The sequence below is a fragment of the Labilibaculum manganireducens genome (assembly GCF_002843385.1).
GTDB classification, from domain to species: domain Bacteria; phylum Bacteroidota; class Bacteroidia; order Bacteroidales; family Marinifilaceae; genus Labilibaculum; species Labilibaculum manganireducens.
This window is the reverse complement of the sequence record NZ_MVDE01000040.1, coordinates 1-47053: the sequence shown is the minus strand read 5'-3', so window position 1 is coordinate 47053 and position 47053 is coordinate 1. Positions and strand designations below refer to the sequence as shown.

42 protein-coding genes are annotated in these 47053 nt (G+C 36.2%); 18 read left to right on the top strand and 24 right to left on the bottom strand.

The window, feature by feature from the left end; genetic code table 11:
• Positions 1-130 (top strand): 3-methyl-2-oxobutanoate hydroxymethyltransferase (locus BZG01_RS22165; RefSeq protein WP_180327389.1); only part of this gene is annotated, 130 nt, incomplete at its 5' end.
• A gap of 1147 nt (positions 131-1277) precedes the next feature.
• Here the strand turns inward: BZG01_RS22165 and BZG01_RS18570 are convergent.
• Positions 1278-2480 carry a serpin family protein gene (locus tag BZG01_RS18570; RefSeq protein ID WP_101311343.1) on the bottom strand — a complete coding sequence of 401 codons (1203 nt, stop codon included), beginning with the start codon at positions 2478-2480 and terminating at the stop codon, positions 1278-1280.
• 849 nt (positions 2481-3329) lie between these two features.
• On the opposite strand from BZG01_RS18570, the gene BZG01_RS18565 reads away from it, so the two are divergent.
• Positions 3330-3695, top strand: a complete 366-nt coding sequence (locus tag BZG01_RS18565) for a lipocalin family protein (RefSeq protein ID WP_101311342.1) — start codon at positions 3330-3332, stop codon at positions 3693-3695.
• 4 nt (positions 3696-3699) lie between these two features.
• A complete protein-coding gene (locus BZG01_RS18560; RefSeq protein WP_101311341.1) occupies positions 3700-6807 on the top strand; it encodes an AsmA-like C-terminal region-containing protein in 3108 nt (1035 codons plus the stop codon).
• A gap of 453 nt (positions 6808-7260) precedes the next feature.
• Here the strand turns inward: BZG01_RS18560 and BZG01_RS18555 are convergent, their stop codons facing one another.
• The 17 genes from BZG01_RS18555 to BZG01_RS18475 form a co-directional block, all read right to left on the bottom strand.
• Positions 7261-7956: a rubrerythrin family protein gene (locus BZG01_RS18555; protein WP_180327388.1), complete on the bottom strand. Its 696-nt coding sequence runs from the start codon at positions 7954-7956 to the stop codon at positions 7261-7263.
• Positions 7957-8055: 99 nt separating this feature from the next.
• Positions 8056-9432, bottom strand: a complete 1377-nt coding sequence (locus BZG01_RS18550; protein WP_101311339.1) for a sensor histidine kinase — start codon at positions 9430-9432, stop codon at positions 8056-8058.
• Entirely contained in the window at positions 9429-10106 is a 678-nt protein-coding gene (locus BZG01_RS18545; RefSeq protein WP_101311338.1) for a response regulator transcription factor, read from the bottom strand. The genes BZG01_RS18550 and BZG01_RS18545 overlap by 4 nt, the downstream gene beginning before the upstream one ends.
• 62 nt (positions 10107-10168) lie before the next feature.
• The gene (locus BZG01_RS18540; RefSeq protein WP_101311337.1) at positions 10169-10648 is read right to left on the bottom strand and encodes a DUF2231 domain-containing protein; all 480 of its coding nucleotides are present in this window, start codon (positions 10646-10648) and stop codon (positions 10169-10171) included.
• A 229-nt stretch (positions 10649-10877) separates the two neighbouring features.
• Positions 10878-11741: an SDR family oxidoreductase gene (locus BZG01_RS18535; protein ID WP_101311336.1), complete on the bottom strand. Its 864-nt coding sequence runs from the start codon at positions 11739-11741 to the stop codon at positions 10878-10880.
• A gap of 53 nt (positions 11742-11794) precedes the next feature.
• On the bottom strand, positions 11795-12376 hold the full coding sequence (locus tag BZG01_RS18530) for a Crp/Fnr family transcriptional regulator (RefSeq protein ID WP_101311335.1): 582 nt from the start codon (positions 12374-12376) through the stop codon (positions 11795-11797).
• Between the two features lie 150 nt (positions 12377-12526).
• Positions 12527-13567 carry a serine hydrolase domain-containing protein gene (locus tag BZG01_RS18525; RefSeq protein WP_101311334.1) on the bottom strand — a complete coding sequence of 347 codons (1041 nt, stop codon included), beginning with the start codon at positions 13565-13567 and terminating at the stop codon, positions 12527-12529.
• Between the two features lie 137 nt (positions 13568-13704).
• Positions 13705-14751 carry a beta galactosidase jelly roll domain-containing protein gene (locus tag BZG01_RS18520; protein ID WP_143470951.1) on the bottom strand — a complete coding sequence of 349 codons (1047 nt, stop codon included), beginning with the start codon at positions 14749-14751 and terminating at the stop codon, positions 13705-13707.
• Positions 14752-14800: 49 nt separating this feature from the next.
• Positions 14801-15877: a glycoside hydrolase gene (locus BZG01_RS18515; RefSeq protein WP_101311332.1), complete on the bottom strand. Its 1077-nt coding sequence runs from the start codon at positions 15875-15877 to the stop codon at positions 14801-14803.
• 36 nt (positions 15878-15913) lie between these two features.
• Positions 15914-16282 (bottom strand): hypothetical protein, encoded by a 369-nt coding sequence (locus tag BZG01_RS18510; protein ID WP_143470950.1) that lies wholly within the window; start codon positions 16280-16282, stop codon positions 15914-15916.
• A gap of 941 nt (positions 16283-17223) precedes the next feature.
• Complete coding sequence (locus BZG01_RS18505) at positions 17224-17910, bottom strand: response regulator transcription factor (RefSeq protein ID WP_101311330.1); 687 nt, start codon at positions 17908-17910, stop codon at positions 17224-17226.
• A 30-nt stretch (positions 17911-17940) separates the two neighbouring features.
• Positions 17941-19485, bottom strand: a complete 1545-nt coding sequence (locus BZG01_RS18500) for a sensor histidine kinase (RefSeq protein ID WP_101311329.1) — start codon at positions 19483-19485, stop codon at positions 17941-17943.
• Positions 19486-19605: 120 nt separating this feature from the next.
• Positions 19606-20679, bottom strand: a complete 1074-nt coding sequence (arsB, locus tag BZG01_RS18495) for an ACR3 family arsenite efflux transporter (RefSeq protein WP_101311328.1) — start codon at positions 20677-20679, stop codon at positions 19606-19608.
• Positions 20680-20682: 3 nt separating this feature from the next.
• Positions 20683-21105 (bottom strand): arsenate reductase ArsC, encoded by a 423-nt coding sequence (locus tag BZG01_RS18490; protein WP_101311327.1) that lies wholly within the window; start codon positions 21103-21105, stop codon positions 20683-20685.
• Positions 21106-21397: 292 nt separating this feature from the next.
• On the bottom strand, positions 21398-21727 hold the full coding sequence (locus BZG01_RS18485; RefSeq protein ID WP_101311326.1) for an ArsR/SmtB family transcription factor: 330 nt from the start codon (positions 21725-21727) through the stop codon (positions 21398-21400).
• A gap of 155 nt (positions 21728-21882) precedes the next feature.
• The gene (locus BZG01_RS18480) at positions 21883-23034 is read right to left on the bottom strand and encodes an iron-containing alcohol dehydrogenase (RefSeq protein WP_101311325.1); all 1152 of its coding nucleotides are present in this window, start codon (positions 23032-23034) and stop codon (positions 21883-21885) included.
• Between the two features lie 42 nt (positions 23035-23076).
• On the bottom strand, positions 23077-23754 hold the full coding sequence (locus tag BZG01_RS18475; protein WP_101311324.1) for a type 1 glutamine amidotransferase domain-containing protein: 678 nt from the start codon (positions 23752-23754) through the stop codon (positions 23077-23079).
• Positions 23755-23847: 93 nt separating this feature from the next.
• Between BZG01_RS18475 and BZG01_RS18470 the strand changes: the two genes are divergently transcribed.
• The 5 genes from BZG01_RS18470 (at position 23848) to lysA (ending at position 28423) form a co-directional block, all read left to right on the top strand.
• The gene (locus BZG01_RS18470; RefSeq protein WP_101311323.1) at positions 23848-24747 is read left to right on the top strand and encodes a LysR family transcriptional regulator; all 900 of its coding nucleotides are present in this window, start codon (positions 23848-23850) and stop codon (positions 24745-24747) included.
• A 17-nt stretch (positions 24748-24764) separates the two neighbouring features.
• The gene (locus BZG01_RS18465) at positions 24765-25121 is read left to right on the top strand and encodes an arsenate reductase family protein (RefSeq protein ID WP_101311322.1); all 357 of its coding nucleotides are present in this window, start codon (positions 24765-24767) and stop codon (positions 25119-25121) included.
• A 133-nt stretch (positions 25122-25254) separates the two neighbouring features.
• Positions 25255-25599, top strand: coding sequence for a phenylpyruvate tautomerase MIF-related protein (locus BZG01_RS18460; RefSeq protein WP_101311321.1), 345 nt, complete (start codon positions 25255-25257; stop codon positions 25597-25599).
• A gap of 330 nt (positions 25600-25929) precedes the next feature.
• Positions 25930-27240, top strand: a complete 1311-nt coding sequence (locus tag BZG01_RS18455; protein WP_101311320.1) for an aspartate kinase — start codon at positions 25930-25932, stop codon at positions 27238-27240.
• A gap of 25 nt (positions 27241-27265) precedes the next feature.
• A complete protein-coding gene (gene lysA / locus BZG01_RS18450; protein WP_101311319.1) occupies positions 27266-28423 on the top strand; it encodes a diaminopimelate decarboxylase in 1158 nt (385 codons plus the stop codon).
• A gap of 73 nt (positions 28424-28496) precedes the next feature.
• On the opposite strand, the gene BZG01_RS18445 is transcribed toward lysA, so the two are convergent.
• The 4 genes from BZG01_RS18445 to BZG01_RS18430 form a co-directional block, all read right to left on the bottom strand.
• Positions 28497-29555 (bottom strand): DUF6268 family outer membrane beta-barrel protein, encoded by a 1059-nt coding sequence (locus tag BZG01_RS18445; RefSeq protein WP_101311318.1) that lies wholly within the window; start codon positions 29553-29555, stop codon positions 28497-28499.
• Positions 29556-29628: 73 nt separating this feature from the next.
• The gene (locus BZG01_RS18440) at positions 29629-31788 is read right to left on the bottom strand and encodes a patatin-like phospholipase family protein (protein ID WP_180327387.1); all 2160 of its coding nucleotides are present in this window, start codon (positions 31786-31788) and stop codon (positions 29629-29631) included.
• 107 nt (positions 31789-31895) lie between these two features.
• Entirely contained in the window at positions 31896-34265 is a 2370-nt protein-coding gene (locus BZG01_RS18435; RefSeq protein ID WP_101311316.1) for a GAF domain-containing protein, read from the bottom strand.
• Positions 34266-34483: 218 nt separating this feature from the next.
• A complete protein-coding gene (locus BZG01_RS18430; RefSeq protein WP_101311315.1) occupies positions 34484-35119 on the bottom strand; it encodes an FMN-dependent NADH-azoreductase in 636 nt (211 codons plus the stop codon).
• Positions 35120-35414: 295 nt separating this feature from the next.
• Between BZG01_RS18430 and BZG01_RS18425 the strand changes: the two genes are divergently transcribed.
• The gene (locus BZG01_RS18425; protein ID WP_101311314.1) at positions 35415-36071 is read left to right on the top strand and encodes a methyltransferase family protein; all 657 of its coding nucleotides are present in this window, start codon (positions 35415-35417) and stop codon (positions 36069-36071) included.
• A 3-nt stretch (positions 36072-36074) separates the two neighbouring features.
• Positions 36075-36962 (top strand): LysR substrate-binding domain-containing protein, encoded by an 888-nt coding sequence (locus tag BZG01_RS18420; protein ID WP_101311313.1) that lies wholly within the window; start codon positions 36075-36077, stop codon positions 36960-36962.
• A 107-nt stretch (positions 36963-37069) separates the two neighbouring features.
• Here BZG01_RS18420 and BZG01_RS21910 read toward each other — a convergent pair whose 3' ends face one another.
• Positions 37070-37237 (bottom strand): hypothetical protein, encoded by a 168-nt coding sequence (locus tag BZG01_RS21910; protein ID WP_245870426.1) that lies wholly within the window; start codon positions 37235-37237, stop codon positions 37070-37072.
• Here BZG01_RS21910 and BZG01_RS18415 point away from each other — a divergent pair.
• Together BZG01_RS18415 and BZG01_RS18410 are read left to right on the top strand one after the other, a co-directional pair.
• Positions 37164-37973, top strand: a complete 810-nt coding sequence (locus BZG01_RS18415) for a YeiH family protein (protein WP_245870424.1) — start codon at positions 37164-37166, stop codon at positions 37971-37973. The two genes, BZG01_RS21910 and BZG01_RS18415, sit on opposite strands and share 74 nt — an antisense overlap.
• Before the next feature lie 424 nt (positions 37974-38397).
• Complete coding sequence (locus BZG01_RS18410) at positions 38398-38904, top strand: nitrogen regulation protein NR(II) (RefSeq protein WP_101311311.1); 507 nt, start codon at positions 38398-38400, stop codon at positions 38902-38904.
• A gap of 93 nt (positions 38905-38997) precedes the next feature.
• On the opposite strand, the gene BZG01_RS18405 is transcribed toward BZG01_RS18410, so the two are convergent.
• Entirely contained in the window at positions 38998-40167 is a 1170-nt protein-coding gene (locus BZG01_RS18405; RefSeq protein ID WP_101311310.1) for a hypothetical protein, read from the bottom strand.
• A 228-nt stretch (positions 40168-40395) separates the two neighbouring features.
• On the opposite strand from BZG01_RS18405, the gene BZG01_RS18400 reads away from it, so the two are divergent.
• The 6 genes from BZG01_RS18400 (at position 40396) to BZG01_RS18375 (ending at position 46805) form a co-directional block, all read left to right on the top strand.
• On the top strand, positions 40396-41382 hold the full coding sequence (locus BZG01_RS18400) for a Gfo/Idh/MocA family protein (RefSeq protein WP_101311309.1): 987 nt from the start codon (positions 40396-40398) through the stop codon (positions 41380-41382).
• 684 nt (positions 41383-42066) lie between these two features.
• Positions 42067-42480 carry a Fur family transcriptional regulator gene (locus BZG01_RS18395; RefSeq protein WP_101311308.1) on the top strand — a complete coding sequence of 138 codons (414 nt, stop codon included), beginning with the start codon at positions 42067-42069 and terminating at the stop codon, positions 42478-42480.
• Positions 42477-42839: a hypothetical protein gene (locus BZG01_RS18390; RefSeq protein WP_101311307.1), complete on the top strand. Its 363-nt coding sequence runs from the start codon at positions 42477-42479 to the stop codon at positions 42837-42839. Before BZG01_RS18395 ends, BZG01_RS18390 begins: the two co-directional genes overlap by 4 nt.
• Positions 42840-42888: 49 nt before the next feature.
• Positions 42889-45306, top strand: a complete 2418-nt coding sequence (locus tag BZG01_RS18385) for a TonB-dependent receptor (protein ID WP_101311306.1) — start codon at positions 42889-42891, stop codon at positions 45304-45306.
• 29 nt (positions 45307-45335) lie between these two features.
• Entirely contained in the window at positions 45336-46157 is an 822-nt protein-coding gene (locus BZG01_RS18380) for a DUF4625 domain-containing protein (protein ID WP_180327386.1), read from the top strand.
• A gap of 156 nt (positions 46158-46313) precedes the next feature.
• A complete protein-coding gene (locus tag BZG01_RS18375; RefSeq protein WP_101311345.1) occupies positions 46314-46805 on the top strand; it encodes a DUF4625 domain-containing protein in 492 nt (163 codons plus the stop codon).
• The last annotated feature ends 248 nt before the right edge of the window (positions 46806-47053 follow it).

Below are 47053 nucleotides of genomic sequence, written 5' to 3'. Positions count from 1 at the left end.
TAAAGGCTTTTCTCCAAAATTCTTGCGTCGTTATGCAGACTTACATAGCGCTATAAAAGAAGCCACGCAAAAATATATTGCTGATGTTAAAGGAAGTGATTTTCCAAATGAAGAGAAGGAGGCATATTAGATAAATGTTTATAACAATAAATTTCCATTATACACATAATACTATCTATAAGTATTGTCTTTTTCATTTGGATATGTAATTAAGAAACTCTCATCTACATTCTGAAGTGAACTTTAGATGTTGTGTCCAACTTTAGGGATTCATTTCAGTTTTTGGGAGTTGCTTTTTTTGAACGTTCAAATGGTGCAAACTACGCCGGGTTTAAGAATGTTTTAATTAGCAAGTTGTTATTTTTCTTCCTTTTTTATTTGTTTTACCACATTATCAAAATTTTCGCTGCAACAATAACCTGTTGAATCTCACATTTCTCAATAGGTTTTGAACGATATTTTGAAACAACTTGTTCCCAAGTTAGTCAAGCCATTTTCAATTACCTCTTTTTTAATCTGTTCTACATCAATATTGTTACAGCAACAAATATTTTTTCACTATAAATAAATTTCGCAGCCTACGAAATCATTTTTTTGAGATGTAAAAATATTATTTTCAAATGGAAGGTTAAGTCAGTCGGGCTAAAAACGGATTAAAATACTCAATTGAATTTTAAAGATAAGCACTTTAAGGAAAGATAAAAATTGAATGTAAAATCGATAGGCTGTATGAACAGATCCTTAAGAGTCAAATCAATTATTTACCAGGATTACATCCTGTTTTAAAACAGCAGAGGGATGAGCAAGCTCATCTACACCCCAACTCAATATACATCGGCATTATGCCATTTCGCTTTACAGCCAAGTATAAAGTACATATGGTACAGCCAATTCCATAATATAGTATAATTTGGTAAGTGAGGCACTAAATTAGGTGGGCACGACATCAAATTTGATGGGCGAGGCACCAAAAAACATACCCGAGGCACTAAATTTGGTGGACACGACACCAAATTTGATGGGTGAAGCACCAAAGAACATACCCGAGGCACTAAATTTGGTGGCTGAGGCACCAAAGAACATACCCGAGGTACTAAATTTGGTGGCTGAGGCACCTTTTTTAATGGCTAAACATGTAAATTGGTACTCTGTACATTTAATTAGCTAAAGGATGGTTCATAATTTGTATCATCCCTCCCTGTTTCTCTTCAAGCACAAGCGATAAAAAAAAGTGAAAGAATCTCTTCTCTCACTTTTATAGTTAACCTGAAGCCAGGCTATTTGTATTCTTCGGCAATAAAAGGTTCTTCTGCCTGTACATATCTACCAATAAAAATAATCCCTTTCGTCTTATTGTCAATAATCATAAAAGTAAATGGATGGTCAGCTTTAAATATCTTAGGTTTGGGCATTGGGACTCCAGTTGAACCATCCATCATCTCAACAATTGTTGCTGCGCCCGCCTCTGTTTTTTCTTCGTTAATCTCGATATAAGCTTTATGATTTACTTTATTTATCAGTAAAGGTACTTCACTTGTGATGCCGGAAAAATCTGCATAACGAGTGAAAGCTTTTTCAAGTCCGAGTTTTATTAACGGCTCCTTGAGTGAATAAGTTGTTTCTAATTTAAATTTTGGAATGGATAGCTTTACGTCCAAATAATCCGTATTGTGCATTATAGTATCTAATGTTGAATTGGTAAAGATATTCTCTATGTCAATCAATCCGTATCTGCTTTTGGGAAGAAGAATACAGAATGATTTATCATTGCCTTCGTATGGCTTTGAAATAAACTGAAAGTACTTGTTCTCATAATACTGTAAGTATTCCGTTTTATTCATGAAATCAACGTCTGATTTTTCTTTATTTATTGAATAAAAATAATCAGAGTTGGTCAATCCCTTGTTGAATTCATCCCCCCATTTCCCAATAAAGCATATTGTATTTAAGATGATTAACCGAGTATCGGTATTTATATCTTTAGGGCAAATGTCTTTGATCAGTCCATTTGTTTTATTTGTTACCCAATTATTTATTTCGTTTGAAGCACTAATCTTTTGCTTAAAATCAACCGTTTTTAAATCGGAAGAATATTTTTCAATGATTTGATTTTTATAATCCTCTATCACTGAAAAATCTTTTTGTATCCAAATGGCATTAGAAATATTCAAATAGTTTGAACTGTCTTTCCAAGAGATTAAATTCTCAGAAAAGTTTTTAAAATTTGTAAGGCTCTCAGAATTATCAATATGCAGCACTTTCTCAAATTCCGCCTTTGTCTCATGTTTTGCTCCTTCATACGCAACCAACAAAGCATAATAAGTACTTAATGGAGAAACGAATAGATTTTCATTATCAGCCTTAATCTGACCGTACAAATCAAACGAATAAGCATTTAAAGACTTTGTTAATCTATCAACCTGTGAATAAGTTGAGAAAGTTGTTAAGAGTAATATGATCAGGAATGTATAATGTCTCATGTCCTTGGTTTTGTTCTGACTAGCGTTATATTACATCAATGCTCTTTACATATACATGGTGCATTCATGTTGTTTTCGCCCCGAATCTACTAAACAATACTCTCCATACAAAGCATTCTTAGTTATATTTTACAGGGCATTATGGATAAATAAAGGATAATGTTGTCTTTTAAAGCAGGAAGGAATTTGTATTGGTTAGCTAAGCAATTGGCAGAGTAGTCCAAAACTTAGTTTTCATATTACTCCCATTATATTTTATGTGGCTAAAGCCAAACTGCAATAGATGTTTTGCTAAGTATCATTTTATTTCTTCAATCATTCTAATTTCATGTTATCTGTTGTTTAAAAACAAAGCAATAAATTCTTTGCTTTGTTCCTTTCATCAGTAACTACTTTGTGTTTTTTATCTATTGCAGTTCGGCTTTAGCCAACTGAATTTAATATGTTCCAATCTCTTGCTTTAGCATCATTTTCATTTCTTCAATCATTTATATTTAATGCTTTAGTAGTTCGAAAACAAATACTGCAACTATGAAAAATAATATTTCATAATTAACTAATTCTGTTTCGTGCATTTTGCGACAATAAAGTATTATTTTTGAAGTTTATTTTAAGTAACAAACAAGTGTATTTTCATTAAACAGGTGTAATGCCCCTGTAAAAAGTGTTACACACAAGGGCATGATTATTGATCATGGTAAGTTCTCCTGAAAAATTCAGGACAAGCCATATAACAACTAAAAAACAAATTATAAACATATGAAACGACCCGACGAAAAGTGTTACACACAGGAGAATGAGTGTAATTTGGGAGTTCCATATGGCAACTAAAAAACAAATTATAAACATATGAAACGGATCACATTATTTTTTTTATGCATTGCTGCAGCAGCACTTTTCTCAACCTCTTGTTCTGAAGAAGAAACTCACCCCAGTTTTGATGAGTCATTAATTATCGGCAAATGGAAAAGCGGGACTTTGTTCGAAAGATACGACTCTGACAAATCAGGTGCTACCTGGGATACTGCCGATGATGTTAAGGAATCAGAAGCTCAGAAATTTACCTGGACAATAACAAAAGATCAGCTGGAGCAGATCCACATTATCGAAAATGGCGGTAACGTTCCTAAAGTATACACCATTACAAATTTAACGGCATCATCATTAGAGTACGAAGACGCTTACGGAAAAACAAAATCATTTAGCAAACAATAGTAAAATGCGGATAGTAAAAAAAGTAGGAATAGCTTTACTGGTACTGGTTTTTGTAGGAATAATAACTGCAGCAATAGCCTTGTGGTATGTTCTTACGCCAGAAAAATTAACACCAATAGTTAATAAACAGGCAAAAAATTATTTAGCCTGCAATACGGTCATCGAAAAAGTTGAACCCACTTTTTTTAGTACCTATCCGTTTTTTGGCATAGAGCTGACAAATCTCTGTTTAACCGGAAATAACAATTCTGTAAAAACAGATACCCTGTTGTATGCTAAAAAATGCTTTGCCTCGCTAAATGTTAAGTCGTATTTATTCCACGGCGATATAAAGCTTAACCCGTTTTTGGTTGAAAATGGGTATTTGAATTTCAAAACAGACTCATCCGGACAGTCTAATTTCGATATTTTTAAAAGCAGTTCCGATGCTGCAGAAGCTGATTCTGAAGCCTCTTCGTTGGGTGATATCGACATCAGCAATGTAGAATTTACAAATTTTAATGCCAATTATGCAGATGAGACTACATTTAGAAAGGCTGCTGTTATCAACGGAAATGCTGCGCTCGGGTTTGTATATACCAAGGGGAAACAGTCTTTTGATTTGGATCTGCAAGTCAGCCGATTGCTGTTTACAACATCCGACTCGATGGCTCTTCGTATTGATGCCAAAAACTGTGATCTGAAAATGACTTTGAAGGCTGCGGACAAAAACCGATTCAATTCCGATGCAAAGCTTGTTTGTAAGGAATTGTCTCTTGCTATGGCTGGCGATACAATTTTAACAAACATGAAATTGGACACACATCTGCCATGTGCTGTAAACATCGCCGAAAACAGTTTTGATTTAAAAGAGGCAAAACTGATTGTGAACAATGAGCAGGAAGTTGTATGCAGCGGGATTGTAAAAATACAGTCCGATAATTCGATTGCCACCAACATAAACTACGCGACCAACGAATTGAATGTCGAAAAAATTATGGCTCTTGTTCCCAAAGCCTATTCGGCTCCGCTAAAAGATCTGATTGCCAAGGGTTATGCACAATTATCCGGATCGGTAACTGGCCTGTATTCTGACACAAGTTACCCTCTTGTAAACACAAACATAGAGTACAATAAGGGCGAAATTAACTATGCAGCCTATCCAAAAGTGAAGGATATCAAATTATCGATGTCGGCAAAGGTGGATGTAAATAAAAACCAGACTTCGGATATCACTGTAAACAGCAGTTTTGCCAAAATACGAAACAGCAGTGTTTCTGTTGCAGGAAATATATCGGACATATTGGAAACGCCCCGCTACGACATCTATTCGAAGGGTGATGTTAACCTGTCCGATTTTCAGTCGTTTGTACCTAAAGATCAGAATGTAATTGTTCGGGGTTGGGTAAATGGAAATCTGCATACCCGGTTTTCTCAGTCTGATTTGGATCAGGAGGCATATCACCGCATTTATTTAACCGGCGATCTCAACACCCGGGATTTTGATGCCGTTTATAACGACACTACAAAGGTAAATCTCCCTTCGGCAAAAATTAAGCTTACTTTACCGAGCCAAGCCAGAGCAGACAAAAACCTTCTGTTTGCAAACATCAAAATGGATGCACCAAACTTTACAATGCACCTATCTCCTGCTGTAAGTGCAGTGACTGAAAATCTTGAGCTTTCTGTGTCCATCAATCATCCGGCAAAAGGAGCCCCGGCACCCATAACATCGTGTATTTTTAAATTGGGCAGCCTTACTGCTGTGTCGGATACTTTATCGGTTAGCGCAAACAATGCAAACGGACGATTCGAATACGTTCCAGGCCGTAACGGAAAACAAGAGATTGCGTTGATTAATTCTACAATTAACAGTGATGAAATTGCAGTAGCCGGCAAAGACTCTATTTTGTTTGATGCTAAAAACCTATATGCAAAAACGAATTTGAAATACGACGACTCGCAGAATAATATCATTCTTAAATGGCAGCCCGAAGCAGCAATCAGTTTCTCCGATGCAATTTATGATTTGAGTGAACAGCTAAGGGGTAAAATTCCCAACATCTCATTTACACTTAATCAAGACACGATGGAGATTCAAAAAGCGGCTTTAACTTTGGGCAATTCCGACTTTAGCCTTACGGGTCAGCTTACCGACATCTCCAACTATTTAAACGATCAGGCATTGCTGAAAGGAAACTTTAATTTGGCTTCTAAAAATACCGATGTATATCAGCTGATGGACATTTTTAACGGCATGGGCAGTCAGGATTCAACTCTTGCCGGCAATAAAGATACTGCCCCCGAAGACGATCCGTTTATGGTGCCAAAAGGTGTCGAAATTCGGTTGAACACAACAATTGCGAAAACTTTAGTAAACAATAATGTAATCGAAAACATTAAAGGAGGACTGACTGTAAAAGATGGTACCCTTATTCTCGATCAGATGGGATTCACCAGCCGGGCTGCCAACATGCAGTTAACGGCCATGTACCGTTCCGACAGAAAAAACCACCTCTTTAGCGGCATCGACTTTCACCTTTTAGATATTGATATTGCTGAATTAATTGCTCTGATTCCTTCTGTTGACACAATGATTCCTATGCTGAAATCATTCAAAGGGAAAGGTGAATTTCATTTGGCCGGAGAAACCTATCTTAAGAGCGATTATTCTTTGAAACAATCTACAATTCGTGGTGCGGCGGCTTTTCAGGGACAGGAACTAACCCTTATGGATACCGAAACTTTCGACATGATTGCCAAAAAACTACTGTTTAAGAAAAAAACAGCAAATGTGATAGACAGCCTTAGTGTTGAAATGACTCTGTTTAAAGACGAAATTGATTTGTATCCTTTCCTTATTGTAATGGACAAGTACAAAGCTGTTATTTCGGGACGTCATAATATGGATAACAGCTTTAACTATCACATATCGGTAACAGATACTCCACTACCTGTTCGATTGGGACTGAATGTAACCGGAACAATGGATAACCTGAAATACGACCTTGTGGAATGCAAGTACAAACACTTGTACGATCCTAAAAAACAAGGAGCACTGGAGGAGCAAACTTTACGTTTGAAAAAGCTGATTTCGGAATCGCTTAAGGAGAATGTTAAGGAGATTAAATAGAGTGAACAAGTTTCAAGTAAAAAGGAGAAAGGAACAAAGAACAAGAAAACCAGCAAACAGCCAGCTGTGATCAATTCGTTGATTTTGTTGATTGCACAATGAAAAACCGGGGATTTTCCCCAAGCGGAATAGTAAAATCCTGACGACGTAAATGCTCGTCAGGATTTTTTTTATTGTAGATATGATCCCATTTTACAAACAAATCTGAATTCTTAAATTTTTTCAGGGAGTTGTTGAATTTGGATCATGGGAAATGAATTAATTTTTAGCTGCATCGAGGCAAAAAAGTAAAGCACAGCCATGTTACGATGCATCTTTTTTAACGAAGATATAGCTGAAAAGAAACTTTTTATAAGGCATGTTTTGATGTTAATTTGGTATAGAAATACAATTAAGTCCGGCAGAATACATTGGTTCATTCTGCCGGACCTTGTTTGTGTGTTGCTGTATAAATTATAAACTGTTTATTTTAATGAATTTTTCGGAACCGGTCATTGAAATACCGCAACGTTCAGAAGGTGTTTGGTCGTAGGTGTTTCCGCAGGTAGGACATATATAGTAAACATTGGGCAATTCGTTCACGGTGTTGTTATTAAGTGCGAGCAAAGCATTCCTGTACATTGTCTGATGCTTTTTCTCTACCTCGAAGGCGTAATTAAAACTTATTTGTGCCAATTGGGTTTTCGAGTTGGCCGCATCCTGCAAAAAATCAGGATACATGGTAGTCACTTCATACGATTCCCCCTCAATGGCATCCTGCAGATTCTCGCCGGTTGTTTTTACCGTAAATTCAGGAGTGATGTTTGGAACTGCTCCTCCTAATTCCACGATAACAGATTTATGATTATTGGCATGTACCTTTTCGGCCTTCGATGCGGCTGCAAACAGCAAAGCGATGTTATGATTTCCCTCCTGCTCCGCTTTTTTAGAATAAGCTGCATATTTGGCTGATGCCGTGGTTTCCCCTTTAAATGCATCCTGCAGATCTGCCATTGTTTTTGCCTTGGCTTCGTTAGGTGCTATCTGCTTTTCTTTACTTTCGGCAGCTACGGGGTTTTGTAATTTTGTCTCTTTTTTGTTTCCTGTGTTACATGAACTGAGGATGCCGATCACTACGGCTAATGCTGATAAGGATAAAAGCTTTTTCATTTTTATTCTCTTTTTTGTTTTAATTAATAATATACAATGCAAATATGGCACGCATACCATTAAAGCTTCCTTTAGCCTTTCTTAAAATCAGCTTAAAAATTATCCATTAAAATGGAGATGAAATTGAGTTCCCCGGTTTATCTGACTGTCTGCCTGTATTTGTATTCCCTGAATACCGGCAAGCATTTTAACAATGTACAATCCCAATCCGGTACTTTGCACCAAAGTACTTCCGGGAACGTCTACCCGGTAAAAACGATTAAAAATATGAGGCAAATGTTCCTGCGGAATGCCAGGTCCGTTGTCGCTAATCGATAAAATTCCGGTATCGGCCTGCCAGTTACAAACTAACTGCCCCTGTTTGTATCCGTATTTAACAGCATTGCTAACCAGATTCTCCATAATCATTTCAAGCAATCCAAAATCGGCTTGAACCACTGTATCCTCCGGAATATCCAATTTCAGAATCATCTGCTTGCTGTTCATCTGCAGGCGCCATCTGTTTTTAACGGCAAGCAGCATATCATACAGATTAACAGGCTTTTTAACAATTGAAAGATTTCCCGAATCCAACCGGGCTAAATAAAGCAACTGATTAATAATATGATTTATCGAATCAACTTCGTGAATTACCTGCCTCACTTTTTCCTCGTATTGCTGCGGTTCCCGGATTTTGCGGATAAGTACTTCCAGAGTTCCTTTAATACTGGTAAGCGGCGTGCGCAGTTCGTGCGAAATATCTGCTGTAATCTGTTTCTCACGGCTGCGTCCGGTTTCAATTCGTTCCAACAGGGCATTAATAGTAGTCGTAAGATGGTAAATTTCGTCGTGATGAACCGGCAAAGGTAAACGTGGATCAATATTGTTGTAATTCATTTTTTCAGCGTAAGCAATCAACTGCTTAACAGGAGCTATACTTCGAGATGCCACCAACGATGTTACCCCGTAAAAAAACAATAACATCAGCGGAAACGCTGCAAAAAAGGTATTCCGCAGATTGGTAAGAATTAATATGGAATCGACCTGGGAAATTCCAATATCGAGTTGTCCGATTATTTTACCACCTTCAGTTTTGATGGGAAATTGTCCCTGCCGGATCTTTTTCCCGTTAAACTCTACATTAAAAAACAGCTCCTCAGTCAGGGAATCGGCAAACTGCAACTTATCGTTCTCTAAATTCCGCGAATGAAAGATCACAGTTCCCCGGTCATCCACCATCTGTAAAAAAATGGGATCCACTTCTGCTCTATTGTGTTCCATCTCTTCCCACTCGGCATTCAGACTAAACACCAGAGAATCACCAACAGTGCTTATCTGCGAAAACAATTCCGCCCTTTCTTCCAGGATATTGCTATCGAGGTGCCGGTACGTAGTGATGTAAACCACGGCATACACCGCAGCGAATACCACCAACATGGTAATGGCTGCAGCAACGGTATTAAAAAGGGCTATGCGGTTTTTAAAATGCAGGTTCATGCTTCTTCATTTATCCGGTATCCAACTCCCCGAATGGTTTCAATAAACGATTCGCTGTTTTTATCATCGAGTTTTTTGCGGAGTGCATTGATGTACACATCAATTACCGAGGTATCATAATCGAAATGTATATCCCACACTTTCTCGATGATGCGGGTGCGCCGACTTACTTTCCCCTTGTTGCGCAGTAAAAACTCAAGCAGGGCAAATTCCTTTTGAGTCAGTTCCACATTTTCATCGGCTTTACTTACACGGTGCGAATCTACATCGAGAATGATCTCCTTGTATCGAAAGACCGAATTTTCTCCGCTTTTTCCGCGCATCAGTACCCGAATCCGCGCCAGTAATTCGTCAAAGGCAAAAGGCTTCCGAATGTAATCGTTGGCTCCGGATTCAAGTCCAAAAACAGCATCGTCGGTGGTATCACGCGCAGTAAGGAAAATAACCGGTACCACATGACTCTCTTTACGAATATTCCGGCATATTTCTATTCCGCTCATGCCTGGCAGCATCCAATCAAGAATTATGGTATCATATTCTTCCAGATTATCCAGAGCTAACTGCAGACCTGTTTTTCCATTATCGGCCACATCAACAGCAAAACCCTCCTCTTCCAGCCCATCTTTAAGGAAATTGGAAATGGAGGTTTCGTCTTCGACTAATAAAATTCGCATATGTTTTGTTTAAGTATTACACATTATTCTTCATTTTCATCAAGCCGTTCTACCAAAATGGACTAATCATCCTCCTCATCGTTCTGTAAGGTATCAAAATTACCAATACCTAATTCGACACCTGCTGCATGTTTAAACACCAACTGACCGCCCAGATAACCTGTACGGGCAACACTACCGGCTGCTGCGAACAATAAAGTAAAAGCCAGAATTTTTAGCCAACGCATTTCATTTTTAATATAATAGAGAACAATTTTTACTCCCGCCGCGGCCATGGTTAACCATAGAGTAAAGGCTGCAGATTCTTCATGAGCCTCCAGTGCCCGTTGTAAAGAGCCTCCATCCATACCATCGCCGGCAGCATCGCCTGTAAGATAGGCTGCAACGGCCCCTAAACCTGCCAATACTATAATATAAAACGAAACCTGAAGATAAAATTGTTTCTTAAATATAAGTCCAATTAGTTCCGATACAAATGCCACCAATACCAAGGCAACCGGGAAATGAACAATCATTGCATGTAAATGTGTCGCTGTAAACATCGTTTCAGTTTTTAAAAGTTTATACAAATATTAGTACTTCCTCTTTTAAATTGGCTTAAGCAAAACTTAAAATCAGCTTAAAATTTCAGTTTAGCATCATACCATTGTCTGGTTAATGGGCCGGACAACGGCAGATTGCACATTCGTTTTCCTTCCATCTGCAATGAAACCTGAACGAACTGCAAAGATCGACATTCAGCACTTTTCACACCATTCCTTACACAAAATGTCAGGCTAAGTTTTTATTTACCTGTTCGTTAAAAAAGTCTTTTAATTTGTGTTTACCGTATTGTGGTGCCTGCATATCCATTCCCATTACTGTCATAAAAAATTCAATAGGCCCGTATGTTTTTGAGTTAGTAACTGCTCGAACAGTACAAAGAGCAAATTTTCTTATCCAATCTGAAAGATGGACGATTTTTACCGGCTTCGAATAAGCTTTCAGCGCCAATTCTGCAATTTCATTTTGTGAAAGTATATCGGGACCTCCAACATTAATTTCTTTTGTTGTCTGACTTATTGCACCCACCACTATTTTTGCTAAATCCTCACCGTGAATCGGATTTAGTTTTAGTTTCCCATTGCCAAAGAGATAAACCTTTCCTCCTTTTGCCATTTTTAAAAAATCCCCCATATCAGAGAAAAATCCGTTTGGTCTGATGATGCAAAAATCCAATCCCGAAGATTTCAAATAATCGCCTAATTTTTCTTTGGCTTCACAAATTTTTAAGTTCCTAAGCTTTTCTCCGTTTAAAACCGATATATAAATGAATTTTTTCACTCCGCTTTTTTTGGCTTCATCAATTAAGTTTGCATTTGCCTGGTAATCGACATCCATATAGGTAAGGCCATCTTTTTGACGGGTAATTCCAACAGCACTAATTACAATATCTATGTCGTTACAAATACCTTTTAATGTTTCAGAATTAGTTATTTGGGCCTCAACTATTTTCAAATTATCATGCTCCAATTGAATCTTTGTCTTATCGCGAACAATAATGCTTGTATCATATCCATCTGATACTAATTTTTTGGTTATGTATTGCCCCAGATAGCCTGTTGCTCCAGCTAATAATATTCTTTGCTTTTCCATAATTTATTTTTTTCAAAAATATAGAATGAGCATTTTTTTGCTCTTGACATTCGTCAAGAATTTCCTTTAGATAGTACTCTTTTTTTTATCCTGCTTAACGTTTCAGGTGAAACACCCAAAAAAGAAGCGATGTATTGCTGCGGAACACGTTGAAATAATTCCCCATTGGTCTCCAAAAGTTCAATATACCTTTCTTCGGCCGATTTTGTAACAAATGATGCAATAATCCGTTGACAGACTATCAATTCATTTTCAGTGGCAATTCGGGCAATTAACTCAAATTTTGAAGATACTTCCAATAATTTTTTAATATTGGCTTTATCGAAAACATAAATCTCAGTTTTTTCTATTGCCTGATAATTTTCTCTTGCCGGAACATTGTATGTATAACTCTCTCCTGCACAAATAAATTGACCATCGGTGTAAAAGAAAGCAGTCCGGTCTTTCCCATCAACATTATAAAATAAACGAACACAGCCTTTGGTTACAAAGTATATTTCATTTGCTATTTTTCCTTCGGTAAAAATTATTTCGTTTTTCTCAAAATGTCTCTTTTTTACGAAAAGCAGCATGTTTTCTTTTTCATACTCGCTTAACTTGGCGTAATCTTCAATATGTCTGATTAAATATTCCATTAATTGTTCGTATCTGCTAAAATTTTGCCTAACGGTAAATTGAGTGCTGCGTTGCGGATTGCATGGCACTTTCCTTTCATGTTACGAAAAACAAAGCCGACTGCTACCGTTGAATTTACAGCTATTTCGATTATTGTTTCGATATATAGATTACGAGCTTTTTTTACTTTTCACTATTTTTACAATACGATTGTATACAATTTCCGCTAAATTCCAGTCGTATCCATCAAAGTTGGTTGTATTATTAAACTGAATGACAACTGTATCAATGTCTTTGTAGTATTTGGCAATACTCTGATAGCCAACAAGCAGACCTGTATGTTCGTACACGTAAATGGAGGAATAGATTTCCTGTTCCCCTTCATTAAACACTGAACCATCATTTAAAGCTCTTAAAAATTTACCCACATCCTCTGCAGTTGCCAGCATTAAACCTGTATATTCTGTTTTTAGATCCTCTTCAACTCCAACATAATAGCCACTCATCACATCGTCTATATCCACATCATGAAGCGAACCGAAGGTATTGTTAAGTTTGAGAGGAATCAAAATTTCTTCCTTGATATATTGCTGATGACTATAACCAAGCACTTTATCAATAAGATCCTCAATCAACATATAGTTGGTATTTGAATAACCATAATCTTCACCCGGTTCAAAGTCTGCGGGTAAATCCAGTGCGTATTCAAGTGTTTCCTGTCTGTTTTTGGGCGGTTTTTTCCAATAATCAGGATGGTCTACAAAATTGGGAATGCCACTTCGATGCTGCACCATCATTCTCAAGGTAATTTTATCAGCATTTTCAATTCTTCCCGCAAGTTCCGGAAAGTAATCAGCGAGTGTTTTATCCAAGGACAAACGTCCTGCTTTAACTAATTTAGCAACAGCAACTGCGACATATAGTTTGGTAATGCTGGCAATCTTGAATAATGCCTGCGGGTAGGCAGGAATTTTGTTTTTTCGGTCATGCCAGCCTGCGGCATAAAATTCAGGTGGCTTCCCGGCTTGATCTACATAAACAATCATTCCATCAAATCCATGATCAATGGCTTCATTTACTTGTTCCTGAACCGTGTCAGGCAGTGGCAAAATCCAAGCCTTTACCAAAATCCATGGTACGAACCACAAAGAGGATATGCTTGCAAGAATAAATGCAATTCTGAGTATTCTTTTTATTTGTTTCTTCGTCATAATATCATATTTTTCAGAACGATGCTCTTCATATCATTTATCTGTTGTTATTCGTTACTAATTCCACATAAATGACTTTTGATTTTTACATGAGATCTTTCACTTCTTCAAACGTAAATTCTAATTAAAGGTGATAATTAGTTTCGTCTTCTTCTACTGTTCCAGTAGTTGATGTAATGATCTTGTGAAATTAAGCCAATGGAACCGGTATAGATTCCGCCTCCCTGTGTGGCGTCGTAAACACGCACAACAATTCTGTTTGCTCCTTTTTTAATCAGATTTACAGGCAGATAATAACCTCTTAGCTGCTGATAAGTATTTGAATAATGCTGCACCGTTGAAGGATCAAATTCACCGGATTGGCCAACCAACACTCCGTTTACAATTACTTGATCGAGATCATCAATTTTGCCCAAAACAAGAACCATTCTCTCTGCCAAAAACTTATCATTGGCATTAAAATCGAGAACGTAACAGGCATATCCATCGTAATTTTTATAACCCTGATTCTCCCAAAATCCGGGAACAATAATATCATCCCAATTGGATGCATTTTGCAGATCTTCATGCGCATAACGCCCCGTTTTAAACTTCCATTTGCCTTGTAAATCAATATCAACAGGTATTGCACTACGGTCGATAACTACTGAAATATCACCACGGATAATGCCTCCTTCTCCCAAATCATCGTAAACACGAACGGCTACCACATTCTTTTCGCGCAGGTAGGCCGAAGGAATATTGTACACCCGGTTCGAATTGTAAGCTGTAGAATAATGGGGAGGAAAACTGCCCGATTGTCCGATTCGTATTCCATTCACAAAAACTTCATCCGCATCATCAATATTTCCCAACTTCAAAAACAGACTCTGACCTTTTAGCGAAGCCGAATAGCTAAAACTGGTTCTGTACCATGCAAATCCATCGTAACCATGAAATCCCTGATTCTCCCATGCCGAGGGAACATCAACCCGTTCCCAGTTGGAGTCATCATAATTAGGATCGGCCCATTTCGAATTGTCTCCAATTGAGAATTCCCAACGACCGTTTAAGTCAACCACTTTTTGATAATCCTGCGCTGAAATTTCACTGCCAAATACACAAACACACAGCATTACAAAAAGAAACTTCATCCATTGAATTATATGCTCACCCATTCTTATCATATCTTCTATATTGCACATTTACAAAACAGTTAGGGCTGTAAGTACAGCCCAGGAATTATTGCGGTAACTAATCAAACCAATAATCAATAAACTTTTCAAAACCCGAACGGTTGTCCTTGTACTCTCTTTTCACCATTTCCTCAGCCAGTTCGATATCGGCAATGCCGATTGGCCCCCGATAAATTCCACCTGGCCCGGTATAATCTTTAACCATCACCTCTATTACATTTACACCACTACTTTTCAGTAAGCCCTTTGGAATTTCGTAGGCCCTAAAAGTCAAATGATACGCATTCTCATACCAATTACTACCTCTTTTGTACCCCATCCATATGATTCTCTCTCCATTTAAATACACCTCGTCCTCATCATCAATCACTCCAAGAATTAAAGCTTTTCCTGAAGTGTTCAAATCCGACGGATAGTTGAATTCTTTGGTATATTTGGCTTTTCCGTCTAAATCATTATAACCCCGGGCTTCCCAAAATCCGGGAACAAATATTTTTCCTTTTCGATAAGTTACACACTTTAAATTTCCTTGATCAACAGAGTTTCCGCATTCAAAATCCCAATAGCCCGTTAGGTCTATATCCATTCTCTCCTGATCTTTATCAATAAAAATACCTACTGATCCTTGTGTAATTCCTCCATTTTGAATTCCATCATAGACTCTCACTGCAATTACGTTAGCGTCTCCTTTACGAAGCAAATTTGCTGGCACAGGATACATTCTTGGAATATCGTATGCTGTTCTCATTCTTGGCGGAAAATTACCCGATGCGCCTATTAGTTTCCCGTTCAGGTACACCTCATCCACATCATCGATATAACCCATGTATAAATAAAGGTACTCTCGGTTAAAAGCCTCCCTTATTTGAAAACTTTTACGATACCAGGCAAAACCATTGTAATCTTCATAGCCATTATCCTCCCAACTGTTAGGAACAAATACATTTTGCCAATCGGAATCATCATAATCAGGGATGGCTCTTGCAGGGTCATCCCCAATTGAAAATTTCCAGTTTCCTTCCAGATTCACCAAACTTTTCAGATTCTCAGATTGTATCTTACCCACCTGAAAAATCAAGAACAAAAGTAGAATACTTACCTTCCAAGTTTGGTTTTTACAGATCACTCTATTCATTTCTTATCTCCTCTAATTTATACAAACACTTCCGGTCTACCATCTCAGCATTTTAAATTTAACCTTAAGGGCTAATTCTTCACCAACCAGACCGGGAATCGCCTTAATTTTTGCATCCTCCATTGTTTTGCGAACGGCTTTTTTCAGTTCTTCATTAAAACCAATTACTTTACTTACCACAACCCGGTTATTTTCATTTATTGTACAACGCAAAACTATTAGTTCAGATTCTCCAAGATCAATAATATCTGCAAAATTTGTTTGCGATACTGATTTGTGGATTTTATCCAGTAAAATATTTTTCTCTTTCTCTATTTTTTGTTGATCGGGAGTTGTTGCCATTCCCAAATTTGCAGCTAACAGTAAACATACCAATGCGAAAAATGCTGTTCTTATTGTTTTCATCATCCTAATTTTAAGTTACCAATCAATTTTAAGTTTTTAAAAGAGAATGGAGTCGTACGCCCACCATTCAATCTATCTTAACTTTCTATTGGTAAAATTAGGCTACTGAAAAATCATTTGTGTCACCCCCAGGTTATAAGATGTCATCAATTGTCACCTACCTAAGTAAAAAGCTCAAAATACTAAGGATAAAGGTTTTGATGATTAAATCAATAGTAACTTCTCAAACACCCTTTCCCTGTCGAATCCGAGAAATCTACCGGAATCCATAAAAATGGGAAATCTTAAACTAAACCCCGAGCTAAAGCACAGGCAATGAATTTTTTCACTTGATACTTGATTCTTGTTACTTTGTACTTGTCACTTCTTGCTTTGCACACCCCTCTGCCTGTCGGCATCTCCCCTGAAAAGGGAGAATTTTATACTTGTTACTTTGTACTTAAAACATGATCCTTGGCTTTAAAATCCCCGAGCTAAAGCACGGGGCAATAAATATTTTCACTTGATTCTTGATACTTTGTATTTGTTACTTCTTGCTTTGCACACCCCTCTGCCTGTCGGCATCTCCCCTGAAAAGGGAGAATTTTATACTTGTTACTTTGTACTTGAAACATGATCCTTGGCTTTAAAATCCCCGAGCTAAAGCACGGGGCAATAAATATTTTCACTTGATTCTTGATACTTTGTATTTGTTACTTCTTGCTTTGCACACCCCTCTGCCTGTCGGCATCTCCCCTGAAAAGGGAGAATTTATACTTGTTACTTTGTACTTAAAACATGATACTTGACTTTAAAATCCCCGAGCTAAAGCACGGGGCAATAAATATTTTCACTTGATTCTTGATACTTTGTACTTGTTCCTTTCGACTTTCGACTTTCAGCTTTTTGACCTTTCCAGACCTTTCGACCTTTCAAGACCTTTCCAGACCCTTCCAGACTTTCTATACCACCAAGCGATAGCCAACACCATGCACGGTTAATATTATTTTTGCATGATTTGGATCCTGCTCAATCTTGTGTCTTAGCTTCAAAATAAAATTATCTATTGTTCGGGATGTTGGCTGATATTCCGTTCCCCAGATATGATCCAAAAGATCATCGCGACTAACAATCGTATTCTTGTTGTTCCACAGATAATTCAATATTTCAACCTCTTTGTGCGACATTTTCACTTCCTGCTGATCGACAAATCCTTCGAAAGAAGAAAAATTGATAGACAAATTTCCGATCTCAACTGAAGTATCGGCTTTGCCTTCTGTCCTGTTTTCTGTACGCCTTAACACTGCACGTATTCGGGCTAATAATTCGCGCAAGCTAAATGGTTTGGTTATGTAATCATCAGCGCCAAACTCCAATCCCAATACTTTATCGATCTCCTCGCCTCTTGCCGTCAGCAAAATTATTGGAGTAGAGATTCCCTTTTTGCGAGCTTGCTTACAAATATCAAATCCAGAAATTTTCGGAAGCATTACATCCAAGAGTACCAGAGAATATCCATTTCCCAAGATTTTATCCAGTCCAATTTCGCCATCCTCTGCAACATCCACCTGATATCCCTCAAACTCCAGATTATCTTTTAGTCCCATTAACATGCCGGGCTCGTCTTCCACAATTAGTATTGGTTTCATCTTTTATAATTTTATATCTCTTTTGTTTTTCTATTTCAGAGGAAAACTTAGCGTAAAACAAGTTCCGTTCTCTTTTGAGCTTTGAACAGTTATCCTTCCATTGTGCGCATCCATAATGTGCCTTACAATGCTCAAACCAATTCCCGAACCTTTTACTTTGTTTGCTAAATCACCCGAGCTTACTCTATAGAATTTATCGAAAATCAAGGGCTGATCTTTTTTAGAAATCCCTATTCCAAAATCGATCACATTGATGTTGGCAAACTCCAAGTCGGTATTGCATGCAATCTCAATCCTCCTGGTCTCCCCACTGTATTTCACGGCATTATCAATCATGTTGATAATTGCTTCGGAAACAGCTTCTTTGTCAATAATTAGCTTTGGCAACTCATCAAAAGCTTCAAATTTAATTTCAAAGCCCTTTTTATGAAGGTGCTGTCCGTAATTTTCGAGAATTGTTTCTATTTCGGCATTAATATCCGCTTCCTTAAAATGGTATTCCCGTTTACCGCTTTCAATTTTACTGAAATTAAGGATATTATTCACCATGTTCGACAAACGGTTGGCTTCGGTGTTAATCACCTTATAATATTCCTTCTTTTTTTCTTCGGATGGCAGGCGTCCCATTTCCAAGGTCTCCGAATACATATTTATCAGTGCCAACGGCGTTCTTATTTCGTGCGATACATTCGATATGAAATCCGATTTTAATTGGGTCAGCTTCATTTGTTGTCGGATGTTCCGATAAACAAACCATGCGCCCAACAAAAGAATCAGATCCATCACAATCAGCATAATTATATTGGTATTTGTTCTTTCCCGCACCAAATCCTCAATGGTATTTCCTTTCATCTGAATACCTAAATCGTAAGCAGGGAACAGCCAAATCTGTCTGCGTTGCTGAATATTCTTTTCGCCTTCATCGAAAACAACATTGGAATAAATTTCAGCATTTAACTTTTTATCAATCACCGAAATAAAAAACTGATCTTGTGCAATTCCCTGAATTTTCGGGCCCAAATTTTCTTTAATAAACTTCTTGGTATCTATAAGCAGTAGAACCGTTTCCACGGATAAAGAATCAACAGTTCGTGCAAATGCAAACAGACTTTTCCCTTTCCTGTTAAAGTCCAGAACCTCTATTTTCTGATAACCGCTTTTAATGTATTCTTGTAATCTTTCAATATTGCCCGCATTATTGGTAAAAGCATTTTCCAGATTCCTTTTGAGAATCGTGATGCTGTCTTCAGGAATTTTTTCTTTCGCGAAGAGTTGATGTTTTAAAGAATCGATCAGAAAAAAAGCATCTATCGAATAATTTTTAGACACTAATAATTTTATTTCTGTTTCGACACCATATTTTCCTTTATCGAGCTGATTGGCCCAACCACTGATAACATCGTCGGAATACTGATTGACAGAAAACAGAATGGACTCTAACTGACTGGAATAAACAGAATCAATAACTGCCTCATTTTGATTGATGTTACTGATCTCGTATGCAGAGAAAAACAAGGAAGGCAAAACCAATATAAGGGTAAGGAGTATGCCGATTTTCAATCCAGGTTTAATCATATAATTGTTTTTTGTATTTCAAATATAAGGAATATTACTCATTGTATTCAATATGATCAAAGCATAAAAAAAGTCACGGTTCCATACGAGCCGTGACTTTTTTTTATTGATAAGATTTTGTTAATTATCAGCACACTTAACAACATCTATTTTCCCTTTATAGTACTTATCTTTTAATCTCAGCGAAACATTTACCAAGGCGATTAATACCGGCACCTCAACCAGTGGCCCAATAACTGCGGCAAATGCAACACCCGAATCTATCCCAAAAACGGCAATAGCTACTGCGATGGCCAATTCAAAATTGTTACTGGCTGCTGTAAACGATAAACTAGCTGTTTTGGCATATCCTGCTTTAAATTTCTTTCCCATAAAAAAGGAAATTACAAACATGATCACAAAATAAATCACCAGCGGAATTGCAATCCGAACCACATCAAACGGCAGCTGAACAATGTATTCTCCTTTTAACGAGAACATCACAAAAATGGTAAACAGCAAGGCAAATAAGGTAAGAGGACTTATTTTAGGTATAAATTTCTTCTGATACCAATCCTTGCCTTTTGCTTTAATTCCAAAGTATCGGGTAATCATTCCGGCGAAAAATGGAATTCCCAGATAAATCATTACGCTTTCCGCAATATCTCCCATGGAAACATCAACAACAGAACCTTCCAGACCAAAATATTCAGGCAATACAGTAATGAACACATAGGCATAAACAGAGAAAAACAATACCTGAAAGATGCTGTTAAAGGCGACTAAACCGGCGGCATATTCAGGGTCTCCTTTTGCCAAATCATTCCAGACAATTACCATCGCAATACATCTGGCCAAACCTATCAATATCAATCCTGTCATGTATTCCGGATAATCCTGAAGAAAAATAATAGCCAAAGCAAACATCAAAGTTGGTCCCAAGATCCAATTCTGTACTAAAGAGAGAATCAATATCTTCCGGTTTTTGAAAACATCCTTTAGTTCTTCATATTTTACTTTTGCAAGTGGTGGATACATCATGATCACCAATCCGATGGCAATTGGAACATTTGTGGTTCCAACCGATAATTTGTTCCAAAATCCAGACATGGCAGGAAAAAAATACCCCATTCCAACACCAATTGCCATCGCCGCAAATATCCATACGGTAAGATATCTGTCTAAAAACGATAATTTCTTATTTAAAGCTCCCATGTTTTATTTTTTTAGGATGTATTCCTCATTAAATTTTGCGAAATCCCTGCGGATTTCATCACGCACTCTTCTAAATACATTGAAAATTTCTTCTTCAGTTCCCTCTGCATAAGCCGGATCGTCGAATCCAATGTGTAACCGGGTTCCAACTGGTCCAGTAAATGCAGGACAAGCATCTTTTGCTCCACCACACACTGAGATTAAAAAATCAACTCCATCTTTCAAGAATTCATCGACCATTTTTGGGCGAAATGAGCTAATATCAACTCCAATTTCAGCCATAGCTTTCACTGCCAAAGGATGTACCCGATCTGCAATTTTAGTACCTGCCGAAACAACTTCCAATTCAGGGTTAATTTCACGTAAAATTGCTTCACCCATTTGACTTCTGCACGAATTTCCGGTACACAAAACCAATACTTTCATATGCTTATTATTTTAAGTTTTTGTCATATAGCCTGTCCCGAACTTGTTTCGGGAGAACTTACCATATAATCATCTCCCTGTGTGTAGAAAGCTTTATACATGGACGTTTCATATGCTTATTATTTTAAGTTTTTACCATATGGAACTCCCAAATTACACTCACTCTCCTGTGTGCAACTCTTACATAAGGTCGTTTCATTTTTCTTCTTTAAATATGAAATGCGAAGACTTAGTTATGGGCACATTGCAGCACTCCACCTGCTCTTTTCACATTCTGATTTATATTACTTATTTATAAACAATTATTTTCTTCTTCAGGAGTTATTTCCTCCAAAAGATCACCAAATAATTGCTTCATTTTTTCAATCCCTTTTTTGTTCAAACAATACTTGATTTTTAAACCTTCAACTTCTCCCTTTATTAAACCGGCATGTTTTAAGTCTTTTAAATGCTGAGAAACAGTAGTTCTGCTCAGCGGTAGAAAGTCAGAAATATCACCTGAGATACAAGTTGGTGTTGCAGCTAAAAACTGCAGAATTGCAATTCGTGCCGGATGTGACATTACTTTTGCAATTGCAGCTATTTCTTGCTGGCCTTTTTCGAATAAATCTAATTTCCTCATAGTTTCAACAAATATCAATCTCTCTTATTTCTAATGACGCAAACATACGACATGAATTTCATTATCACAAATCAACCTGATGGATTTCACAATTTCTTAACACTAAAAAAGGCTGTACCAATTAAGATACAGCCTTTATATTTATTGAATAAGACTTACAAACGAGCCTCAAGAATTTCAGCAACATCCTTTACCTCAACATCAGGAAGCATGCCAACAAAACCTCTTTCTTCGAAACGGTTGGCAATAACATCAATACTATCCTGTCCCACATTGTGTTCGCTCAAACGGGTTTTAATTCCAACCTGATTGAAGAATGCCTCTGTTTTATCAATTGCCAGAGTCTTTTTCTCCTCATCAGAACCTTCGGTAATGTTCCAAACCCTTTCGGCATACTGAAGCAATTTTTCACTTCGCTTTTCTTTTAATTGAGTCAGTAATCCCGGCAAAACAATAGCCAAAGTCACGGCATGATCAATACCATGGAAAGCGGTCAGCTCATGACCAATCATATGAGTTGCCCAATCGCTTTTCACACCCATTCCAATCAAACCATTTAAAGCCATAGTAGCAGCCCACATTAAATTAGCTCTATTCTCATAATCAGGAGTATCCGAGGCCAATGCTTTTGGTCCTTCTTCCAACAAAGTGAGAAGTATTCCCTCTGCAAAGCGATCCTGAACAGGAGAATTTACCGGATAAGTGAGATATTGCTCCATTACATGAACATAGGCATCTACAATACCATTAGTGACTTGTCTCTTCGGCAATGAATAAGTTGTTTCAGGGTCTAAAACTGAAAATTTTGGAAACAGTAATGTATTTCCAAATGCCTTTTTTTCCTTTGTTGCTGCCTTTGTAACAACACCACCATTATTCATCTCAGAACCTGTTGCTGCCAATGTTAAAACTGCACCTAACTCAACAGCCTTGGCAATTGGTGCCCGCTTAGCCAAAATATCCCAGGCATCGCCTTCAAAGTAGGTCGCAGCCGCAATAAATTTTGTTCCATCCAAAACAGATCCGCCACCAACGGCAAGAAGAAAATCTATCTTTTCAGATTTTACGATTTCAACAGCTTTCATTAAAGTCTCGAAATGAGGATTAGGTTCAATCCCTCCAAATTCGATAATCTCATACCCTTTTAAGGCGTTCACAACCTGATCGTAAACACCATTTTTCTTAATGCTGCCACCACCATAAGTCATTAAAATCTTAGCACCTTTAGAAATGTGCTTGTTTATTTCTGCAATTTTTCCTTTTCCAAAAAGGATGTTTACCGGATTGTAAAAATCAAAATTTTCCATCTTATTTTGTTGTATTAGTTAATCTATTTTTTTCTTTATTAGTTAATCTATTTTTTTCTTTAATAATTTCACCAGTTCTTTCGCCATTTCTAAGTCCGAAGCAGGGTTTTGTCCTGTGATTAATCTGCCGTCAACCACCACATATTGCTGCCAATTTGCAGCACAAGAATAATTAGCGCCCTTTTCAACCAAGGCTGTCTCTAATAGAAAAGGCACTTTTTGATCCGTTCCTATTGCTTCCTCTTCTTTATTGCTAAAAGCAGTCAGGTTTTTACCATCAATCAAAAAAGAACCATCGGCTAACTTTACATTGAGTAATCCTGCTCCACCATGACAAACCGCACAGACAACCCCGCCTTTATCGTAGATTTCTCCGGCTATTTTTGCAATTGTTTCGCAATTTGGTAAATCAAAAGCAACGCCATGTCCTCCCGGAAAATAAATCGCATCATAGTCATTTGAGTCAATTTCCTCAGGAACTTTTGAAGAGTAAAATTTTTCGCTTGCTGTTTTATCTGCAAAAAAAGATTTCACTTTAGCGGCATCCAAATCGCATTGCTTTGCAGGAACAACTCCTCCTTTAGGAGAAACAAAATCAATTTCCACTCCATTTTTCAGCAAATAAAAATACGGAACTGCAACTTCCAATACATAGCAACCGGATTCCCAACCGGAAGCATCTTTAAAATGGCTGGTTACTGCGAATAAAACTCTACTCATGGTTCTTATTTATTATTTAGACAAAGTTAAAGTCTGTTCTTCTATAAAAAAAGTTATTCTTTTTATACATTTATATAAAATAATTTATATCATATGTTGAATCTGGAATGGTACCGAACCTTTAAAGCAATCTATGAACGCGGCACCTTAACCGGCGCCGCAGAAAGTTTGCTGATTACCCAACCAGGTGTTAGTCAGCAACTTTCTTCGCTGGAAGCTTATATGGGAGTTAAGCTGTTTGAGCGAAAACCACGAAGAATGCTTCCTACCCCCAATGGAATTCAATTGTATAATCAGATTGAAGAGGCAATTATTCAACTTGAAAAAACCGAAGAGAATTTTAAGCGAAAAACCCTGTTAAACAGACCTAAAATAAAGATTGGAATGTACTTGGAAGTATTCCACTATGCCTTTGCCCCAATTTTAAACCAACTTGAAATGGATGTAGAATTTCTTTTTGGTGAAACAGAAGAATTGCAGGATAAATTGTTTCGAAAACAACTTGATTTACTCATCACTACAGATCAAAGTAATTATAAGGATATAAGATACGCTCCATTCTGCAAAGAAGAATTACTTCTTATCAGCAGTAAAAATTTAGATACCATTCCTTTTAATCAATTCGTATATGAAAGAAAGATGGATGAAGCCGAAAAGTGGCTCTCCGAGCAAGATTGGTATTCTTATTCTCACAAAATGGAAACCATAAAATCATTTTGGGCTGATAATTTTAAGAAGCATCCTTATTTCAGACCAAGATACGTAATCCCTAATTTGAATGCCATTCTCGATGCCATTCAACACAACAATGGATTGTGTTTACTGCCTTTTAGTATGTGTAAAGATTTAATTGAGAAAAAAGAAATTAAAGAAGTGTGGCAGGGAGTAAAAACGACTTATTCCACAAAATACTTTGCCTTACAAATGCAAAGTAAAAACCTAAAGCAGGCAGAAGAAATAATTCAGATTATTACCAATAACACAAATCAGTAACAATATAAACTAAGACTATGAGAAAAATATACCATCTATCAAGTTGTTCAACTTGTAAGAGAATCATTAAAGAACTAAATCCGGATGCCGGTTTTATACTACAGGATATAAAAACAGAAAAAATAACTGAAGAACAGCTAAATCTGATGGCCGAATTATCCGGCAGTTACGAAAGCTTGTTCAGTCGCAGGGCAATTAAATACAAAGAACTCAATTTAAAAGAGAAGAATCTAAGCGAAAAAGAATACAAAAATTATATATTGAACGAGTACACATTTTTAAAAAGACCAGTTCTAATTATTGGAAAGAAAATTTTTGTAGGAAACTCTAAAAAAGTAGTAGAAAGTGCTGAAAAAGAGCTGCAAAAAAAATAGAAAAGCATTTCCCTAATTTTGTAATTCTCTTATTTAATAATAACTTAAGCGTCCCAACCAAGTTTTTTTTCTTGATAAATTAATACTCATCAGTTATTATTCACGAGTAATTTTAATCTTAAAACTTTTAGCTATGCCTTATTTAAAAGTTCAGACAAACAAGAGCTTTTCAAGCAAAAAACAACAAATTTTCCTAAAAGAATGCTCAACTTTAATATCGATGGAATTAAGTAAACCTGAGAAATATGTAATGACTGCATTTGCTCCAAAAGTTGAAATGACTCTTGGCGGAAGTGAAGAACCTTCTCTGTTTCTGCAATTAAAAAGTATTGGTTTGCCGGATACTAAAACAAAAGATCTATCCAATAAGTTTGCTTGTTTGGCTGCCGAAAAGTTAGAGATAGCAAAAGACCGGGTTTATATTGAATTTATGGATGTTCCCAGAGGTTTCTGGGGCTGGAATGGGATCTTGTTTTAGTGTAATTATTTCTTTATTAGTTAATATTTTAACAAATTGAATAATTTCAATTGGATTAATAAATAATTTTACACAACTTTACCCCGTCAAATAAAAAAAAATAAATGATGGCAATTGCATTAAAATACAAGAAGCATTATAAACGCAATAAACGTTTTTGACGTTGTATGATGTGAATTGATGTAAAGCTATCGGATAAGAGATATAAGCCTGCAGAAATTCTGCAGGCTTTTTTTGAGAAAAATAAAAGAACCACAAGCTGAAAGTATTGTCTTTAGCTTAAACATCATCCATTTCCGAAAGAAATGGCAAAACTAAAATTATTAATCAATGAAAGTTTTAAAATTTGGTGGTACCTCGGTAGGATCGCCCGAAAGAATTAAAAATCTTGCGCAACTGGTTCAAAGTGATGAATCCAGAATCATAGTTCTGTCAGCCATGGCCGGAACAACAAATTCTCTGGTTGAGATAGCCGATCTTTTGTATAAACGGGAGATGGAACAGGCTGATGAAAAAATCACGGAGCTGGAAGCAAAATACAGAGTGCGAATTGAGGAACTATTCACAAGCAAAAATGGAAAAGACAAGGGAAATGAGCTAATCACATCTCATTTTAATTACATTCGCAACTTTGTTTACCGCAGTTTTACGGCACTTCAGGAAAAAGCAATTCTTGCACAAGGTGAATTAATTTCAACCGCATTTTTTCATTACTATTTAACTGAAATTGGTGTTAATTCAGTATTTCTTCCTGCACTTAATTTCATGCGGATTGATAAGGACGGAGAACCTGATTCATACTATATCAAAGAAAATCTGGAACGTGAACTCGCTCAATATCCCAATCAAAAACTTTTTATTACTCAAGGCTTTATCTGTAGAAATACGTATGGCGAAGTTGATAATTTAAAGCGTGGAGGAAGTGATTATTCTGCCTCTTTAATTGGTGCTGCCCTGCAATCGGAAGAGGTTCAAATATGGACCGATATAGATGGTTTTCACAATAACGATCCCCGCTTTGTTGAAAATACCAGAGCTCTTAAACAATTGTCTTTTGACGAAGCTGCCGAGCTTGCTTATTTTGGGGCTAAAATTATGCACCCTTCAAGCATCATGCCATGCAAACAATTTAGTATTCCTGTTCGTTTAAAAAACACACTGAGTCCATCGGACGAAGGAACTCTAATTACCGACGATTTGGTTGGAAAAGGAATTAAGGCAATTGCTGCAAAAGATGGGATTACGGCAGTAAAAATTAAATCGGGAAGGATGCTTTTAGCTTATGGATTTTTGCGTAAAGTGTTCGAGATATTCGAGATATACAAGACTCCAATTGACATGATTACAACCTCGGAGGTAGCCATTTCGCTCACAATAGATGATGATACTCATCTCTCTGAAATAGAATCGGAATTATTGAAGTTTGGTATTGTAGAGATAGATCAGGATCAATCGATAATTTGTATTGTTGGTGATTTTATATCCGAATCGGCAGGCAGTGCTAAAAAAGTACTGGAAGCACTTGAGTCTATCCCATTGCGAATGATTTCCTACGGAGGCAGCAAACACAATATTTCCGTTTTGGTAGATCAAAAGAATAAAGTAGCAGCCCTTCAGGCATTAAGTAATCATTTATTTTAGTTGTTGTTTCCACAATTTTTTTATCATGTTTAACAGCTCAAGAATCAACGAATTCTCAAACATACCTACTCCGTTCTACTATTACGATATGGAGATTCTTCAAAACACTTTGGAGATTGTTAAAAGAGAGTCATCCAAATATGGATATCATGTTCATTATGCAGTAAAAGCGAATGCTAATCCGAAAATTATGACCAAAATTCAGTCGTATGGATTTGGTGCCGATTGCGTAAGTGGAAATGAAATAAAGAGATCTTTGGAATCAGGATATCCACAGAATAAAATTGTATATGCCGGTGTTGGTAAATCCGATCAGGAAATTCAAACCGCATTAGATTCCAATATTTTCTGTTTTAACTGCGAATCGATTCCCGAAATGGAATTGATTAATGAAATGGCTGCAAAAGCCAATAAAATTGCAAAAATTGCAATTCGTATCAACCCAAATGTTAATGCAAATACGCATCATTACATCACAACAGGGGTTGAAGAGAATAAATTTGGTATCAGCCGATGGGAATTTGACAGTGTTCTGGAAGGTTTGGCATCCTATAAAAACATAGAGTTAATTGGCCTGCACTTTCACATTGGATCTCAAATTACCGATTTGAGTGTATTCAAAGGCTTATGTCTTCGTATCAATGAAATTAAGCAGTGGTTTTCGGACCGACAAATTTTTGTAGAACACATCAATGTGGGAGGTGGTTTTGGTGTAGATTACAAGCATCCTGATGAGAATCCGATACCTGATTTTGTTGCCTTTTTCGGCATTTTCGATGAGTTTCTAGATCTGGAAGCAAATCAGGAACTTCATTTTGAATTGGGAAGATCAATGGTAGCTCAATGCGGCAGCTTAATTTCCAAAGTTTTATACGTTAAAAATGGTGTGAAAACCAAATTTGCAATTTTAGATGCCGGTATGACTGAATTGCTTCGCCCGGCTCTTTATCAGGCTTATCACAAAATCGAAAACTTAAGTTCGAATGGTGAAACTGAAAATTATGATGTGGTTGGACCTATTTGTGAATCATCCGATTGCTTTGGTAAATTAGTCAGCTTGCCGGCTACAAAAAGAAACGATTTAATTGCAATTCGCACCACCGGTGCTTATGGAGAAGCAATGGCATCCAGATATAATTTAAGAGATATCGCACCATCGATATTTTCGAATGAACTAAACTAAACGATGAGGGCGGTATTTTTACTAATTTTAGACCAGGCAGAAAGAATGCCGCCCTTTAGTTTTCTATATTCCCTTATTTTAAACCAAAACGTTTCAGAAGTGTTTTTGAGGGCACGATAAATACTGAGAAATTGTAAAAAACTCCTCCTCCAACGGATGAATCTATGATACTGTTCTTATTGGTCAATTTGCTTCCAGACAGACTAAATCCATGATTACTATTGGTAACATCAAAATTAATATTGGTTCGGTAACCACATTCAAAAGAAGTCCACAACCAGTCTGCAATTCCCTTTTCTATTTCCAGTGAAAAGTTCAAATCAGCTCTTCTTAATTCCAATGTCTTAAAATCATTCAATTCAGGATCGTTAAAATGAATGCTGTAACTACCACCCTGCAATCTTGCTTTTGCATTGATAAAACAAAGTTTTGATGGTTGATACCGCAATTTTATTCTGGCAGGAAGTAAAGCTTCAACACCCCATTTATCAGCAAAAGAATGATTGTAAACAAAAACAGGAAACAGCAATGGATCGCCAAAAGTATAGGAATAAGCCAAACCAACACCCCATGATTTTTTAGAATTCACTTTCCACCCAATTATAGGCGACATTTCCATTTTCAGAAAAGTATACTTACTCACATCACCAATGTGTTCTTTCCAGTAATCACCTTTTAATCTGGCATTGAAACGAAACATGAAAAACATATTCCTTTTTAATTGTGCAGTAAGATAAAGACTGCCTCCGACACTCTTGAGATTTTTATCATTCAGACTTTTATACAAAGGGTAATCATTATTAGAAATATCATCAAAATGGAATTCTTCATCACTATACTCTATACTACCGGCAATTTTCAATTTCTGATTAAGAAATATCGGAAAGCGTAACTTTGCTGTGAAAACACGATTGTAATCAATTTCAGATTTCCCGTTTCCATATACATCTGAAGACGATCGGATGTTATAATTTGTATTTGCATGATAAGACATTTCCAGACCACGAACCGGACCCGCTCCTATTATTCCAGGATTCCAGCCACACTTTAAAGTATCACCCATATTCTGACCAAACACTTCAATTGAAGTACTGCAAAAAAGAACCGCTAAAAACAAAATACTTTTATTCATAAAATCAGGTTTACCAATCAGGAAAGTAATAAGATTGAACTTATAAAACCTTAAAATTAAGGCTGATGATCGATTAAAACCAAAAGCCTAAATTCACATAGTTTGAAATACCATTTTTCTTATCAGAATACATCAACGAAAATTCTATCGGGCCAATTAAACTATTGTACGAATATGTTAATCCTATTCCTCTAATCCATTCTCCTTGGGTTAATGCATCATTGACATCTTCAACCAATTTACCCGCATTGGTTTTAAGAATTAAATAATTATTCCGAAATAATTCATATTGAAAATCGGCCCGGAAAACAAAAGAATTTATTGACGCCAACTCCATACGTTCCAAACCAACAAAAGGCATTTGAATATCAAAATAATCTGTTTGATCGATTCCTCCCGTATATGACATATAAAAATTAGGTATATTTTTACCCCATACTACCCTGCCATAAAATTTTGGATAAACCGTAAATGCAGAACTTACACTAATTGCCTTTTGAAATTTAAGATAAGCCACCGACGCCGGTCGGTTCATACCATCAAGTTTAAATCCATTATTTGTCACTAACTTATACTCTCCATAAAGACTCATTCCGGTCTTTGGATAATAAGCCTTATCATGGGAATCCAGATTTAGAAATGCATAATAAGTAAAGTAATAATCTTCATCTCTGGAATCCAGTAAATCAAGAGTCGTGAATTCTGAATTAATGTTGTAATATTCAATCTTCCCTCCTAAACCAAAAGAATATGATTCCCGAAATATAGAATGTGTATTTACATCAAATTTTAGATAATTAAAGTCATAACTTGCAAGTTTTTTACCATCCTCAAAAGCATCTACCTGAGAATCATTAAATTCAGCTTCCACATTCAAGCCCGGCTTCAAACCATTATCAACAGTATAAGTCGTTTTAAATCTCGGATTTTCTGCTAGTTTTAAATCAAACGATAAACGGGATCCACTTTTTAGTTTATTCCGAAATGTAGTATTTAGTAATACGGCAGCATTATTATCGCTGTCGTAATGAAGTCCGACATTAAATCTCTTGGTGGTTCGCTCCTTCACATTTACAATAAGAGTCTTTTCTTCCTCTCCTTTCATTTGAAAATCTACACGATCGAAGTACCGGCTGCCATACACACGATTAATCCCATCCTGTAATTTGTATAAACTAACATTACTGTTCATCTCCAAATTCAGCTTACCATACAACAACGAATAACTCACTTCATTTAACCCATTAACCTCCACATCTTTAATGAAATAAGTGGATGAATCACATGGAGGCACATATGCTTTCAATTTTTTCTTTTCCAGATTATATTTCTTCTTTAAATCGAGTAAAGTTGGAATAAATGTTTGTGCAATTGCTTCTCCTCTATGAATTAATGAATCCGCATCCTGAAAACTCCCAACTGTGTATTCATCTATTTTAGGTTTAATATAGATATCGCAGTATTTCAGATTGTCTTTAAAATTATTCAATGCCATTAATGAAACCGTCTGATTCATTATATCCAAAATAGACTTTAATTCTTTTTTGGACTTAACACCAGACTGTACATCTACTCCAATAATAATATCGGCGCCCATATTAATTAATTCCTTTACCGGAAAATTATTAATCATTCCCCCATCAGCTAATAATTTGCCATCTATCTCTACCGGAGAGAAAAAGGTTGGAATAGCCATACTGGCTCGCATAGCCAGAGGCAGATAACCTTTATCCAGAACTACAGCCTTCCCTGTTTCCAAATCAGTAGCAATACATAGGAAAGGAATGGGTAATTTATTAAAATCCGTCTGGTCATGATATTCTATCGTTAACCGTTCAAATAAATTGATCACGTTTTGTCCCCCAACAATACCACTAGGCAATTGAATTCCTTTCGGTTTAATCGGAAATGACAGGATATATCTTTCAAAATCCTTTTTCTCATAAATAGGTACAAATTTTCGTGAAACATTATCTGAGAGGAGATTTTCCCAATTCTGACTCAAGATCATTTTCTCAATATCAACAGCGGAATATCCAATTGCATAAAAACCACCTATAAGGCCTCCCATACTAGTACCCGCGATATAGTCAATCGGAATACCCAATTCGTCAATAACCTTAAGAACACCAACATGAGCAAATCCTTTTGCACCACCACCGCTTAAAACAAGCCCTATTTTTGGACGAGCCTTATCGGGCAAACTATCTGTTGCCAATTGAGCAAAATTCAAGAAACTTATTGTGGATAAAACCAGACTAAGACATAAAGATTTAAATTGCATAAATTTATTCTACTTGTATTCTATTTTAATTTTTTTAAGATTATTGGCAACATAAACTATTCATTCAGCTTCAATTCCTTAGCAACAGTAAGCACTTCATTCTGTTCTTCACCATTCTTAATTTGAACTCTTAGCGCTCTTAAGCCATACACTCCTTGTAAATCTTCCAACTCCAAATGTTCAATATTGTTCTCGAAGTAGCCCTTCGCTGCCAAATACTCCAAATACCTCTGATACTCTGCCATTTCTGATTCCTGACTAAATATTACGGCTAATTTTTCAGGCTGAGTAAGGCGCTCACTGGTTCCTTTTATTACTGCCTTATCAATCCTTTTTTTAACAATCTCATAACGAATATTGTAAGCCCCGTCTACATCAAATTTTTTCTCATCTTGTCTGAACCTTATTGCCAAAGGTTGGCTATGTACTAAAACTAAACCTGTGGTTTCCAGTTCAATTGGCAATGAACTTTTTAAAGCACCTGTTTTCCGGGCTAATTCAGCACTTACAATTAACTGCCACAAGCGGAGATTCTTTAAATAGATTCGATCAAATGTTTTTTGTGCTGAAATACTTTGTCCGATATAAATATTATGCTCTACGCCATCTGTACGGTATTTTTCAAAATAATGAGGGAACATCTTCTGCGCTTTTTCTTCCTCTTTTTCAAGATAAGAGATAACGCAATCATTAATCATCGCTAAACTATCCTCAAAATCTTTTCTCTGCTTGTAAACGATATTTAAGTCTGGATCAATATTTTTATTGTATTCTGCAATCGCAGCATTTATAGCAGATCCATTCTCTTTAAAATGTGGAAAAAGGGATTCTACATCATGGCGGATAAAACGAAGAACGTTCATTTCATCACCCGAAGAAAGTCCTTTCTCAATTGCGTCAATAAAATAATCAATTTTGTATATTAACTGATCGTATACTGGCATTTTACAATCCAAAAATGCCTCTCTCAAAACCTCTCGTGCCAATTGCAATTGCTCTACCAAATCATCTTGAATTGTCCGGTTTCGAATCACCGAAGAATGACGAATATCAATCGCTCCGTACAATGGATATACTTCCCGAAAAACGATTTCTTCCATTTGCACCTGATCATCCAAATCTCTTTTGGCTAACAAATTGCTGGCCGCCTGCTGAAACCTCCACTCCACACTTGGATGTATTGCTGTACATTCTTCTTTAATTGTAGCCTCTATTCTATTTTTTAATTCCTCGCTCGTCCGCTGAACTGCAATAGAAAATACTGGAATGATGTCTTTTATCACACGCAGTTTTGTGAAATTGATATCAAAAGCCTTTGTTGAACCCAATTCCATCATCCCCACCAACTCCCCTTCGTAATAAAGAGGAATGATACTAATATTCTTAATACCCTGATTTAACAACTCTTGTTCCACAGGTTTTAAATTCTCTATTCTCGTAAGGTCATTAATCAAAACAGGATAACCGGATAACCCCGCCTCTTGATATATTGTTCCCTGATATGCATCGCACTTGTATTTATTAGGATCGATGAATCCATGCCAAAAATTAGAAGGATTTTCAACATTTCCCTTAATCATGCTCAAAGCAAGTACACCTAAATTCAAATTTGGCAATGCTAATAATGAGCGAATATTCTGTTCGAGAGCATTAAAATTATTCCGGTTAATTATTGAAGATTTTTCCAGCAATTGAGACTTTAATGATGAGATTACTTCAATCTGAGTAACATCTACATATTTGAATGACATAAATCCACAAAAAGTAAAATTATCCAAAGGAATCGTCTTCATCCAAAAATCCATATTCATTGGATCGTTAATCATTTCTCTAATGTCCTCCTCCGAGGCTTCCGGCGGCTTCCCATTAGAAGTAACTTCTATACATGACTCATCATACTCCAATTTATAATACTTCACCAAACCATTCAATTTATCTGTCATACGATACAAAAACAGATAATCCATATCCAATTGAAAATTATAGAATTTGGGAAGAATCATTAGATATGCATATATTAACTTCGTAAAAGTCTGATAACAATCATCCTGATTCTTCTGCTCAACATGTTCAATTTCAATATTCTGATCATTATAAATTTTTAAATAATTTGGAGTGAAATAAAAATTCTGATCGTCGAACGGACTTGCTGCAACAGCTATATCTTTTTTGTATTGAGATGGTGTGAAAAAATACGACATTATTGTATGAATCTCATCCTCATACTTACTGACATCCTCAATATTAAAATCGGTTTTTGCTAAATCAGGATTCCTTTTAACTACATCCAAAATAATTTCTGCAAGTGAATCATTTCCGGCTCCATTTCTTTGTTCACTCTTTAATTTATTAATTAAAGGAAGAAAACTCAATGATTTTTTGAATGGAATATGATCTATATTTAATTTCAACTGATCCAACTTCATATATTTGTTTTTAGCCGTGTACTGTTAAGAACTACTAAAGTAGTTGTTTTTAAATCTACATAAAAATTAAAGCGTGCCAGATAGCTGACAATTAAAGGAATTTTAACAAAATTATCCGATTTACGATACGAAAGTGCGGGAAGACATTCCCAAAGGATGATCAACCCGCACACAATTCAAGTAAAATTTCTTGAAATTCTATTTTTTCAATGATACAATTAGAATTCAGACACGAATTCAATCGCCTTTTCTTTTGCCAATTTTTCAATCTCAGGAATATCCAGTCCCATTGCAATTCCTTCAACAGGAACAAATTTCAATTCTGATATTCCAATAAATCCCAAAACTGATTTTAAATAACGATGCGAAAAATCCATTTCACTTCCCGCCCCATTTGAATAAACTCCTCCTGATGCTTGAATGTGAACAGCCTTCTTTCCTTTCATCAATCCTTCCGGACCATTTTCAGTATAATGAAATGTTTTTCCTGCCTGCAATATGACATCAATATAGGCTTTAAGTACGGGAGGAATAGAAAAATTCCACATCGGGTTAACAAACGCATAGGCATCAGCTTCCATAAATTGTTCCAAAAGTTGATTTAGATTTTCAATCTGCTTCATCTGCTCTTGATCCAAATCGTTTAAACTGCCACCATTCTGCAACTTCGAAAAACCATCAAAAACCAGAGCATTTAAATAGGGAACATCTGTTTTAAACAAATTAAGTTCTGTAACCTGGTGATTGGGATTTTGCTTTTTGTATTGCTCAATAAAAGCTCTCCCTACCTTTAAGCTATATGAATCCTTTTCTTCTTTTGGGTTTGCGCTAACATATAAAAATTTCTTACTCATATCTTTTTACTATTAATTCAACACATTTACTATTTCTTATTCAACAAAGCTAGGAAAGCAAAACTCATTCATAAATGGATAAAACAAAGGTATTCTTGTACTTTTTATTTTTTATACCTGCGACTAAAATTGATGAGAAAAAATAAAAACTGGAAGTGAATCAAAAAGATTCTCTGAGATTTTAGATCTGAAAAATACAGCTAAGGCATTCATTAAAGGATCATTCAACTAATCCGTTGAATAAAATAACTGGTATAGCAAGACAGAATCTCCTCTCTCAAAGTGCAGGAAATAGATGAAAGCGAAATCTATTTCCTACTTTTACGCAATGATCTCAACACAACATATTCTGCTTTGTATATTTCTATTGTTATGGTGCTTTTTTCACAGCAGTTTAATTTCGAATCAGTTCATCAGCTATATAAAACCTAAACTTGGCAGACAATTCAGAACCTACCGGATTCTCTACAATCTATTTTCGCTAATTACATTCTTACCACTGATTTGGTATTCCAATTCAATAAAAAGCGAGGTGATTTTTATCTGGCCCGGTAATTTTATGATTGTGCGTGTTTTGATTCTCCTATTCAGCTTTTACTTGTTTTTTGCCGGTTCCCGTACATACGATCTATCGTCCTTTTTAGGCTTTCGCCAGATTCAGCAAAAAGAACATCACAAAACCATATCTGATGATGGAAATATAAATACTTCCGGAATTCTTGGTGTAATCCGCCATCCTTGGTATACTGCAACTTTCTTATTTATATGGGCAGGAAATTTAAATACCAGCTCATTGATCGTGAATGTAATTCTTAGTATTTATTTGGTTATTGGCTGTCTTTTAGAAGAAAAAAAACTAGTTTTAGAATACGGTGAGCAGTACCGGATTTATCAAAAAAATGTATCAATACTGTTCCCATGGAAATGGTTGAAAACAAAACTAAAAGGATAAGACATGGATTATCGGGACGAAGTATTTATTGCTGTGGCAGAAAACCTAAATTTCTCGAAAGCCGCCGAAGAACTGTTCATCAGCCAGCCTGCAGTTACCAAACACATTAAAGAATTGGAAAGTAAATTAAATACCGCGCTTTTCGAACGAAAAGGAAACAAAGTTTATTTAACCAAGTCCGGTAAATTGGTGTATCGCAGTCTTAAACAAATCAAACAGCAGTATCGTGATTTGGAATATGAATTGGGCAGATTAAATGAGGCTTTTAATGGTTCTTTGCGAATTGGTGCCAGTTCTACCATTTCCCAATACCTTATTCCATCGGTAATTGCATCCTTTCATAAACGATATCCCAAAATCAAACTCGATTTATTCAACGGCAATTCTTTTGAAATGGAGCAAAAACTGCTCGATAATGAAATAGATTTGGCTCTGGTAGAAAATGAAGCGTCCAATTCCAACATCAAATACATGGATTTTCTGGATGATGAAATTATTGCCGTTACAGGAACACAAAGTGTATATGCAAAACGCAAAAACATTAAACTAACCGACATTCTGGAAATACCATTGGTGCTGCGGGAAAAAGGTTCCGGAACATTGCAGGTTATTCAGAAAACACTCGCTAAGCAAAATATAGATCTGGAAAAACTAAACATTCTGATTCATCTGGGAAGTACCGAAGCAATTAAAAATTTTCTTTGTGATTTTGATGGTATTGCCCTGATATCCGAAAAGTCTGTTAAGAAGGAAATGCAACTGAAAAGTCTTTGCAAACTAAATGTAAGTGAATTAAATATTCATAGGAAACTAAGACTGGCATCGCGTCAGGGCTCTGAGTTAAAAATCCCCGGTTTATTTATAGACCTACTTTACCATTATAACTTTTAGTTATATATAATAATAATTTACAATTTCCATAAGCTATTTACACATCGTATTTTTGTTCCTGAAATCAAAGAACAAAAACAAATGTATCAATTCTCTAAAAAAACCAGCTACTTATTTTTCATCGGCATTGCACTTTGCTTTATGCCCGGCTTTTCACCAGCTACTGCTCTAATCACCGGACTCTTCTTTTCTATGTTTGGGATTAAAACCGCCCGGTTTACCAAATACACATCTTCTGTTTTACAGGCATCCATCATTCTAATGGGTTTTGGCATGAATCTGACTCTGGTAATAGAAGCTTCTAAATCAGGTTTTGGTTTTACGGCCATGTCGGTAATATCAACCATCAGTATTGGTTTGTTACTCGGTAAACTTTTTAAGGTGGAAAAAGTCACAAGCATATTAATTGCTGCAGGAACTGCTATTTGCGGAGGCAGTGCCATTGCTGCTGTTGCACCGGTTATTAATGCAAAAAACAAGCAGGTTTTGTTTGCAATGGCTGTTGTTTTTGTGCTAAACTCTGTCGCATTGATCTTATTTCCTATCATCGGACATTATTTTGAAATGAGTCAGGAAACATTTGGTTTTTGGTCGGCAATCGCGATTCACGATACCAGTTCTGTAGTGGGTGCTTCATCTGCATATGGTGAAAAAGCTTTGGAAATTGCGACTACGGTTAAACTAACCCGAGCCCTTTGGATCATTCCTGTTTCAATTGTATTTGCAATTTTCAACAAAAACACAGAATCCGGTAAAATAAAAATACCTTGGTTCATCGGCGTATTTGTATTGGCAATTATTACAGCTCACTTAGTTCCACAATGGCAGGATGGTTTTGCAATCTTAAATTGGCTGGGCAAAAAAGGAATGATCATCGCCCTACTATTTATCGGTTCAAGTATTTCTGTTTCTGAAATCAGGGAAACCGGCAGCAATACTTTTATCATGGGAATTCTACTTTGGATTTTCATTGGAACAACATCGCTGTATTTACTACTAACTCATGTTTAGTTATTCAGCTCAATAAATCAAATTCTGAACAAACACTAATCTCTAATTTTTCCAAAGAGACAAGTACAAGTAATGAATGTAAAATAATAGGAAGCATCCTGTTAAAGATTTTTAGTGCTGTCTCCTAATTTATCATGAGGGTGTCCAAAAAGCATAGTTCCATTGTCATTCTGATCCCGATGAATCGGGACGAAGAATCTTTCACTTAGAAAAACAGATGTTTCGACTTCAACATGACAATCCATTACAAAATATTCCTTTTTGGACACTCTCTTTTAATTTATTAATGTCAGCTTATCTGAAATAAATCACAACATACAATATTGTTTTCTGACATTTTGAAATTATCATAAAATTTCGTAATTTAGATGGAACTATCCGAATTGGGTTTAAATACGATGATTTTGATGATAAAAAAATTGCTATGAAAACAGACATCACACATACAAATGAGCGGTTTAGCGAACTGAGCAAATCGAGTGAATTTTTAAATCTGATTCTAAATAACATTAGTTCGTGTATTATGCTATTGGATAAGGATCTTAAATTACGGGCTTATAACGATCCATTGCTAAGCATATTTTCCAATAAAAAAAATGAAAATTTACTATATCGAAAATGTGGTGAAGTAATAGGCTGTGCATATCAAATAGACGAACAGGAACTATGTGGTAATACGAGCATGTGCAGAGCCTGTGAATTACGAATCTCGGCACTTAAATCTTATGCAAGTAATGAGGCTGTTTTCAACGAAAAAATTACGAAACCGTTTTTTAATTTTGAAGGTGTAAAGGTTGACAAACATTTACAGTTTTCAACACGCCTGTTTCCCTATCAAAAAGAAAAATACATCATTATGATTCTGGAAGACATAACAGAATTAGTTTGTATCAAAGAAGAGATAAATCATCTCACAGAAAATCATGCATAAAAGTAAAAACTACTCCTACCAAATAAACACAGACTAATTTCAATTGAAAAAAGGAACATCACAATGGTGTTCCTTTTTCGTATTTTGAATTATCTAGATCAATTCAATTCCCAATAAACCACAGGCCAATTGCAGTTTCTCAAGCTGGTTCCCCTGTAAAATCAGATGATGATTTCCTAAAGGATTTTCCTTTAATTTAGTAATTGCAGACAGAGGTAATTTCACCTCAATTTGCGTGCGGCATGCTGTTGCATATCCCGGACGATCCAAAACTTCACCTGTGGTGATAAAAGCCTTGTTTAATTCGCTGTTGAAACGAAAAACAGTAATGTCATTGTAACGGTACATTCCCTGAATCGCAGTTCCCAAACCTGTTTCAAAATGGGTCGTTACTTTATAATCCGACAATAAATTGGTGCCGATTGTACAGTGAGCGAATAAAGCAGCTTCTTCAGATATTTTGGCAACGTTTGCCATCCATGGAATTGATCCGGAAATTTCTTTGGCAAACATCATTCCCACAATACTGGTCAAATCGCCTTCGCAGCCCGCAGGTATTTGTTGATCGTTAAAAAGAGACAACGCCAGACAGGCAGTTACCGATTTCTGACGGACCAAAGGAAAACACTCAACGGTTAAGGCATCCAATTTCTCATTTTCAACGCAATCTTTCAGGATATTGTAAATTTTCGAAGCATTCAGTTTCTCCTGATGATCTGTATATTCAAATTTGCTTAAAAAATCATTGTTAATTTCAGCATCCTCGAAGCTGCAAAGGCTTTTCCAATCAATTTGTTTCAAATTGATTCCCAACTTACTCATCAAGACATTCTTCTCAACACTTGAAGCAATCAGCCAATCGGAAACATTGCCAATTAAACCCAGCTGCTTTCCCTTTAGAGCTTCAATAGCCGAAGTTACTTCTATGTACTTTGACATATACGCTTTCATTTCCTCCGGATTCGAAAGCAATACAGAACTTATCCCTTCGCGATTCATCCACGCCTTAATTTCCAGAGCCGCTGCATTCGAATTATCCAATTCATTCGACAGAATAATATAAAATCTGTTTTTTTCTGCCAATAATTTAGCGGCTTGTTCGCTCCCGCCACTCAAAATAAATAAAATATCCGCATCATCTTTAACAAATTGAATATTTGCTTCAAGATCGGGAAGCATGTCCGAAAATCTTTTCTTACCCAGTTCAATGTATTTGGCCTCAGCCTCCTTAAAGGCCATAATTTTTACTCGTAATTGAATCATTAGAATTGTTTAAAGTTTTGATTTGTTTCAACGGACTTGAATGGCATTCAAAAATACAAAATATATGATATTCTCAAAGATTCCGCATTCTAAAATAGTTCCGCCATACAAATTTCAGGGACTTAAAACTCAAAATAAAAACATGGAAGGGCTTCTGTTCCAAAAGACAAAAAATCCCTATCTTGCGTAGCTAATTAGCATTGAAATGCACATATCAAACCAGACAAAATGAAGAATTCAGATACTAAAATAATACGTTGGGGAATATTGGGTTGCGGTAATGTAACCGAAGTTAAAAGTGGCCCGGCTTATCAAAAAACAGACGGATTCGAAATTAAGGCTGTTATGCGCCGCGATGCAGACAAAGTGCAGGATTATGCAAAAAGACATCATATTACTAAGTTCTATATCAATGCTGACGAATTAATTAATGACAATGAAATTGATGCTATATATATTGCTACACCTCCTGATTCGCACAAATATTACGCTCTAAAAATTGCTGAAGCAGGGAAAATTTGCTGCATAGAAAAACCACTGGCTCCAAGTCATCAGGACTGTCTGGAAATCTGTGAAGCATTTAAAATAAAAAGTCTCCCCTTATTTGCAGCTTACTACCGCCGTTCCCTGCCTCGTTTTCAGCAAGTAAAAACATGGCTTGAAAATGATTCAATTGGAGAAGTAAGACATATCCGATGGCATTTGAGTAAACCGGCAAACGAAATGGATTTGTCTGGCAAATACAATTGGCGAACTGATTCGAAAATAGCACCAGGTGGCTACTTCGACGATTTAGCCAGCCATGGAATCGACTTGTTTATTTATTTGCTGGGAAATATAAAAACAGTAGCTGGCCTCAGTACAAACCAGCAAGGCCTGTATGATGCAAAAGATGCTGCAACGGCTTGTTGGCTGCACGAAAATGGCATTACCGGAACAGGAAGCTGGAATTTTGGCTGCAGCCAAAGAGAAGATCGAGTGGAAATATTTGGCAGCAGAGGTAAAATTGAATTTTCTATTTTCGACGATGCCCCACTCTTGCTGACAAACGAAAATGGCACAAAGGAACTATTCATCGAAAATCCGGAAAACATTCAGATTTATCATGTTGAAAATATGAAAGAAGATCTTTTAGGCTACAGCAAACACCCATCTACCGGAGAAACTGCAGCCCATACCAGTTGGGTTATGGATAAAATACTTGGTAATTTGTAAACCGTATCGGTAAGCTGTCCTAATACACCTCAACCACACGATTATATCAAAGCCTGTGAAATATCTCTCGGATTGCAAAATTTATAATTACGGCTCGTACCCGCATTTACTATTTTACTTATCATACGGTACAAGAGTGAGGTAGCGGGGATAAAACAAATTTGTTTCAATTCATAGTCTGAAACCCTAGTTGATAACAATCAGAAAAGTGATAGCCGGTAATTGGTAACCGATTTTTGCTGTCGAAAATGTTAATCGAATCTTCTCACAACCTAATCCCGATCATTCGGGACTGTATATGTAGGGGAAGCCTTCAAAAATACCTGATGTTAAAAATTATTTATATACAAACCCACATAGCCTATGTAAATCTTGTGAAGTGTCTGGTGTGAGAAATTTTCTACTAAACTAATAGCTTAGTGCAACCTACGATTGTATACTGGCCGTTTATCAATCCATCAATTATAAATTTTATTTTGCAGTCTCATCATTCTTTCCTGTCTTGGAACGCAACGAACTAAAGGCTCTTTCCAAAAATGTGGTTTGCGTGCTGGTATAGAGCGTTTACAGCATGTGCCTAGATGCGAAGGGATAATGTGCTAAAATTAATATTTTTTCTTATCGTTTTTTCAATATTTCTTTTTACATTTGCATCATTGTTGCAATTAAAACACATCTGCATTTATGAAAGCTGTTGATATACTAAACAGGTATAATCTAAAACGAACAAGTTGCCGAGAGGGAATTATTGATGTAATAACAGCAGCTAACCAAGCTCTGTCTGAAAATGAAATCAGAGAACAATTGGTTGGTAATTACGACCGAACTACTTTTTACCGCTCTTTCAAAACACTTGAAGAGTATAAAATAATCCATAAAATTATTGTAGATAATCAATTGGTCAAGTATGCTCTGGATAATACTGTAACACAAAAAGATGAACATGCCCATTTTTATTGCAATGAATGTAATACTGTAAAATGTATGAATGATGTTCCTGTACAAAAATATCAATTACCAGATGGTTATTCTGATGTTGAAACAGAGGTTTTAATAAAAGGGATTTGTTCAAATTGTAAAAATCAAAAAAACAATTGATAAAGCTTAGAAAACATATTGCTTTCATATTGTTTGTAATTTTCTTTTTTCCAATTACATTTCAATCGGTTCATATCGTATGGCATCATGCGCATGGTTATAAATGCGAACATCACCTTTGTCATGCAGAATCATCTGATAAGAATTCCCATACGAGTACTGAAAATTTATCGGAAAAAGAAAACGCATGTCCAATATGTGAATATCAATTTTCAATAAATAATTTACCTGAACTTTCCGTTATAAAATCAGAAATTCCTGTATTGGCCTACTCTTACAATCAAGTAGCTGCAGTACAGCAATACGTACAAGTATTCTCCAATAAAACTCCAAGAGCACCACCCATTCTTGTCTCATAGAATAATTTTCTTCTAATTTTCAGGTGGTTAAACTCTCAATAAATTTTATATGAGCAAATTTTTCATGCTTTTTTTGAGCATGAGCATGTTATGTAGTTTTTTGTATGGGCAAACATTTTTTGAACTTAAAGGTATCGTTGTTGATGAAAACAATGAACCATTAACAGGTGCTTCTTTGTTTCTATTTCCTATAAAAAAAGGTACGGTAACTGATGCTAAAGGTAATTTTACCATTGATAATTTATCAAAAGGTAAATATGAACTGGAAATCTCATTTGTTGGTTACAAAACTCTTGTTGATACTATTTCACTAACAGGAAATAAAACATACAATGTACAATTAAATGTTTCTGCACTTAGCCTGCAAGAGGTCGTCATAACCAATAATTATCCCGAAACACGTAAAAAAGAAGAATCCCTCAATATTGAAATTGTAAATGACGATTATCTGAAACAAAACCTTGGCGGTAGTCTTATGAACTCGCTTAAAAGGTTGCCGGGTATAACAAGCATTGATATTGGTTCAGGACAATCGAAGCCTGTAATTCGCGGGCTTGGGTTTAACCGTGTTGTGGTGGTTGAAAACAATATCAAGCATGAAGCTCAGCAATGGGGCGCAGACCATGGGCTTGAAATTGACCAATATGCTGTTGATAATATTGAGGTGATAAAAGGCCCTGCTTCCCTTATGTATGGCTCTGATGCTATTGGTGGTGTTATAGACATGAAAAACAGAAAAATACCTGTTAATAATTCCTTTGGCGGAACAATTGATTTGTCAGGCAAAGCGAATAATGATTTTCTGGGAACATCCATTTCATTATATGGCAGAAAAAAATGGTTCTATGCAGATGTGCGTGCAACCATACTTGATTACGGTGATTATAAAGTTCCTGCTGACAGTGTGGATATTTATTCATATCGGGCAGCATTGTATAAAAACCATTTGCGAAATACAGCTGGTAATGAAAAAGACATCCATTTATCTTTTGGGATTCTGCAAAAAAGGTATCGAAGCAAATTTTATGTAAGCAGTGTAAATAGTAAAAATGGATTTTTTGCCAACGCACATGGTTTGGAACCCCGCAATGTAGATGCCGAATTGCATGATAAGTCAAACAGGGATATTCATTACCCATATCAGACAGTAAATCATTTAAAGGTCACGAATTCAAGTAATTTCCAGTGGAAACAATTGAAATTTGATCTGGATTTGGGTTTTCAGCGTAATTTCAGGAAGGAATGGAGTCAATACGTTAATCATGGTTATATGCCACCAATTTTCCCTGACACATTAAATTTTAATCCCGACCTTGAACGACAATTTGAAAAATATGTGTATTCGGGGAATCTAAAGTTATCCTATCAATGGAGTGATAAAACGCAATTTAATTTTGGAATAAACAGTGAACATCAGGACAACCGTATTGATAGCCGTGGTTTTATAATTCCGGCTTATCAGCTGATGCAAATAGGTGGTTTTGTTTTTGCAAAACATTCAATTTCAGACAAAAGTATGGTTCAATTGGGTATTCGTTATGACCATGGTCATATAATTACCGACGAATATTTTGATTGGTTTCCATCCCCGGTTGTTGAAAGTGGTAGTACGAGCATGCCGTATTTGCAAAGAGCAGGAAATATTCACCGTAGTTTTTCAAATCTAACATGGTCTGTTGGGTATAATTACAATTCCGGGAAGTGGTCATATAAAACCAATATTGGTAAAAGTTTCCGCATGCCAATTGCTAAAGAATTGGCTGCAAATGGTGTCAATTACCATCATTTTAGTTACGAGGTGGGTAAGGCTGATTTATCTCCTGAAATATCATATCAACTTGATGCAGGCATAGAATATAGTTCAGAGAAATTTGCAGTTGAAACCACACCTTTTCTAAATTATTTTTCCAATTACATTTATTTGAACCCTAGTTCGGAACACGACAGACTTTACGGCAACGGAAACCAGATTTATTTTTACACCCAAGCTAAGGTTTTTAGATATGGTGCCGAAATACATGCACACTACGAATTATTTAAATCCCTGCAATTCGGCATTATCGGCGAATATGTTTATTCAGAGCAGCTTTCAGGTGAAAAAAAAGGCTTTACCCTGCCTTTTTCACCACCTCCTTCTGGTATTTTCAATATCAAATATCACAGGGATAAAATAAAGTTTGTTGAACAAGCCTATTTATCCATTGATTACAGGATTACAGCGGCTCAAAATAATATTGTGCCACCAGAAAAAACTACCGATGGGTATCAGGTAGTTAATATTGGATTTGGGGGAGATATTGCAATAAAAAAACAAAAAGTAACTATTTCATTACAGATTCAAAACTTATTAAACACTAAGTATTTTAATCACACCAGCTATTATCGGCTGATAAATGTGCCTGAACCAGGAAGAAATTTTATTGCGAATATTTCCATTCCCTTTTCAGGAAAAATAAAAAACAAATAGATATGTTAAACACATTTAAATTTAGAATTATGAACACAAGAGTATTTTTGATTGTAATTGCTTTCGCGGCAGGTTTATTTTTTACCTCATGTGAAAAAGATGATGATGTAGCTCCAAAACCTATTATCAATAATTTAGAATTAGGTATCGGTAACAGCCATGTAGCATACATTGGCGCTGATTTACATATTGAAGCAGAAATTGTTGCTGAAGGGAAAATAGACAAAATAACTGTCGAAATTCATCAGGAGGAAGGCAGCACCGATGAAATTGTAGTTGGATATGATGAGTTTGCCGGGCTCAAAAACACTACGTTTCATAAGCATGTTGATATTCCTGCCACAACGGTTGCCGGCACATACCATTGCCACATTACTGTAACCGACATGGATGGCAACTCGACAACGGTAGAAGAAGAAGTATCAATTGAGGCAATGGTTGATGATAAAGCTCCGGTAATAACCATTTCATCATCACCGGAAAATGGAAAGAACTTTGCTAATGGTGAAACAATTTCCATTTCAGGTTCAATTACCGATAATATTTCATTGGCTGGTTTGGTAGTAGCTTTGGTTTATGAAACAGACAATATTGCTGATACTGATGTTTCAGGCATCACCAATACTAAGGCAATTGTAATGCTTCATACCCATGATTTTGAAGATCCTGATGAAACTGATTTCTCAGCCATTATCAAAGTGGGTGCCGTAAACGACAACAATATGACTCCTGTTGCCATTCAGGGAGATAATGCATGGAAATCCGGCAACTACTATATCCTTGTAAAAAGCAAAGATGCAATGGGAAACTGGGCATTTTCAAATCATTATCCAATAGTAATAAATCTTTAAAATCATTAGAGGGTGTCCAAAAAGTATCATTCTATTGTCATTCTGAGCTTGTCGAAGAATCTTACACTTTGAAAAACGGATGTTTCGACTTCGCGCAATATGACAATCCAATACAAATTATTCCTTTTTGGACACCCTCTTTACTATAAATCCGGCATGAAAAATTTAACAACTATATTTATCCCTCTTTTTCTGCTCATGATTTTTAACTCTTGTGAGAAAGATGAAGAAATAGACAAAGAAAAACCAACAATTAATTTGACAATTCAGGATGCATTTCCGTTAAGTTGTGATACCATCTATTTTGGAGAATCGTTTGAGCTGAAAGCTTTATTCTCCGATAATGTTGAATTGGGTTCATTCAGTATTGACATACATAACAATTTCGACCACCATTCGCATAGCACCGAAGTTACGGAATGCAATCTTGACCCAATCAAAAGTCCGGTTACTCCATTTTTATTTATTAATGATTATGATATTCCAACAGGCTTAAAACAATATGAAACCAACTTAGAAATAAATATTCCATTGAGTAATGAAAATGGAATATTTGACGATGGTGATTATCATTTTTTTATAAGTCTTACCGACAAAGAAGGATGGTCAGAACAAAAAGGACTAAGTATCAAAATGCTACATCGTTAATCAGGGTGTGTATATTGGCAAAAAGTAATGTGTGTGGCTGCAAATGGATGTTTTACAGCCACACACTCCTGCTTTTGCAGGCTGGATTTTCCTTTTTTCAAATATGCGATCATGTTACTGCGTATCCGTCTCCACAATAGCGCATATGGATTTTCGATAAGATTTTAGATTTTTACATTCTTAAAATTCACATAAAAAGGATGTACTATGATTTTTAATTTCACGGCAACGACACGTTTTTATTTTTT

What these genes read in the sequence shown, in the direction of transcription:
- BZG01_RS18485 (WP_101311326.1), bottom strand. Translation starts at nt 21,727, where the DNA reads ATGAGGAAATTAGATTTATTCGAAAAAGGCCAGCAAGAAATAGCTGCA.
- BZG01_RS21910 (WP_245870426.1), bottom strand. Translation starts at nt 37,237, where the DNA reads ATGCCAAAACCCATTAGAATGATGGATGCCTGTAAAACAGAAGATGTG.
- BZG01_RS18470 (WP_101311323.1), top strand. Translation starts at nt 23,848, where the DNA reads ATGTTGAATCTGGAATGGTACCGAACCTTTAAAGCAATCTATGAACGC.
- BZG01_RS18400 (WP_101311309.1), top strand. Translation starts at nt 40,396, where the DNA reads ATGAAGAATTCAGATACTAAAATAATACGTTGGGGAATATTGGGTTGC.
- BZG01_RS18425 (WP_101311314.1), top strand. Translation starts at nt 35,415, where the DNA reads ATGAAAGCGAAATCTATTTCCTACTTTTACGCAATGATCTCAACACAA.
- BZG01_RS18460 (WP_101311321.1), top strand. Translation starts at nt 25,255, where the DNA reads ATGCCTTATTTAAAAGTTCAGACAAACAAGAGCTTTTCAAGCAAAAAA.
- BZG01_RS18445 (WP_101311318.1), bottom strand. Translation starts at nt 29,555, where the DNA reads ATGAATAAAAGTATTTTGTTTTTAGCGGTTCTTTTTTGCAGTACTTCA.
- BZG01_RS18465 (WP_101311322.1), top strand. Translation starts at nt 24,765, where the DNA reads ATGAGAAAAATATACCATCTATCAAGTTGTTCAACTTGTAAGAGAATC.
- BZG01_RS18435 (WP_101311316.1), bottom strand. Translation starts at nt 34,265, where the DNA reads ATGAAGTTGGATCAGTTGAAATTAAATATAGATCATATTCCATTCAAA.
- BZG01_RS18515 (WP_101311332.1), bottom strand. Translation starts at nt 15,877, where the DNA reads ATGAATAGAGTGATCTGTAAAAACCAAACTTGGAAGGTAAGTATTCTA.
- BZG01_RS18545 (WP_101311338.1), bottom strand. Translation starts at nt 10,106, where the DNA reads ATGCGAATTTTATTAGTCGAAGACGAAACCTCCATTTCCAATTTCCTT.
- BZG01_RS18490 (WP_101311327.1), bottom strand. Translation starts at nt 21,105, where the DNA reads ATGAAAGTATTGGTTTTGTGTACCGGAAATTCGTGCAGAAGTCAAATG.
- BZG01_RS18510 (WP_143470950.1), bottom strand. Translation starts at nt 16,282, where the DNA reads ATGAAAACAATAAGAACAGCATTTTTCGCATTGGTATGTTTACTGTTA.
- BZG01_RS18430 (WP_101311315.1), bottom strand. Translation starts at nt 35,119, where the DNA reads ATGAGTAAGAAATTTTTATATGTTAGCGCAAACCCAAAAGAAGAAAAG.
- BZG01_RS18535 (WP_101311336.1), bottom strand. Translation starts at nt 11,741, where the DNA reads ATGGAAAAGCAAAGAATATTATTAGCTGGAGCAACAGGCTATCTGGGG.
- BZG01_RS18530 (WP_101311335.1), bottom strand. Translation starts at nt 12,376, where the DNA reads ATGGAATATTTAATCAGACATATTGAAGATTACGCCAAGTTAAGCGAG.
- BZG01_RS18420 (WP_101311313.1), top strand. Translation starts at nt 36,075, where the DNA reads ATGGATTATCGGGACGAAGTATTTATTGCTGTGGCAGAAAACCTAAAT.
- BZG01_RS18410 (WP_101311311.1), top strand. Translation starts at nt 38,398, where the DNA reads ATGAAAACAGACATCACACATACAAATGAGCGGTTTAGCGAACTGAGC.
- BZG01_RS18395 (WP_101311308.1), top strand. Translation starts at nt 42,067, where the DNA reads ATGAAAGCTGTTGATATACTAAACAGGTATAATCTAAAACGAACAAGT.
- arsB (WP_101311328.1), bottom strand. Translation starts at nt 20,679, where the DNA reads ATGGGAGCTTTAAATAAGAAATTATCGTTTTTAGACAGATATCTTACC.
- BZG01_RS18385 (WP_101311306.1), top strand. Translation starts at nt 42,889, where the DNA reads ATGAGCAAATTTTTCATGCTTTTTTTGAGCATGAGCATGTTATGTAGT.
- BZG01_RS18375 (WP_101311345.1), top strand. Translation starts at nt 46,314, where the DNA reads ATGAAAAATTTAACAACTATATTTATCCCTCTTTTTCTGCTCATGATT.
- BZG01_RS18475 (WP_101311324.1), bottom strand. Translation starts at nt 23,754, where the DNA reads ATGAGTAGAGTTTTATTCGCAGTAACCAGCCATTTTAAAGATGCTTCC.
- lysA (WP_101311319.1), top strand. Translation starts at nt 27,266, where the DNA reads ATGTTTAACAGCTCAAGAATCAACGAATTCTCAAACATACCTACTCCG.
- BZG01_RS18525 (WP_101311334.1), bottom strand. Translation starts at nt 13,567, where the DNA reads ATGACGAAGAAACAAATAAAAAGAATACTCAGAATTGCATTTATTCTT.
- BZG01_RS18565 (WP_101311342.1), top strand. Translation starts at nt 3,330, where the DNA reads ATGAAACGGATCACATTATTTTTTTTATGCATTGCTGCAGCAGCACTT.
- BZG01_RS18380 (WP_180327386.1), top strand. Translation starts at nt 45,336, where the DNA reads ATGAACACAAGAGTATTTTTGATTGTAATTGCTTTCGCGGCAGGTTTA.
- BZG01_RS18555 (WP_180327388.1), bottom strand. Translation starts at nt 7,956, where the DNA reads ATGAAAAAGCTTTTATCCTTATCAGCATTAGCCGTAGTGATCGGCATC.
- BZG01_RS18405 (WP_101311310.1), bottom strand. Translation starts at nt 40,167, where the DNA reads ATGATTCAATTACGAGTAAAAATTATGGCCTTTAAGGAGGCTGAGGCC.
- BZG01_RS18500 (WP_101311329.1), bottom strand. Translation starts at nt 19,485, where the DNA reads ATGATTAAACCTGGATTGAAAATCGGCATACTCCTTACCCTTATATTG.
- BZG01_RS18455 (WP_101311320.1), top strand. Translation starts at nt 25,930, where the DNA reads ATGAAAGTTTTAAAATTTGGTGGTACCTCGGTAGGATCGCCCGAAAGA.
- BZG01_RS18540 (WP_101311337.1), bottom strand. Translation starts at nt 10,648, where the DNA reads ATGTTTACAGCGACACATTTACATGCAATGATTGTTCATTTCCCGGTT.
- BZG01_RS18550 (WP_101311339.1), bottom strand. Translation starts at nt 9,432, where the DNA reads ATGAACCTGCATTTTAAAAACCGCATAGCCCTTTTTAATACCGTTGCT.
- BZG01_RS18480 (WP_101311325.1), bottom strand. Translation starts at nt 23,034, where the DNA reads ATGGAAAATTTTGATTTTTACAATCCGGTAAACATCCTTTTTGGAAAA.
- BZG01_RS18505 (WP_101311330.1), bottom strand. Translation starts at nt 17,910, where the DNA reads ATGAAACCAATACTAATTGTGGAAGACGAGCCCGGCATGTTAATGGGA.
- BZG01_RS18570 (WP_101311343.1), bottom strand. Translation starts at nt 2,480, where the DNA reads ATGAGACATTATACATTCCTGATCATATTACTCTTAACAACTTTCTCA.
- BZG01_RS18560 (WP_101311341.1), top strand. Translation starts at nt 3,700, where the DNA reads ATGCGGATAGTAAAAAAAGTAGGAATAGCTTTACTGGTACTGGTTTTT.
- BZG01_RS18520 (WP_143470951.1), bottom strand. Translation starts at nt 14,751, where the DNA reads ATGTGCAATATAGAAGATATGATAAGAATGGGTGAGCATATAATTCAA.